Here is a 40,610-nt window from a genome sequence, read left to right on the forward strand (position 1 = left end):
GCCGATCAGTTCGGAAAGCTTGCGGATGGTCTCCTCGCGGGCGTCCATCAGGTCGTTGGGTTGCCCGCCGGCCGCCTTGGCCTTGGCGATGGCGTCGTTGTAGCTGGCAACGCTGGAGGCCAGCGAGTTGACCTGGCTGGCCAGCGAACCGAGCTGCTGGTTGATCAGGCTGTTCTGTTTGTCCAGCTGGTCGTAGAGGGTGTTGAAGGACTTCGACACGCCCTGCGCCTCGGCCAGCAGCGCCTCGCGACCTTCGGTGGCCGAGGGGTTGGCAGCGGCGGTCTGCAGCGCGGCGAAGAACTTCTGCAGCGCCGGACTAATACCGGTGGTGGTGTCGGAGAGCAGCGAGTCGAGCTGTTCGATCTGGCCCTGGAAGGCGCTCAGCTCATTGGACTGGCTGGTGGCGCTGCGCACCTGCGAGAACAGGAAGTCGCTGGCCAGCCGGCGCACGTCCACGACCTGGCTGCCCGAACCGATGTAGCCGGCGCCGCTGTATTGCGGGATGCCGGTCTGCTGCACCGATTGCTGGCGGGAGTAGCCGGGCGTGTTGACGTTGGTGATGTTGTGGCCGGTCACCGTCAACGACGTCTGGCTGGAACGCAGGCCAGACAGGCCAATGGAAAGTAGATCGCTCATCGCTCTTTGTCCTTATCCCAGGGGCGGGGTGTCCGCCGCGGCGACCGCCTGGTAGACCTGCATCTGCTTGGCGATCTGCGACACCTTGCGGGCGTAGTTCGGATCGGTGGCATAGCCGGCCTGCTGCAGTTCCTTCATGAACTGTTCGGGGCGCCGGGTGGAATCCAGGGCGTCCGAGTAGCGGTCGTTGTTCTGCAGGAAGCTCACGTAATCGTTGAAGCTCTGCTCGAAGGAGTCGTAGGAGCGGAACGCCGCGACTTCCTTCACTTTCTTGCCGTTCTCGTATTCGCTGGTCAGCGCCCGTGCGGAGTCGCCTCCCCAGCTGGAGCCGGCCTTGATACCGAACAGGTTGTGGCTGCTGGAGCCGTCCTGGTCGCGAATGATCGATTTGCCCCAGCCGGTTTCCAGGGCGGCCTGGGCCACCAGGTAGCGGGCGTCGACGCCGATGCGCGCGGCGGCCTTCTGGGCCATAGGCAGCATGGTGGCGACGAACTCGTCGGCCGAGGCGAAGGCCGACTTGCCCGGGGCCAGGGGCGGCTGGGCGTACTGGCGGCCGCTGACGTCCTCGGCTGCTGCGGATGCAGTGGCGGCGGCCGCCGCGGCGTCCACTTCCTGCACGGCGCTGGCGAAGGACCTGGAGGTCTGCCAGTCGTTGCCGGCCAGGGGCTTGCCCTGCTCTTCCGACTTCGCTGCGCCCGGCACGATGCCGGCCATCACGCGGTCGGCAAGCTTGCCCGGCAGTGCCAGGCGACGGGCATTGAGCAGCCTGGAGTCGTCGCGGCCCTGCTCGGGTTGCGGCAAGGCCTTGCCGCTGGCATTCACTCCGGTGGTGGACGGCCAGCTGGCGGTGCTGTTGAGCTTCGAATCAGCGCCGGCGACCTGGGCGAAAGGGTTTGCCGCGCCCGTGTGCCGGCCGCCGTTCATCTTCGACAGCTGTCGCGTGAGCACGTCCGACAGGCCGATGCCGCGGCCCTTGGTGGACAGGCTGACGGACAGCTGCTGGTCGTACATTTCCTGGTACTGCTTGGTGGTCGAGGTGTTCATGAAGTTGCCTTCGGCGAGCACGTCGTTGGCCGAGCGCATCGACTTGAGCATTTCATTCATGAACAGCGATTCGAATTCCTGGGCCACCTTGCGGATGTTGCCCTCGCTGTCGCGACCGGCGCCGTTCTTCAGCTGCGCCAGGCGATTGAGGTCGGTGTAGGCCCCGGAATTGGTCCCGGACGAGCCAGCGGAAAGCAGTTTGGCATCCACGTCGGCGTCCTCAGATCACGATCAGGTCGGCTTGCAGCGCGCCGGCCTGTTTCAGGGCTTCGAGAATCGCCATCAGGTCGCTGGGCGCGGCGCCCACCTGGTTAACGGCGCGGACGATCTCATCCAGCGTGGTGCCGGGGCCGAACTTGAACATCGGCTTCGCTTCCTGCTCGGCGTTCACCCGCGAACGCGGAACGACGGCGGTCTGGCCGTTGGAGAACGGGCCGGGCTGGCTGACGATCGGGTCTTCGGTGATGGTCACGGTCAGGCTGCCGTGGGTCACGGCGGCCGGCGACACGCGCACGTTCTGGCCGATCACGATGGTGCCGGTGCGCGAGTTGATGATGACCTTGGCCACGGCTTCGCCGGCCTGCACATCGAGGTTTTCCAGCACCGACATGTAGTCCACGCGCTGGTTCGGATCCAGCGGCGCGCTGACGCGCACCGAGCCGCCGTCGACGGCCTGGGCGACACCCGGGCCGAGCAGTTCGTTGATGCGGTCGACGATGTGCTTGGCGGTGGTGAAGTCCGGGCGGTTGAGGTTCAGGGTCAGGCTGTTGCCCTGGTCGAAGCCGCTCGGCACCGCGCGCTCGACAGTGGCGCCGCCGGGCACGCGGCCGGCAGACGGTACGTTGACGGTGATCTTGGAACCGTCGCGGCCCTCGGCGTCGAAGCCGCCGACCACCAGGTTGCCCTGGGCCACGGCGTAGGTCTGGCCGTCGATGCCCTTGAGCTGGGTCATCAGCAGGCTGCCGCCGCGCAGGCTCTTGGCGTTGCCGATGGACGACACGGTGATGTCGATGACCTGGCCCGGCTTGGAGAACGGCGGCAGGTCGGCATGGATGGACACCGCCGCGACGTTCTTCAGCTGCACGTTGCCGACGTTGGCCGGCACCTTGATGCCGAACTGCGCCAGCATGTTGTTGAAGGTCTGCAGGGTGAACGGCGTCTGCGTGGTCTGATCGCCCGTGCCGTTGAGGCCGACGACCAGGCCGTAGCCGATCAACTGGTTGTTACGCACCCCCTGGATGGTGGCGATGTCTTTCAACCGCTCGGCGTGCGCCACCGGCACCATGACCAAAACACAGAACACCAGCATGACGCAGGAGCGGACTTTGTCCGCGATCGCTACCCACGTTTTTCCAGAGGCCATCATCGTCATCACCCTCAGAACGGGAACAGCGGGCTGAGGAAGAAGCGATCGAACCAGCCCGGCTGGCTCGCATCGGCGAACGCACCGGTGCCCGAGTAGGTGATGCGGGCATCGGCCACCCGGTTGGAGGCGACGGTGTTGTCGGTGGCGATATCGTCGGCGCGGATCATCCCGGCAATGCGCACCAGCTCGTTGCCGGTGTTCAGGGTCATCCACTTCTCGCCACGCACGGCGAGAATGCCGTTGGGCATGACGTCGGCCACGGTGACGGTGATCGAACCGGTCAGGCTGTTGCTCTGCCCGGCCTGGCTGTCGCCCTTGGCATCGCGCGAGCCGCCGTATTCGGCGCTCAGGCTGAGGTCGCCGCCACCGATGGGATTATTGGTGGTCAGGCTGCTGCCGAGCATGCCGGTCAGGCCCATCTTGGTCTTGCTGTCCTTGGAGATATCGGCGCTGGCCTTCTTGCTGGCCTGGGTCTTCTCGTTGAGGGTGATGGTGATGATGTCACCCACGCGGAAGGCCTTGCGGTCGCCATAAAGGTTGTTGTCGAACCCCGTCTGGTAGATCGAACCGTTGTTCTGCGCGGCCGGCATCGGGGTGCGCGGCAGCACCGGAGCGTAATAGGGATCGTCCGGCTTGGGCGGCGGGCTCACGCACCCTGCCAACGCGGCGATGGCCAGCAGCGGAAGGAGGTGGGAACGGTTCATCTACAGCTACCTCTCGGGGAGAGCGACTACGGTTTCACCGGGGCCCGGAAGCCCCGTCATTCATCACAGGTTCTGGGTTACGAACGACAGCATCTGGTCGGCTGTGGAGATGACCTTGGAGTTCATCTCGTAGGCGCGCTGGGTGGTGATCATGTTCACCAGTTCCTCGACCACGTTGACGTTGGAGTTTTCCAGGGTGTTCTGCTGCACCGTGCCCAGGCCGTTCAGGCCCGGGGTACCGACCTGTGGCGCGCCACTGGAACCGGTCTCGAGGAACAGGTTGTTGCCGATCGCCTGGAGGCCCGCCGGGTTGATGAAGTCGGCGGTCTGCAGGTTGCCGATGATCTGCGGCTGCGGGTTGGCGTTGGTGGTCACCGAGACGGTGCCGTCCTGGCCGACGGTAAAGGTCTGGGTCTCGTTCGGCACGACGATGGCCGGCTCCAGCGCATAACCGTTGGCAGTGACGATCTGGCCATCGGAGTTCAGGTGGAAGCTGCCGTCACGGGTGTAGCCGACGGTGCCGTCGGGCATCAGCACCTGGAAGAAGCCGCGGCCGTTGACCGCCATGTCCAGCGGCTGGTCGGTGGTCTGCAGGCTGCCTTCGGTGAAGTTCTTCTGCGTGCCGACGATGCGCACACCGGTACCCAGTTGCAGGCCCGAAGGCAGCTGGCTGTCCTGGGTGGAGTTGGCACCGGGCTGACGCTTGATCTGGTACAGCAGGTCCTGGAACTCGGCGCGATCGCGTTTGAAGCCGGTGGTCGAGACGTTGGCCAGGTTGTTGGAAATGGTGGTCAGGTTCATGTCCTGGGCGGACAGACCCGTCTTGCTGACCCAAAGTGCCGGAAGCATGTCGATCTCCTCGGACGCCGGATTCGTGGCGCCTCGAACGGTTAATCAGGTTCTTATCAGCTGAATTGCAAAACACGCGCCATGGCTGCCGAATCATCCTCGGCAGTGCGCATCATCTTTACGTGGAGCTCGAACTGGCGGGACAGCGAGAGGATCGAGGTCATCTCTTCCACCGCGTTGACGTTGCTCGCCTCGAGGAAGCCCGACTCGATCTTGGCGTTGGCATCGGCCTGCACCGCCGGCTGGCCGGGCTGCTGCTTGATGCGCACGAGGCCGTCGGCGCCCTTCTCCAGTTGCTTCGGATCGGGGGTGACCAGCTTGATGCGGTCCACCTCGGCCACCACGCTGGGGTTATCGCCCAGGCCGCGGATGCTGATGGTGCCGTCCTCGCCGATGTCGATCTTTTCCTGTGGCGGCACGGCAATCGGCCCGCCATTGCCGATCACCGGCAAACCATCGCCGGTGCGCAGTTGGCCGAGCGCGTCGATTTCCAGGCTGCCGGTGCGCACATAGGCTTCGCCACCATCGGGCGCCTGCACGGCAATCCACGAGTCGCCCTTGGCGGCCACGTCCAGGTCACGACCGGTTTCCTGCAGGCTGCCGGCGGAGAAGTCGGTGGCCGGACGCTCGCTCATGGCATAGACGCGCGACGGAAAACTGTCGCCGAACACCTGCATCGAGCGCGCCTGCTCGAAGTCACGGCGAAAGCCGTTGGTGGAGATGTTCGCCAGGTTGTTGGCGTGGGCGCGCATGGCCAGGGTGTTCTGGCTGGCACCGCTCATGGAGACGTAAAGCATCTTGTCCATCGAATCCTCCAGACCCGCGTACGGGTTGTCTTGAAAGCGATAGAGCAAGTGCCGTGCCAGACCGGATAAATAAAGGCAAATTATTGATATATAAGGGCTTATAAAAAGAAAGGGCCCCTTGAGGGGCCCTTGGAAGCCATTGGCGGCGACGGTCTGCCGCCACCGGCAAGGGGAGATTTGCCGCCCGCGCCGTGATACCGGCGCGGTGCTCGCCGCCCTCCTCCCATGCCGGGAGCGTGAGGGCGTCGGCGATCAGCGCAGGTTGATGATGGTCTGCGTGACGGCGTCTTCGGTCTGGATGGTCTTGGCGTTGGCCTGGTAGTTGCGCTGGGCGACGATCAGGTCCACCAGTTCGTTGGAGAGGTCGACGTTGGACGCTTCCAGCGAGCCGGACTGCAGGGCGCCGAGTGTGCCCGAGCGCGGCGTGCCGACCACCGGCTCGCCGGACTCTGAGGACTGCACCCAGGAGGTCTTGCCGATCGGGGTCAGGCCCTGGACGTTGGCGAAGTTCGCCAGCACCACCTGGCCCTGCACCTTGGACTGGCCGTTGGTGTAGCGGGCGAAGATGTTGCCTTCGTCATCGATTTCCAGGCCCGACAGTTGGCCGGTGGTGTAGCCATCCTGGTTGACGCTGTTGACCGCGAAGGCGGTGGCGTACTGGGTCGACTTGCGGATGTCCAGGGTGATGCCGCCGGCATTCGCGGTGGCGCCGTTGGCGCTCCAGGTGGCCGGGGTCTTGCCGTCGGAGATCGCCGGGACCCAGTCACCCATCACCAGGGTGCCGTCGGTGGGGTTGATGGTGAAGGCGTCGCCGGTGCCGTTGTTCACCGGAGTCTGGGTCAGCAGTTGGCCCGCCGGGCTGAAGGTCAGGTTCACCTGGTAGGGGCTGGTGCCCATGCCGCTGACCGCAGCCAGTACGCTGGCCGGAGTGGCGCCGGTAGCCGCGGCGGCAGCGTTGGCAGCATCGATGGCGGCCTGCGATGCGCCGGAGCCGGCAACGGCGGCAGCAACGCTGGCCGGAGTCGCACCGGTAGCCGCGGCAGCCGTGGTGGCCGAGGTGATGGCGGTGGTGTCGTCGGTCGGGTTGGCCGGGTTGCGGCCATCCACCAGCACGTTCATGGTCCAGGTGTTCGCCCCGGTCTTGGTGAAGTACTGGGTCATGACATGGGCGTTGCCCTGGCTGTCATAGATATTCACCGAGGTCGAGGAGTTGTAGGTGGTCGGGTCGCTGGAGTTGAACGGAGTAACCGTCGGCGCAGTGTTGGTGGAGTTCAGGTTGAAGGTCTGGCTGACCTGGGTGGTCGCCTTGGGCGCCTGGTTCGAGGTTTCGATGCGCAGGTCGCCGACCACGCCGCTCTGCAGCTGGCCCTGGGCGTTCACCGGGTAGCCCTGCAGGCGGTAGCCGTTGTTGTCGACCACGTAGCCGTTCTTGTCGGTACCGAAGTAGCCGGCACGGGTGTAGCTCACCGCACCGTTGTTGCTGGTGACGAAGAAGCCGTTGCCGTTGATGGCCATGTCCAGGGCGTTCTGCGTCGAATCGATGGTGCCCTGGTTGAACAGTTGCGACACATTGGACAGCAGCACGCCGCTGCCCACCGGGTTGCTGCCGCTGCCCAGCACGGAGGCCGCATAGACGTCGGAGAACTCCGCGCGGGACTGCTTGAAGCCCACGGTGCTGGCGTTGGCGATGTTGTTGCCGGTGGTGTTGAGGTCACTGGAAGCGGCCTTGATACCGCTGAGCCCGATATTGAAAGACATGCTTAGCTCCTGGTCGGTATCGCCGACTTACTGGCCAATGATCTGGACTTTGGACAAGCCGATGCTGCCCAGTCCGGCGAGGTTGAGGGTCAGCTCGCCGCCGTTCTGCCCGAGGGTCACGCTGTCGACGTTGGCCGGCAGGAAGGTGGTCAGGCCGTAGGTCTTGCCCTCGTAGTTGGTCTGCGCTTCGAACCGGTAGCGGCCGGGCGGCATGAGATTGCCGCTGGAGTCCTTGCCGTCCCACATGAAGTTGACGTTGCCGGCGGTCTGCTGGCCCATGTCGACGCGGTTCACCAGGGTGCCCTTGTCGTCATAGACGTTGACCCAGCTGTTGGCGGTGGAAACCGGCAGGGTATAGGTGCCCTTGAAGGTCTCGGCGGTATCCACCATCGATTTGTCGGTCGGCACGATCACCTTGCGGCCCACCAGCGACGAGGCCTGCAGGGCCTGGGACGACTGGTAGTTGGAGAGCACGCTGTCCATGCTGGTGTTCAGCGACTGGATGCCTTCCACGGTGCTGAACTGCGCCAGCTGGGCGATGAACTCGCCGTTTTCCTGGGGCGACATCGGGTCCTGGTTGTTCATCTGCGCGACCAGTAGCTTGAGGAACTCGTCCTTGCCCAGACTGCTCTTGCCAGTCGTGCCGCTACTGCTGCTGTCCTTGTTGATCGCATACTGGTCCAGAACCGAGCTGGAGCCGTTGATGCCACTGTTGTCGATGCTCATCGTGCTCTTTCCTCAGCGCTTACTGACCCAGGGTCAGGACCTTCTGCATCATCTGCTTGGCGGTGTTCATCATTTCCGCGTTGGTCTGGAACGAGCGGCTGGCGGAGATCATGTCGGCCATCTCCTCCACCACGTTGACGTTCGGGTAATAGACGTAGCCATCCTTGTCGGCGGCCGGGTGGTTGGGCTCGTAACGCGGCACCAGCGAACTCTTGTCTTCCACCACACCCAGCACCTGCACACCGGAACCGGCCTGGTCGGTCTCGCCGAACAGCGAGCCCTGGTCGCCGCCGCCCTGTGCCTGCTGGAACATGGTGGCGAATACCGGATGGCGGGCACGGTAGGTCTGGTCGACGCTGGACGACACCGTCTCGGCGTTGGCGATGTTCGAGGCGGTGGTGTTCAGACGGGTGGTCTGGGCACTCATCCCGGTACCGGCGATGTTGAAGACACTGGCGAGCGACATGGCGATTACTCCCCGCGCAGGGCGTTCATCAGCCCTTTGAACTTGCTGTTGAGGAAGGTGAACGAGGCCTGGAACTGCACGGAGTTCTCCGCATAGTTGGACTGTTCGATCTGTTCATCGACGGTGTTCTGGTCGATCGACGGCTGGGTCGGATTGCGGTACTTGAGCGACTCGTCACCCATGCCGAAACCGTCGGCGGCAATGTGATGCGCGTTGGTCAGGGTGGCGCTGAAGGTGCCGTTCTTCATCTTGTCCGACTGGGCCGCCAGCACCGAGGCGAAATCCAGGTCGCGCGCCTTGTAGTTGGGCGTGTCGGCGTTGGCCAGGTTGTTGGCCAGGACTTCAGCGCGCTGGGAGCGGAAGCTCAGTGCTTGCTGGTGGATGCCGAGGGCTTTGTCGAAGCTGATGCTCATGGTCACGAACCTGTTTGCCGGTGTGGGCTTGCGAACACTTCAGCAAGGTGCGTGCCAGATATGCATATCCTTTATTTTCAAAGGCTTGAGGGAACATCGAGAGCGGCAAAGGGCGGCAAACAGCGGCAAGCGGCAACCAACTTCCTTGCCGCTCAGGGCAAGGCGGCAAGCTTTGCCGCCCTTCCTTGCCGGTCAATTTATAGGAGCGAGCTTGCTCGCGAACCTCGCCACGCTGCGCAGTCCGTTCGCGAGCAAGCTCGCTCCTACAGAAACAGCACACGAAGTCGATGACATGCGGCGATCAGCGGACGGAGTCCGCGATCGGGTGATTGCAATCGCAGGAACCCCGCCCGAACAGGCGGGGCATCAGCCAATCACTTGGCCTTGTAGATGATCCCCGGGCTGCACTGGACCATCTGGTAGTGGTCCGGCAGCGCGTTGAGCGCCTCGGATGCGCCGAGGAACAGGTAGCCGCCGGGCTTGAGCGTGGCATGGATGCGCAGGAGGATGTCGCGCTTCACCTCGGCCGAGAAATAGATCAGCACGTTGCGGCAGAACACCATGTCGAACTTGCCCAGCGTGGCGTAGCTATCCAGCAGGTTCAGCGCGCGGAACTCCACGCGGCTCTTGATCGCCGGCTTCACCGTCCAGCGCCCCGGCGTCTTCTGGTCGAAGTAGCGCGCCAGGCGCTCCTGCGACAGGCCGCGGCCGATCGCCAGGCTGTCGTACTCGCCAGCCTTGCAGGCGCTGAGCATCGAGCCGGACAGGTCGGTGGCGACGATCTGCACGCCCGCCTTCAACTGGCCGAGGTTGGTGCGTTCGAACTCGTCGATGGCCATCGACAGCGAATAAGGCTCCTGCCCCGAGGAACAGGCCGCCGACCAGATGCGCAGGCGCTGGCCGGGCGCGGCCTTGATCATCTCCGGCAGTACGCGGTTCTTCAGCACCTCGAAGGGGTAGGTATCGCGAAACCACAGGGTCTCGTTGGTGGTCATGGCGTCGACCACCTGCTCGCGCAACTGGCTGCGCATCTGGATCTTCTGTACCAGCTCGCCCAGGGACTTGATGCCCTGCTGCTCCATCAACTTGTTCAAGCGGCTGGAGACCAGGTACTGCTTGTTGGCGCCCAGGAGGATGCCGCAGGTCTTCTCCAGGAAATCCCGGAACAGCTCGAATTCAGAATTGGTGGATGTCACAGATAAGCCTCTTTGCTCGTGGACGGCTGCCGGCAAACACGACGACAACTGCCTGACCGGTGCTCAAAAAACCATAGACGATGCGGGCGGCACCGGCGCCACCCGCATCTCGTCACGCCGGATCAGGCGGTCGCACCGTCCACTGCCTTGATGCGGTCCGACACGCGGGCCGCCAGGTCATCAGGACGGAACTTGGCAAGGAAGTCGTCAGCGCCGACCTTTCTCACCATCGCCTGGTTGAACACCCCGGACAACGAAGTATGCAGGAGAATGTGCAGATCCTGCATGCGCGGGTCGTGACGGATTTCCGCCGTGAGCGTGTAGCCGTCCATTTCCGGCATCTCGATATCCGAGATCACCATCAACAGATCGCTGCCCGGATGCCCGCCGGCTTCCACCATCTGGCGCAGGTAATCCAACGCCTGGCGGCCGTCGTTGAGCGCCAGCACTTCCACGCCGACGGTCTCCAGGCAACGCACCAGCTGCTTGCGCGCCACCGAGGAGTCGTCCACCACCAGCACGCGCTTGCTCACCGCACGGGCCTGGGTCTCGGCATCCAGCACGCCGTCGGAGATGTCCTCCGAGGTCGGCGCCACTTCGGCGAGGATTTTCTCCACGTCGATGATTTCCACCAGCTGGTTGTCCACCCGCGTCACCGCCGTCAGGTAGTGATCGCGGCCGGTCCCCTTGGGTGGCGGATGGATCGACTCCCAGTTCATGTTGACGATGCGCTCCACCGAGTGCACCAGGAAACCCTGCACCTTGGTGTTGTACTCGGTGATGATCACGAAGCTGTTGGCGACGTCCCGCAGGGCATGCCGCCCCGTGGCCAGCGCCAGATCGAGGATCGGAATGGTGCCGCCGCGGATGTTCGCCACCCCGCGCACCACCTGGCTGGACTTGGGCATCACGGTCAGGCGCGGGCACTGCAGCACCTCTTTCACCTTGAACACGTTGATCCCGTACAGCTGGCTGCCGTTCAAGCGGAACAGCAGCAGTTCGAGACGATTCTGGCCAACCAGCTGCGTACGCTGGTTGACCGAATCCATGACTCCGGCCATTGAGCCTCCTGTGCACGCAACGCCGCCCGACTCACGAAGGCGGCATGACCATTGCTTGGATCGTTGCATGAAACAGGCAACGACATTTTTCCGACAGCTGAGACCCGCGCGCGCCCTGGTGGCTGCGCTGCTCGGCATGACGGGTGCGCTGACCCTCTCCCCGGCTGGGGCGGAAGGCTTCACTGCGCCTGAAATCCTTATCGGCTCCACCCAGGGCTTTCTTGAGTTCAAGGTGGAAGATTATCTGCAGACTTCCGGCATAGACGCACGCTACGAGATCGAAGTCGCACGCATCGACCCCCGCCTGCGCCTGGCGCAGTGCGACAAAGACCTGACGCAGGCGCTGGAAAGCCCGGCACAGCCCGTTGGTCGGGTCACCGTGCGAGTACGCTGCGACGGCAGCTCACCCTGGACGGTGTTCGTGCCGGCTACGGTCAAGCTGTACCGTCAGATTGTCGTCACCACCCAGCCGCTCAAGCGCGACCATGTGATCGAGGCCGCCGACATCAGCGTCGTCGAGCGCGACGTCGGGCCGCTGACCCAGGGCTACCTGACCGACCCCGAACGGGCGCTGGGGCAGAAGCTCAAGCGTGCGACAGTCAACGACCAGGTACTGGCGCCGATCTTCCTCGAGCAGGCGGCGGCCGTGCGCAAGGGCGAGCAGGTGGTGATCCGTGCCCGCACCAGCGCGATCAATGTACTGATGCCCGGCGAGGCGTTGTCCGATGGCGTTCCTGGCGAGCAGATCCGCGTGCGCAACCTGCGCTCGCAGCGTATCGTCAAGGCTCGGGTGATCGAGCCGGGGACCGTCGAAGTCACCCTGTAGCCCTGCGGTTTGCAGCCATTTCTGGCATGATGAAGGCAGGGCTGCGTAATTTGTGTTCGGGCGCACGAAATTTCGGCCTAAAGTTTTCCAGCGGACGGCCGAAAAGCTTGGCAAGCGTCCAATACCTCCAGAGGTTTCCAACATGGTTATCGACTTCAACCGGCTGAACCCGGCCACTACGCCAGCCACCACTGGCCGTAGCGGTGCCGCCCAGAGCGGTCGCAGCGAAGCCGCCGCCGAGTCCTCCGTCAACGCCCCGGCCAAGAGCGGCGAAACGGTGCAGCTCAGCGATACCGCGCAGCAGCTGCAGAAAGTGAGCGATCAACTGAAGGACCAGCCCGTGGTCGACAATGAGAAAGTGGCTCGCATCAAGGCGGCCATCGCTGACGGCAGCTATCAGGTCGACAGCCAGCGGGTGGCCGGCAAGCTGCTCGATTTCGAATCCCAGCGCTGAGTCCGACTCACGCTGGACCACCCTCGTAGAACGCCGAGCCCAAGATGTCTGACGCCCTGCTTTCCCTGATCAATGGCGACATCGAAGCAGCCAGTGCGCTGCTGCAGCTGATCGACGACGAGTTCCAGGCGCTGCAGGTGCGCGACCTGGCCCAGCTGCAGAAGCTGCTCGATCGCAAGCTGCCGCTGCTCCAGCAGCTCGAGCGCAATGGTCGCGAACGCAGCCTGGCGCTCCAGCAGGCCGGCGTGAGCATCGACCGCGAGGGTCTCGCCCAGCTCGCCCAGGCCCAAGGCAACGGCGAACTGCTGGCGCGCGGCGACCAACTGGCCGCCCTCCTCGACCAGTGCCAGGAAGCCAACCAGCGCAACGGCAAGATCATCCGCGCCGGCCAGGCCAGCACCGGGCGTCTGCTCGATATCCTGCGTGGGCAGGATACTCCCAACCTCTACGACCGCCGTGGCGGCTCGACCCAGAGCAGCCGCCAGCGCCCGCTCAGCCAGGCCTGACTGCCACCGTTTGCAGACAGGCAGCGCTGGTCTGAGCGCACGCCCTAGGGCAAAATGCCATCACCTGCCCTGCCCCGTGCAAGACTCATAACAAACACAATGGAGACCCGCGGACCGTGTCCAATCTGTTCGCCGAGGAAAATGGCCCTCAACCACCGAAGGTGTTGAAAGCTCCGGTGGAGATCCACGCCAGCCTGAAAATGCTGATGGACAGTCACGATCCCCTGGTAGTCACCTTCGAAGGTCGCAGCCAGCGCTTCCAGAGCTTCGTCGTCGAGGTCAACCGGGAACGCAACATCGTCGCCCTCGACGAACTGATCCCCAACGATGGCGAACGCTTCCTGCAGAACGGCGAGCAATTCCGTATCGAAGCCTTCCATGAAGGCGTGCGCATCGCCTGGGAAAACACCCAGAACGCCTTCTTCTCCGAAATCGACGGCGCGCGCTGCTACTGGCTGCCAGTGCCGGCCGAGATGCTCTATCACCAGCGCCGCAACGCCTTCCGCGCCCCCGTGGGCCAGGGCCAACCGGTAGCCGTGGAAATCGGCGGCAGCAAACTGAAGTCGCCGCTCAAGGGCAACCTCATCGATATCTCCGCCACCGGCTGCAAGATCCGCCTGGAAGGCAACGCCGCCGAGCGCCTGCAGCCCGGGCAGATCTACGAGGAATTCACCGCGCGCCTGCCCTTCGGCGCCCTGACCATGGAAGTCGAACTGCGCCACGTGCATTTCGAGGACAAGGTCGGCTACAGCTTCGCCGGCGTGCGCTTCCACCAGATGAGCGGCCTGGCGCAGCGCAACATCGAGCGTTTCGTCTACCAGTTGCAGCGCGAAGCCCGGCGCTTCGAGAAGGACGAGCTGTTCTAGCCCATCCGGGGCGGCAACCCCTTGCCGCCCTCGCCTTGCGGCCTCAGGCGGGCCGGCTTTCTTCCTCTGCTTCGGTTGCCGCCTCGGGCACCGGCGCACTGCTGTCGTTGCCCTTCATCTGCTCTTCCACGGCGGCTTCGTCGACCCGTGGGTCGAGGGCGGCGGACAGCGGCGAGGAAGCCAGGCTGTCTGGCGTGGCGACGTGCTTGACCGGTGCCTCGTCGACCCGGTGCACACCACTGACCTTCTCCGGGCGCACGCGCCAGATCAGGATCAGCGAGCAGGCGCAGACGAACGCGTAGAGCATGTTGGCGCCGAAGGCCTTCATCAGCGCACCGGCCGCCAGCGGGCCGATACAGGCACCGACACCGAAGGTCACCAGCAGCATCGCCGTGAGCGAGACGCGCCGCTCACCCTCGACGTGGTCGTTGGAGAAGGCCACCGCCAGGGGATAAAGGGTGAACTGCACCAGGCACACCAGGAAGCCCATCGGCAGCAGCAGCGCCAGGCTCAGCGGCGGCACCGGCAGCAGCGGCAACAGAGCCAGCGGCAGAGCCACCACCAGCAGCAGGATCGCCGCGTTGCGGATCAGCACGGCGCGGTCGATGCGGTCCGAGAGCCAGCCCAGCGGCCACTGCACCACCAGCCCGGCAAAGATGCAGCCGCCCATGAACAGGCCGATCTCCTCGGTGCTCAGGCCTTGCCCCACCGCATAGAGCGGCGCCAGGCCATAGAACGAACCAACCACCAGCCCGGACACCAGCACCGTGGTCAGCGACTGCGGCACCCGCTGGATGAAGAAGCGCGGCTCCAGCGGCGCCGGACGCAGCGGCGCGGGGTGGACCTTGTGGGTGATCGCCACCGGGATCAGCGACAGCGCGAAGCACAGCGCGATCAGCATCGGCAGCTCCGGTCCCAGGCCGGGGTGCACCACCAGCACCAACTGGCCGAGCACCAGCCCCAGGTACGAGGCGACCATGTAGCCGGCAAACACCAGCCCGCGCTGGCGCGCCTCGGCCTGTTCGTTGAGCCAGCTCTCGATGACCATGTACTGGCACATCATGCCCAGGCCGATGGCAACCCGCAGCACCAGCCAGAAGCCGATCCACGGCAGCAGGCCGATGCCCAGCACGGCAGCGGTGACCAGGCCGCCACAGGCGACGTAGGCGCGGATATGGCCGACGCGGGCGATCAGCCGGTGGCCGATCTTGCCGCCCAGCACCAGGCCGAGGTAGTAGGCGGCCATCATGGCGCCGATCCACAGCCCATCGACCTTTTCCGCGCCCAGGCGCAAGGCGAGGTAGGTACTGAGCAGACCGGAACCGGTCAGGAGCATGACGGCGGCGAAGTACAGAGCGCGGAAGGCAGTGACGATCCGAAGCATTGGACCTCCTGGTCCAGGACAACCCCGGCACAATGTCCGGGCAGCGGAAAGCGGGACTTGCCGTGACACATTAGAGGCTGCCAATGGGCGCGTCGAGAGCCCTGCCGGGCCCGGAATAGCGAGCGTCGCGCGCAGTGAAGCAGGTCAGTTCGAAGGATACCGGCGGGATGAACGAGGATGGCTTGAGGATCGCATGGAGATGTCTGCCGATCACAGCTGCACCGGTTTTCGGTGCAGCTGTGTCAGCGCGCCCGCGAATCAGGCCTGGGCGGCCAGGACGCGGCGCTCCCACGGGGTGATTTCGTCGAAGAAGCTGGTCAGCTCCATGGACTTGGTCGCGCAGTAGCCATCGATGAACTCGTTGCCGAACACCTCGCGGGCCAGTTCGCTGCGTGTCAGGCGCTGCATCGCGTCGTACATGGTGCAGGGCAGCAGCAGCTCATCGGGCACCTCGAACTCGCCCTGGATCGGCGCAGTGGGCTCCAGCGCGTGCTCGATGCCATGCAGGCCGGCAGCCAGGCTCGCGGCGATGGCCAGGTAGGGGTTGGCATCGGCGCCGGCCAGGCGGTTTTCCACCCGCCGGGCCACCGGGGCACTGGCCGGAATGCGCAGGCCGGCGGCACGGTTGTCATGCGACCAGCAGGCGTTGTTCGGCGAGGCGTAGGGATGGCACAGGCGTTGGAAGGAGTTCACGTTCGGTGCGAACAGCAGGGTGAAGTCCGCCAGGCAGGCCTGCTGGCCGCCGATGAAATGGCGGAACGCCGGCGTGGCCTCGCCCTGGGCATCGGTGAAGATGTTGCGGCCTTCGCCATCGACCACGCTCTGGTGGATATGCATCGAACTGCCCGGCGTGTGCGCCAGCGGCTTGGCCATGCACACCACGATCAGCCCGTGCTTGAGCGCGACTTCCTTGAGCAGGTGCTTGAACAGGAAGGTCTGGTCGGCCAGCAGCACCGGGTCGCCATGCAGGAAGTTGATCTCGAACTGGGTGGTGCCCATCTCGTGCATGAAGGTGTCGCGCTCCAGCCCCACCGCAGCCATGCAGCGGTAGACGTCCTGGAAGAACGGCCGCAGGCCGTTGTTGGAGGACACGCTGAAGGCCGAGTGGCCGATCTCGCGGCGCCCGTCGAGGCCGACCGGCGCCTGGAAGGCTTCGTTGGCATCGGGGTTGGGGGCGAACACGAAGAACTCCAGCTCGGTCGCCACCACCGGGCTCCAGCCGCGTTCGGCGTAGCGCGCCACCACCTGCTTGAGCAGGCCGCGGGTGGACAGGCCGGAAGGCTTGCCGTCGAGCTCTACCGCGTCGCAGATGGCGAAGGCGCGGGGCTCGTCGCTCCAGGGCAGGCGATGGATCTGGGTGGGCTCGGCGATCAGCGCGAGGTCGCCGTCGTCGCTACCGTAATACTTGGCGGGCGGGTAGCCGCCCATGATGCATTGCAGCAGGACGCCGCGCGCCAGCTGCAACCGGCGCCCGGTGAGGAAGCCCTCGCCGGTCATCACCTTGCCACGCGGCACCCCGTTGAGGTCGGGGGTGACGCACTCGATCTCTTCCACTCCAGCCAGATGTTCGGCGAGCGGGATTCCTAGATCGTTACTCATGACTTCTTATCCTTGTTCTTCTTGTCCGTGTCACAGGACGCCGCGCGAGGTGCGCGAGCCCGTACAAAATACGCACCACGCGTTCGATATTTCAAGCGGGCATGAAACGAAGCAATCGCACCGAGTTACCGGAAGAACACGACGTAGGATGGTGTGGAGCGCAGCGATACCCATCAATCCCGCGCACCGACAGCATGGGTATCGCTGCGCTCCACCCATCCTACGCAAGCGCTTGCGCCCCCACCGCACATGCCAAATGAAAACGCCGCTCCGGGGAGCGGCGTTTTCATTGAGTCACCCGCCCTCAGAACAGGTGGGTGAACAGCCAGTACAGCGACGCGGAGAGCACGATGGCCGCCGGCAGGGTCAGCACCCAGGCCATCAGCAGGTTGCGGATGGTGCGCATCTGCAAGCCGGAGCCGTTGGCGGCCATGGTCCCGGCGACGCCGGAGGACAACACGTGGGTCGTCGACACCGGCAACCCGTACATATCCGCCGCGCCAATGGTCAGCATCGCCACCAGCTCCGCCGAGGCGCCCTGGGCGTAGGTCAGGTGGGTCTTGCCGATCTTCTCGCCGACGGTGACCACGATGCGCTTCCAGCCGACCATGGTGCCCAGGCCGAGGGCGATGGCCACGGCGACCTTCACCCACAGCGGGATGAAGCGGGTCGACTCGTCGATCTTGCCCTTGAACGCCGCCAGCTTGCTGGTGGTGTCGGCGTCGAAGTTGCCGACCTTGTCCTTGTCCATCAGGCGGATCGCTTCGCTGGTCAGGTACATGTCGTTGCGCACGTTGCCCATGGCTTCGGCCGGCACACGAGCGAGGCTGCCGTAGCCCTTCACTTCCGCGCCGATGGCGCCGGTCAGCGCCGCCAGCGACGGGATCAGTTCCGGCTTGGCTTCCTTGGTGCGCACGTATTCCGAGAGTACCGCGCGCGGGTCGGCCGGGGCCGGCTGCGGCGCCGCGCGGACCAGCGCCTGCTGGGTCACTTCGGCGATGGCGACGAACTGCACGGTCTGGTCTGCCGGCATGGTGCGGTTCAGCGCGTAGGCCATCGGCAGGGTGCCGACCAGAATCAGCATGATCAGGCCCATGCCCTTCTGCCCGTCGTTGGAGCCGTGGGCGAACGACACGCCGGTGCAGGTGAGGATCAGCAGGCCGCGAATCCACCACGGCGGCGGCGTCTTGCCCTTGGGCGCCTTGTACAGCGCGCGGTTCTTCACCAGCAGGCGCAGCGCCAGCAGCAGGAGCGCGGCGCAGATGAAGCCGATCAGTGGCGAGAGCAGCAGCGAGTAGCCGACCTTGGTCGCCTGCGCCCAGTCGACGCCGCTGGTGCCGTCGCGGCCGTGCATCAGCGCATTGGCGATGCCCACGCCGATGATCGAGCCGATCAGGGTGTGCGAGGACGACGCCGGCAAACCCAGCCACCAGGTGCCGAGGTTCCACAGGATGGCGGCAATCAGCAGGGCGAAGACCATGGCGAAGCCGGCGGAGGAACCGACCTGCAGGATCAGCTCCACCGGCAACAGGGCGATGATGCCGAAGGCCACCGCGCCGCTGGAAAGCAGCACGCCGAGGAAGTTGAAGCAGCCCGACCAGACCACCGCGAAGTGCGGCGGCAGCGAGTGGGTATAGATGACGGTGGCCACCGCGTTGGCGGTGTCGTGGAAGCCGTTGACGAACTCGAAGCCCAGGGCGATGAACAGGGCGACCCCGAGCAACAGGAACGGCGTCCAGGTGGTGACCGTGGAGGTGACGTCGTCGACGTCGCGCACCAGGCTCCAGGCCGAAAACAGCAGGCCGACGGCGAGCACGGCGAAGAAGATGAAGGCGGTAATGCGGCCGGGCTTGCGCTCCAGATGGGGCCGTTCTTCGGCGACGGGAACGGCCAGGGTATCGGTGGTCATGCTGGGAGTCCGCGTGGGGGGATGACCCGGTCATGATCGGCGGGGAATGTTACAAGTTATGTCTCTGCCGGAGCTGCCCGCAGGCGGGCTGGAGGTAGGAGCGGACTCCGTCCGCGATGTGCCGCCGGCCGGCTCGAAGCCGCCGAAAAACGATCACGGACAGATTCCGCTGCTACCCGACGGTCCTGTACTCGGATCAGCCCTCACCCTCTCCCAGAGGGAGAGGGGACCGTTCGGTGCAGGATGAAACCTTGGTGTCCGCCGGCACGGGCGGCTCCCTCTCCCTCTGGGAGAGGGCTGGGGTGAGGGAAGGAACTGGCACGGACTTACCTGAAGAAAACAGTTGCTCCTACGCGGTATGCAACGCCTCAGTAAACCTCCGGCACCACGATTTCCCGCGGGGTCGGCGTGCGCGAGTAATCCTCGTTGCGCTGCCGCGCGGGCAGGATCACCGACGGATGCTCCACGTCCTCATAGGGGATCAGGTTCAGCAGGTGGCTGATGCAGTTCAGCCGCGCGCGCTTCTTGTCGTCGGCCTGCACCACCCACCAGGGCGCCTCGGCAATATGGGTGCGGTCCAGCATGATTTCCTTGGCCTTGGTGTAAGCCTCCCAGCGCCGCCGCGACTCCAGGTCCATGGGGCTGAGCTTCCACTGCTTGAGCGGGTCGTGGATGCGGCTGAGGAAGCGCAGGTGCTGCTCGTCATCGGAGATGGAAAACCAGTACTTGATCAGCTGGATGCCCGAGCGCGCCAGCATGCGCTCGAACTCCGGCACGCTGCGGAAGAACTCCTCGTACTGCTCGTCGTTGCAGAACCCCATCACCCGTTCGACCCCGGCGCGGTTGTACCAGCTGCGGTCGAACAGGACGATCTCCCCCGCCGCCGGCAGGTGCGAGACGTAGCGCTGGAAGTACCACTGGGTCTGCTCGCGGTCGTTCGGCGCGGGCAGCGCGGCGACGCGGCACACACGCGGATTGAGGCGCTGGGTGATGCGCTTGATCACCCCACCCTTGCCCGCCGCGTCGCGGCCCTCGAAGAGAATCACCACCTTGTGGCCGGTCTTCACTACCCAGCTCTGCAGTTTCACCAGCTCGCCCTGCAGGCGGAACAGCTCGCTGAAGTAGCGACGGCGGGCGAGCTTCTCCTCGTCGACATCGGCGTGCTCGTCGAACAGTTCGTCGAGGTTGCGCACGTCCTCCAGCAGCTCCAGCTCCAGCTCTTCGTCGCTGTGGTCGAGCAGTTCGCGGTGGATGCGGCGGATCACGGATTCATTGGTCAGGGGCATGGCATCGGCCTACGCGTCGGGGCTTTGCCGCCAGACTAGGCCCCGACGGTGTCAGGCTGGTGACAATCGCCGCCGTGCCAGTGATCGGCCTGCAGGAGCGAGCTTGCTCGCGAACCGCACAGCTCCGAGCTGCCGGAGAGCACTGTTCGCGAGCAAGCTCGCTCCTGCAAGATCCGTGAGCTCAGCTCACCGCTCGCGCAACTCCATCACCTTCAGCTCCGGATCGGCCTTGATCTGCTCGTCGGTGAACGGCAGCTCCGGCCATTGCTGCCTGGCGAACAGCTCGGTCTGGTCCCGATGGTGCGGCGAGCCAGGTTCGCTGGACTGCGAGAACGCCAGCAGCCCGCGAGCTTTCGGTCCGTCGGCGGTGAAGTCGACCAGCTGGATATAGCTGCTGCCACTGAGCACACGGTAGTGGTCGCCCTGCCACTGCGAGGTGATGGCGTTGTACACGCCCTCATTGCCGGTGCCACCGGGAATGCCCAGGGGATTGGCCTGGTCGCCGGTCAGTTGCAGCTCGCCCCAGGTCTCATTCGCCTGGATCTTGCGGGCGTCGATCTCCTGCCCGGCTGCCACCAGGGCCTGCTGCGCCTGCTCGCGCACCTCCGGCTTGTCCAGGGCAATGCCCGAGGGCGTGGCCAGCGGCAGCTTGGGATCGAAGGGCAGGCGCCAGCCGCCGTCAATCTTCAGAAAACGCCCGACGAAGGCCTGGAAGTAGGCGAAGCCGGGATTGCTGTCGAGATTGACGTGACGGTCCCACGAGCCCAGTGCAGCGCAGGCCGACTCGGCGCCCGCCGGCGCTGGCTTGCACAGTTGCAGCAGGTCGTCGAGGAGCAGGTCGGCCACGTAGACGCGGTTGTCGGTGACCATCTTCTGCAGGTCGTCCGGGCCGATCTTGCCGTCGCCCTTCAGCCGCTCCAGGGCAAAACGCGCACGGGCGCTGACCGGAATCGAGTCACGGCTCACCAACGGCGAAAAGCCGGTGAGCGGTTGCGCCGGATTACTCAGCCAGGCGCTGTCGTTGGAGTTCTGCACGTAGTCCTCGCGGGTAAGCGACGGCATCTGTTCCGGCGGCGTCAGCCCGGCGTGACGAGTGCCCGCAACGCTCGACCAGTTGCAGGCGCGGCGTCCGCCCTGCAACACCGGCAGGCCCTGCTTCTGGAACTCGGGGATCGCGCAATCGGCCAGTTGCTGCTGGCTCAGGTACGGCACCACCGACTGATTGAGGTAGAGCACCTTGCCTCCTGCGTCAGTGGCCAGGGTGTTGACCCAGGGAATGCCCTGCACCCGCTCGACGCTGTCGCGCAGCTCATCCAGGCTGCGCGCGTGATCGATGGCGTACCACTGCTGCAGCACGCGGTCGTTGCCCAGATTGGCATCGCGCACGGCGAAGGCTTCGCTGGCGTTCCAGGGGAATTTGCCGGGTACGCTGAGCAGCGGGCCATATTCGGACTCGTACAGCGTGTGGCTGCGCGTGCCCACGCGGCCGTCGGCCTCACGTACCCGCACGCGCAGAGTGACTTCCTTCAGCGGCCGCGACTGGCCGTCGATGCGATAGCTGTGCGGGTCCTGCGGATCGAGGTCGAGGCGGTACAGGGTGAAGTGGCTCGAAGTGTCCACCGTGTGACTCCACGCCAGGTCCTTGCTGAAGCCGATGTTCACCAGCGGCATGCCTGGCAAGGAGGCGCCCATTACGTCGAGCTGGCCGGGGATGGTCAGGTGCATCTGGTAGAAACGCAGCGCGCCGAACCAGGGGAAATGCGGGTTGGCCAGCAGCAGGCCGTTGCCGTCCGCCGAGCGTTCGCTACCCACGGCGACAGCGTTGCTGCCATGGCTCTGGTGGAAGTTCTCGCGGCGCTGCATCGCGGCAAGGACTTCGCCGTCGCTGACGACCGACGTCGTCGCCTGCCCCGGCGGCTTGGCCGCCATCATCGCCTCGGCGAACTGTCCGGCGCCGGCCTGCACCAGCAGCCGGCGGGTCAGGCGCAGCAGGTCGTCGGCCTCCAGCGGGCGCAGCCAGGCCTTGCCCGCGCACTGCGTGCCGGCCGCCTGGGTATCCCACAGCCAGCGGTTGTAGCCGGCCGCATAGCCATCGAGCAGGTCGCGGATCGGTTGCGGCTGGGCGCTGCGCATACGACGCAGGGATTCGTTGTCGTTGAGCCAGGTGTAGAAGAAGTCCGAAGGCAGGTTGCCGATGCCGGCGGAGGACTTGCCATCCACGCCGAAATAGCGCGAGCGCTCGCCCCGCGCGGTGAGGACTTCCTCGGCCAGCAGGCAGGCGTTGTCGCGGGCATAGGCGTAGCCGATGCCATAGCCCAGGCCCAGTTCGTCCCTGGCCTGGATATGCGGGATGCCGAAGCGGGTCCAGCGGATCTGCGCCTCGAGTTCGGCGCCATGGGCCAGCGCGGGCAGGCCGCTAGCCAGCAGACTACCGGCCACGGCGGCCAGTCGGAAGGTCTTGCTCATTGATTCCCTCAATGCTCGGGTGACGGCCGGATGCCCGGCCAGAGGCACGCGGCCGCGCTGCTCGCGCGGTGCCGGTGCAAGGGTTGGATGGCGGCTCACGCCGGCCAATGCAGTGCGCTGGAGGTCATCGCGCCGCGCCTTCCGAGGCACGCGCGCAGGCAGGTTGCTGAGGACATGGGTTCTCCTTTTTCTTGTCGGTCGCCTCGCGAAAAAAGCGACGCGCCTCTTCAGGGGAACGGATGGGCCGCGCGCGAAATTAACCCACGACCGATGGCAATCGGCCACACCAAAAGGCTCTATCTCGCGGCTTCCGCCCGTTCCAGAGGCGTCGCGGGCGGTTCGACTTCAGGGCGCCGGGAGGGTTCCGGACTGACGCTTCCAACGACCCGGCGACTGCCCTGTCCAGCGCTGGAAAGCGCGGGAGAAACTCGCCGCCTCGGCGTAGCCCAGGCACTGCGCGATACCATGCAGATCCATCCGTGATTCGCGCAGAAGACGTTCGGCCAGACGCTGTTTGATGCCGTCGTTCAGCCCCTGCAAGCTCTGCCCCTCCTGCGCCAGGCGCCGTTGCAGCGTGCGCTCGGAAAGCCCCAGGCGCTCGGCCACTGCGGCAGCGCCGAGCAGGCTGGCGGAATCACGCAGCAGCAGTTGCTGGACCTGCCGCGCGGTGGGTGTGGCAGCCAGGGTCAGCGCCAACTCTCCGCAAAGGCGCTCGCAGAGTTGCTCGCCGCTGTCGCGGGCGCTGATCTGCGCTTGCGGCAGCGGTGCCTGCAGGTCCTCCAGGGCAAACAGCATGGCGTTGCGTGGCGCCTCGAACAGCGGCTCGATACCGAAGATGTCGCGGAACACGCTGGCATCGGCTGGCGCCGGGCAGCGCAGTTCGATGGCCAGCGGTTGCAGCGGCCGCTGCAGCAATTCGCCGGACAGTTGCCAGCAACCGGCGATGCCACGCTCCACCACGAAGGCACGGGCATCCTCGGGCAGCACGCGGTCGTCATACACCAGCCACACTCCGCGCGCCTCCGCCTCGCTGCTGACGGGGCAAAGGGTCAGGGCCAGGCTCTGATAACGGCCGAAGGTTTCGAAGGCTTCCTGCAGGGTGCGACTGGCGAGCATGGTGAAACCCAGCAGCCCCAGCGACGTCAGGTGATAGCGCCGCCCGGTGGCCAACCCCAGGCCCGGCCTATCCCTGCGCTGCAACAGGTTGCGGATCACCGCCAGCTCCTGCCACGCCTGGATGCGCCCGGCGCGGGCCTGCAGGTCGGCCGGGGTGATGGCGCTGCCGACCAGGCAATCGTCGGCGTCGATGTCTTCGTCACGGGCGCTGTCGAGCAGGTACTGCACTCCGGTGATTTCGCGGGTCTGGCGCCAGTCCATCACGAACTCCTCGTTGGCCGCTGCATGGCGGGAAAAGTCAATTTTTGGCGGACATCATCATGGAAGAATGCGCTGCCGCTGACCATGCTTGAGGTGCCAATAACACTCACAAGAGGCTTCCCCATGTTCGAGTTCTTCTACGCGTTGCCCAGCCAGAACCGCGCCGCCGAGTACAAGCACTTCCGCATCGTCCCGGCCACCGGCGCCATCGGCGCGGACGTCAGCGACCTGGACCTGACCACCCTGGGCGACGACGGCTACGCCGAGCTGCGCCAGGCGCTGCTGGCGCACAAGGTGCTGTTCATCCGCGGACAGGACCTGAGCGTGGAAAACCTCGAAGCCGTGACCCTGCGCTTCGGCGAATTCGGCCGCGAGCCTTATGTGGTCGGCATGGACGATCATCCGCACGTGGTGCGGGTAGTGAAGGAAGCCAACGAGAAGACCCCGGTGGTGTTCGGCGGCGCCTGGCACAGCGACTGGTCGTTCCAGGAGCGCCCGCCGGCCTTCACCCTGCTCTACGGCCACGACATCCCGCCGTTCGGCGGCGACACCCTCTACGCCAACCTGGCGCTGGCCTACGAATGGCTGTCGCCGAAGCTGCGTGCGCAACTGGAAACCCTCGACGCCATCCACAGCCCCGAACGCGCCTATGGTGCGGAGGCCAAGCACAACGACCTGATGGAAAACATGGCGGTGCGCTACGGCAGCCACGATGGCGAAGTGCGCTCGCACCCGCTGGTGACCCGGCACCCGGAAACCGGCAAGAAGGTCCTCTACATCAACCCGGCCTACACCAGCGGCATCAAGGGCATGCGCCCGGCCGAGTCGCAGCCGCTGCTGGACTACCTGTTCAGCATCGCCACCCAGCCGGCCTTCACCTGCCGCATGCGCTGGAGCGCCGGCACCCTGGCGATCTGGGACAACCGCAGCACCTGGCACTACCCGGTGTCGGACTACCACGGCATGCGCCGGGAGATGTACCGCACCACCGTGGTGGGCGAAGCGCCGAGCCGCTGAGGAGCCCCACGATGACCACTGACAATCTCCGCGCCGCCGCCCACGCCCTGGCCGAAGCGCGCGCCAACCGAACGCCCATCGCCGCGCCAGCGGCACACTTTGGCCTCACCGGGCTGGACGACGCCTATCGCGTGCAGGCGCTGGGCATCGACCTCGCGCTGGCCGGCGGCGAACGCCTGGCGGGCGCCAAGGCCGGGCTGATCTCGCCGGCGATGCAGGCGGCGCTCAAGGTCGGCGAACCGGTTCATGGCCGCTTGCTCGCCAGCCTGCGCTGCCGATCCGGCGCGCTTATCGCCCGCGAGCGCCTGCTGCAACCACGCATCGAGGCGGAACTCGCCCTGCTCATCGGCCGTGACCTGCCTGCTGGAGAGCTCGATCTGGCGACTTTCCGCGCCTGCATCGAAGGTGCGGTCCCGGCCATCGAGATCAACGACACCGCCGTAACCAACTGGCAGATCGGCCTGCTCGACTCGGTGGCCGACAACCTCTGCGCAGGCCTCTACCTGACCGGCGATCAGCCGGTGGCGCTGGAAAGACTGGAAGACGCCGCGCTGGCAGTACAACTGCAGCGCAACGATGCGCCGGCCTTCCCGCCGACCCAGACAAGCCTTGCGGCGATGCTCGACATCGGCCTCTGGCTGGCACGGCGCATGGCACGCCTGGACGCACCGCTGAAGGCCGGCGACGTCCTGCTGTGCGGGGCCCTGGCGCCGATGTCGCCGGTTGCGCCGGGGGATGTATTCGAGCTGGAAATCGAGGGGCTGGGACGCATCGGCTGCAGCTTCGAACAATGACCGAGTGGACGGGCGCGGTCTCTTGCAATTGCGCTCCGCGCTTCCGTCCAGCGGCGTAAGGCACATCACCTGGAACCGGCCATGCGCCGATAACTCGCGGCGGATAACGCCAAGGCGTTATTCGCCCTACGGATTCCGTGCCCCCGCGCGCCACGAACCGCCCCGCACGTTCCCCCAGCAACGTAGGGCGCATAACCTGGAACAGGTTATCCGCCGTTGACTCGCGGCGGATAACGCCATGGCGTCATTCGCCCTACGGGTTCCGCACCCGCGCGCCGCTACAAGTCCGCTGCGAAGCGCCCCGCATGCTCGCGCAGCATCCCCCGCAGCAACTGCGCGGCAGGCGACAGGTAAGCGCCCTCGCGCACCGCCAAGCCGATGGTGCGCGTCAGCGTGGTCTCGGCCAGCTGCACCTCGCGCAACTGGTCCATGCCGTGGCCGCCGGCCAGCGCCTCGCGGGCGATGAAGCTGAGCAGGCGGGTGCGGGCTATCAGGTTGGGCAGCATGGGAATCGCGTTGGTCTCGATCTGCACCTGCGGCATTGGCAATTGGTGGGCCTGGAAGGTGGCGTCCATCCAGCGCCGTGACGACACCCCGGTGGCCGGCAGTACCCAGCGATAGCGGCACAGGTCGGCCATGACCACCGGGCCGTCGAAGATCGGATGGTCACGACTGGCGACCACCACCACCTGGTCCTGCAGCAGCGGCTCGCTGCTCAGCTGCGGGTCGTCGACGATGCGCGAGCAGATCGCCATGTCCAGCCGCCCGCTGCGCAACGCTTCGCGCAGCACGTCGTCCTGGCCCAGCACCAGGCTCATGGTGATTGCCGGCGCGCGCTCCAGCAGGTCCTCGGTCAGTCGCGGCAACAGGTACTCGGCCATCGTCGCCGCGCAGCCCAGGCGGATATTGCCCACCACTCCACTGGCGAAATCGCGCACCTCGCGGCGGGTTTCTTCAATGTCCTGACGCAACTGGCGGGCACGCTGGAGCATCAGTTCGCCGGCCGGCGTCAGGCGAATCCGTCGGCCATCGCGCTGGAACAGGCGTGCGCCAAGGGACTCCTCCAGGCGCTGGATGCTCTTGGTCAGCGCCGGCTGGCTGCGCCCCAGGCGCTCGGCGGCGCGGCCCAGATGGCCGAGTTCGGCGATGGTTTCGAAGTAGGCGAGATCACGCAGGTCCATGGCGGCCAACCGATAAACTTCAGGAATGGATTCATGACTATTAGAAAATAGACTTGATCGATCCGGCTACCGATAATTCCTCCGTCTTCCCCGTCCGGAGCCGTCCGTGTCCAGTCGCCCCGCCCTCTTCGTCGCCCGCATTCCCGTCAGCCTGCAATGGCTGACCCTGGCGCTCGGGGCCGCAGGCGCCGGGCAACTGCTCACCTGGCTCGGCATCCCCGCCGCGCTGTTCCTCGGGCCCATGCTGGTAGCCATCGCCTTTGGTGTCAGCGGCGCGGAAATCCGCCTGCCGCGTAGCGCCTTCCGCCTCAGCCAGGGCTGCATCGGCCTGCTGGTCGCCCACGCCATGAGCTGGTCGGTGCTACAGGCGATGGTCGCCTCCTGGCCACTGATGCTCAGCGCGACGGTGCTCACCGTGCTGCTGTCCGCTGCCGTGAGCTACGCCATGGTGCGCTTCGGCGGCATCCCCGGCAGCACGGCCGCCTGGGGCACCGCGCCGGGCGGCGCGGCGGCCATGGTGTCGATGGCCGAAGCCAACGGCGCCGACCCGCGCGTGGTCGCCACCATGCAGTACGTGCGGGTGGTCTGCGTGGTCATGGCCGGTGCACTGGTCGGGCGCTTCCTCGGCATCGAGGGCGGCGGCTCGGTGGCGCACAGCACGCCGATCATCGACACCGCCACCCTGCCCGACCTGATCAACTGCCTGTTGCTGATCTTCGTCTGCGCCACTGCCGGCGCCAAGCTGCCGGCCGGTCCGCTGCTGGTGCCGCTGGTGGCGGGTGCGGTTCTTCAGCTCACCGGCGTGCTGCACATCACCCTGCCGCACTGGTTACTGGCCAGCGCCTACGGCGTGATCGGCTGCTACATCGGCCTGCGCTTCGACCGCGAAAGCCTCGCCTATGTCGGCCGCCACCTGCCGGCCATGCTGGTCAGCGCGCTGGCGCTGATCGCCAGCTGCGCGCTGTTCGCCTGGGCACTGGCGGCCATCACCGGCATGGACTTCCTTTCCCTCTACCTCGCCACCAGCCCCGGCGGCCTGGACGCCATGGCGATCATCGCGGTGGACACCCATTCCGACGTCGGCCTGGTCCTGGCGATGCAGACGCTGCGGCTGTTCGTGGTGCTGTTCACCGGGGTTTCCGTGGCCCGCACGGTGATCCGCCTGAGCCGCGCCTGAGCCTGGGGCTGGGCCTGCAGGAGCAACTGCCTTCTTCGGTCAATCTGTGCCACTGCATTCCCCTCACCCCAGCCCTCTCCCGGTGGGAGAGGGAGCCGTCCGTGCCGGCTGACGCCGAAATTTCATCCTGCACCGAACGATCCCCTATCCCCCAGCGAGAGGTTCGGGTAAGGGGGCTCTTGATGTTGTAGGAGCGAGCTTGCTCGCGAACGGAGTCAGCTGGCAGCTCCAGGGTTGAGCGGTTCGCGAGCAAGCTCGCTCCTACAAAATGCGCCCAACCTTGACCTTGTGCCGGCGAACCCTCCCCCGCTAAGGTCGTCGCTCTTTCACCGAGCGAGCCCGCCATGGATAGCCTTCGCCACCGCCCCATCCGCTTCCACGTCAGCCACTGGAGCAACGACCCATTCAGCCGCGGCGCCTACAGCACCCTGCTGCCCGGCGGCACGCCGGAGCATCGGCGCCGGCTGGGTGAGGTCCTGGGTGGCAAGCTGGTGTTGGCCGGCGAAGCCTGCAATCCCGTCGCTCCCGCCATGACCCATGGCGCCTGGGACGATGGCCTGCGCGCCGCCGAAGTAGCCATCGAAAGTGGCGCTCGCCGGGTACTGGTGATCGGCGCGGGCTTTGCCGGACTTGCCGCCGCGCGCCGCCTGCGGGAGGCCGCTGTCGAGTGCGTGGTGCTGGAAGCCCGTGATCGCCTCGGCGGCCGCGTGCACAGTATTTCGCTCGGCTCGGTAACGGCAGACGAAGGCGCCGCCTGGTTGCAGCAGTTCGACGACAACGCTCTCGCCGCGTACGCACAGCAACTGGGCCTGCCATTGCAGGCAACCGACTTCAGCCAACCCCTGGCCGCTGCAGCCGACGGCCCGGTGCCAGACATCGATGCCGCCTGGGAAGCCCTGCGCGCCGGGATCGACCGCCAGCTGCCACTGGCGGAAGGTGTCGCGCGCTATCTGCAGGATCGCGACGAAGCAACCCGGCGCGCCACCCGCTTCGCCCTGGACGCCAACCTGGTCCTTGAGGCCTGCCTGCCGCTGGAATCGCTGTCGGTGGATGCACTGGACGAAGAAGGCGTCGGCGCCGGCGATCGCTTCCTGCCGCAAGGCTATTCACAGCTTGTCGCGCACCTCGCCCAAGGGCTGGATATCCGCCTGAACCAACCAGTGACCGCCATCGACTGGTCCGGCGCAAAGGTGCGGGTGGGTGATGAAAGCTGCGACTTCTGCATCTGCACCACACCCATCGGCGTACTGCGCGATATCAGCTTCAATCCGCCTTTGCCAGCAGCGCAGCAGGATGCGCTGGCGCACCTGGGCATGGGCCAGCTGGAAAAGGTCGTGCTGCAATTCGAGGAACGCTGGTGGCCGCTGTCGCCGTCGGGCTATCTGCGCTGGTACGACTCGCCAGCCAGCTTCGGTGAATGGCTCGATCTCACCGACGCAGTGGGCACGCCGACGATCGCCGGGCTGATTGCAGCGGACGCGCTGGAGCGCGTGTTCGCGGGGCGCAGCAATGAAGAAATTGCCCTCACGGCCTGCAGAACTCTGCAGGCGTGGGCGAATGCCATTCGAAACGCCGGCGCTCCGAGTTGAAACGTAGGATGGGTGGAGCCTAGGCGATACCCATGCTGCCCGTGCCAGGATCGATGGGTATCGCTGCGCTCCACGCCATCCTACGAATTCGCCAATGGCAGGCAGGAAGCCTGTCCACGAATCCGCTACACCCCGTCCAGCGTCAGATCGACCAACCGCTCGACATACTCCACTTCCAGCTCCTCGCCGGAAAACAGGATGCGGTACACCAGCGGCGCCATCAGCCGGTCGACGATGCGGTCGACATCCGGCAGTTTCTCGCCACGTCCCTTGGCCCGCAGCAGGATGATGTCGAACTGGCCGCAGGCAATCGCCATGCAGCGCCCGGAGCAGCCGCCGCCAGCGGCGAGCAGGTCGAGCACCACCGCGCGACCGGGCACCGAGGCGGTTTCCTCCATGTACTGTTCGCCCCATGCCAGCAGGTCACCGCGCAGGCTGCCGGTATCCGCCGGCTCGGCATCCGGGCGAATGCGTTGCAGGGCAACGTCGCCGAGCAGTTCGTTGAGATCGCCCCAGCGCCGGTAGATGGTCGAAGGCGTGACGCCGGCTCGTGAGGCGATCAGCGGCACCGTCAGTTCGGCGCGCTCGCGCTCCTCCAGCAACTCGGCCACAGCCTTGTGCACCGAGGCTTGCACACGCGCGCTGCGACCACCCGGTCGAACCCCCTGATTGATTGCCATAAGCACCTTAACGCAAAGAATTTGCTTTTATCCGAAAACGGGTCCAGCATCTCGCAAAAGCAAAATCTTAGCCTTTGCGAGCTGAATCATGGCACAGACCTTACCCAAAAGCGCGCCCGGATTTTTCCCGGCCCTGCTGCTGACCGCGATCCTCATGGCCTTCCTCGCCGCCGCCGCCGCGCCCACGCCGCTCTATGCGCTGTACCGCGAGTCCTGGCAGTTCTCCCCCGCCCTGCTGACGCTGGCGTTCAGCATCTACGCCGGCGGGCTGATGCTGGCGCTGCTGGTGTTCGGTTCGCTGTCGGACTACCTCGGCCGTCGCCCGCTGATCCGTGCGGCGCTGATCATCGAGTTGCTGGCGATGAGCGTGTTCCTCTACGCCAACTCGGTGGAACTGCTGATCGCCGCGCGCCTGCTGCAAGGCTTCGCCACCGGTATCGCAACCGCTGTACTGGGCGCCGCCATGCTCGACATCGACCGCGAGCGCGGCCCGTTGATCAACAGCGTCGCGCCGATGCTTGGCATGGCGCTGGGCGCACTGGGCAGCAGCGCCCTGGTGCAGTTCGGCGGCGACCCGCTGCACCGCGTGTATGTCTGGCTGCTGGCGGTGTTCGCGTTGGCCCTGGTGCTGTTGCGCTGGCTGCCGGAAAGCGTCAGCAGGCAGCCCGGCGCGCTGGCCTCGCTGAAGCCGCGCATCCGCATTCCCCCGCAGGCGCGCCGCGCGTTCTGGAGCGTGGCGCCGCTGAACGCCAGCCTCTGGGCGCTGGGCGGTTTCTACCTGTCGCTGGGGCCGACCCTGGCGCGCCAGGTGACCGGTCTGCAGGTACCGATGATCGGCGGTGGGCTGGTCTCGCTGCTGTGCTTCTGCGGCGCCGTGGCGATCTTCGCGCTGCGCAACCGGCCGGCGGCGGTCATCCTGCGCCGCGGCGGACTGGCGCTGATCATCGGCCTGCTGATCACCCTGCTCGGCGTGGACTCCTCCAACCTCTGGCTGTTCTTCATCGGCACCGCGGTGGCCGGCCTTGGCTTCGGCGGCGCCTTCCTCGGCGCGTTGCGCTCGGTGGTGCCGCTGGCCCACGCCCACGAGCGCGGTGCGCTGATGGCGAGTTTCTACGTGCTCAGCTACCTGGCCTTCAGCGTGCCGGCGATCCTCGCCGGGCTGGCGATCCAGCGTTATGGCCTGGTCGCCACCACCAACGGCTATGCCAGCCTGCAGATTCTCGCGGCGTCGCTGGTCCTGCTGCTGTCCTTGCGCGCACCCGCCGCGCAGAAGGCGCCGGCCTGAGTCAGGCTGCCGCGCGGGCGCGCAGGAAGTCGTAGAGCCCGCGTACTGCCGGCAGTTCCAGTGCCTGGGCGGCATGGCAAAGGCCGATGCGGCGCACGGGCAACGGCAGGTTCAGCGTGCCGCTGCGCACGGCCGGGGCGCCGCCCAGCAACGAGGCAGGAAGGATCGCTGCGCCCAGGCCGGCACTGACCAGCCGCAGGGCAAGATTCAGGGTACTGGCCTGCGCGACCACGGGTGCGCTGCCGTATGCCGTCATCAGGCGCTGATGCGACGGGTGCGACGGGCAGGTGATCCACGCGTCAACCGGCGCACCCTCGGCGCCGGGCGGCAGCGCCACTACGTAGGGGTCGTCCCACACCGGCACGAACAACTCATCCTCGCAACAGAACTCCTCTGCGGCCAACCGTGCGTCCCCCACACAGCCTTCCTCCAGGTGCAGTTGCAGGTTGGGGATCGCCTGCCGGGCGAGGTCGACGAAGCGCTCGATCTGCTCGGCGCTGATGTCCCCTTCCACGCCCAGGTGCAGCGGCTGCCGCTCCGATGACTGGCGGAACAGCGTGCGCAAACCCTCCGCCTCTGCCAGCAGGGCACGGGCGCGCGGGTACAGCGTGCGTGCCGCTTCACTGACGTCCACGCCACGCGGCTGGCGCACGAAGAGCTCGGTGCCGAGGCTTTCTTCCAACTGCCGCACGGTGGCCGACAGCGTGGGTTGGCTGACGAACAGGCGTTGCGCGGCGGCGGTGATGTTGCGCTCTTCGAAGACGGCGACGAAGGCGGCGAGCTGTCGAATATCCATAGGAAATCCCGATGCCAGGCACAGGAATAAGCCATTTTTCAGGCAGGTCAGCGCTAAATATACTTCACTGCATCGTCCAGGCATCCAGATTTTCGATTGCAGGAGAACCACCATGAGCAAGCCACTGATCATCGTCACCGGCGCCAGTTCCGGCATCGGCGAAGCCACCGCCCGCCTGTTTTCCCAGCAGGGTCACCCGCTACTGCTGCTCGCCCGGCGCATCGAGCGCCTGGAGGCACTCAAGCTGCCGAACGCGCTGTGCCGTGCCGTCGATGTGACTGACCGCGAAGCCCTGCTGGCCGCCGTCGCGGAAGCCGAGAAACGCTTCGGCCCGGCCGACGCGCTGGTGAACAACGCCGGCGTGATGCTGCTGGGCAACATGGTCGAGCAGGACCCGGCCGAGTGGGAGCGCATGCTCGATGTCAACGTGAAGGGCCTGCTCAATGGCGTGCACGCCGTGCTCAAGGGCATGGTCGAGCGCAACCAGGGAAGCGTGATCAACGTCAGCTCGGTGGCCGGGCGCAAGACCTTCCCCAACCACGTCGCCTATGTCGGCACCAAGTTCGCCGTGCACGCGATCTCCGAGAACCTGCGCGAGGAAGTCGCGGCGCACAACGTCCGCGTGGTGACCATCGCCCCCGGCGCGGTGGAAACCGAACTGCTCAGCCACACCACCGACGAGGCGATCAAGAGCGGCTACCAGGACTGGAAGCGCGAGATGGGCGGCAAGGTGCTCAGCGCCGAAGATGTGGCCAACGCCATCGGCTATGCCTACAACCAGCCGCAGGGCGTGTGCATCCGCGAGATCGTGCTGGCGGCGACTCGGCAGCAGGCTTGATCGGCCAGGCCCGAGGGTTCTTGCAAGAGCACATGCGCGAACTCCCCGCAAAAACACCACCGTAGGATGGGTGGAGCCTAGGCGATACCCATGCTGCCAATGCGGCAGGAGTCGATGGGTATCGCTTCGCTCCACGCCATCCTACGAAGGCGTCAGACCGTAGGATGGGTCGAGCCTAGGCGATACCCATGCTGCCAATGCGGCAGGAGTCGATGGGTATCGCTTCGCTCCACGCCATCCTACGAAGGCGTCAGACCGTAGGATGGGTGGAGCCTAGGCGATACCCATGCTGTCGATGCGGCAGACGTCGATGGGTATCGCTTCGCTCCACGCCATCCTGCGAAGGCGTCAGACCGTAGGATGGGTGGAGCCTAAGCAATACCCATGCTGCCAATGCGGCAGACGTCGATGGGTATCGCTTCGCTCCACGCCATCCTACGGGAGTGACGAACCAGCTCAGCTGATCTGCCTGGCCGCCCAGCGGCGGTACTGCTTGGCCCGGCGCAGCGTGCGCCACTGTTCCATCACCAGCGTGCGCCACGGCGAAGCCTGCGGGTTGGGCGCGCGGTGGGCGCCGATGCGGTGCAGCTGCAATTTGACCAGCGCCATGTAGGCCAGCGCCGCCAGCGGCTTGGAGCGCCAGCGGATCGGCGGCAGTTGCGGCTGGGTCTGGCTGCCGCGCTGCCAGTGCAGCACCAGCTGCGGCTCCAGCGCCAGGGCGGTGCCGATGCCGACCATGTCCAGCCCGCTGTCCAGCACCTGCTCCGCCACCGGCAGACGACGGATGCCGCCAGTGACCATCAGCGGCATGCGCGCCGCTTCGCGCATCTCGCGGGCGAACTCGAGGAAGTACGCCTCGCGCGCCAGGGTCCGGCCGTCGCGGGCGTCGCCCTGCATCGCCGGCGCCTCGTAACTGCCGCCGGACAGCTCGACCAGGTCGACCTTCTCGTCGTTCAGCCACTCGATCACCTGGCGCGCATCGCTGGCGTCGAAGCCGCCGCGCTGGAAGTCCGCGGAGTTGATCTTCACCCCCACGCAGAACTCCGGCGTCACTTCGGCGCGCACCGCACGCACGACTTCCAGCAACAGCCGCGCACGGTTCTCCAGCGAGCCTCCCCAACGGTCCTGGCGCTTGTTCGCCAGGGGCGAGAGGAACTGGCTGAGCAGATAGCCGTGGGCTGCGTGGATCTGCACGCCGGTGAAGCCGGCCTGTTCAGAAAGCTTCGCGGCACGCACGAAGCGCCGGATCACCTCGGCGATATCGGCCTCGGTCATCTCGCGGGCGACGGCGAACAGCTTGGAGAACTTGCCCATTTCCAGCGGCACCACCGACGGCGCGATGGCGCCCTGGCCGAGGTTGGTCTGCACCTGGCGGCCGGGGTGATTGAGCTGCAACCAGAACTGTGCACCGCGGGAACGGCCGATGCGCGCCCATTCGCGGAAGCGCTGCAGGTGCCGGTCGTTTTCCAGCACCACGCCGCCGGGGCCGGTCATGGCGCGGCCGTCGATCATCACGTTGCCGCTGAGGATCAGGCCGACGCCGCCGTCCGCCCAGGCCTGGTAAAGGCGCAGCAATGCAGCCGAAGGCGCCTGGTCGGCGTCGGCCATGTTCTCTTCCATGGCGGCCTTGGCGATACGGTTGGGGACTTCGCCGCCGTTGGGCAGGCGCAGGGGCTGGAAGGGCGACATGGCAAGGCTCCGTGGTGGTCCTGATGGGTTGTGACGGCAGCGAGGTTAAGTTTAAAGTTCACTTCAAGGTCAAGCCCCTTTCGGAGCCCAGCATGAAAATCGGTGAACTGGCCAGCCTCAGCGGCCTCGCCCCCTCGCGCATCCGCTTCTACGAAGCCAGCGGGCTGATCGCCCCGGCGCGCCGCCTGGCCAACGGTTATCGCGCGTACCCGGCGGAAACCCTCGACCTGCTGGAAATCATCCGCAGCGCCCAGCAGACCGGCTTCAGCCTGGAAGAAATCCGCAACCTGCTGCCGCACTCCAACCCCATCGAGAACGGCCATGGCGAACTGCTCGCCGGCCTGCGCCGCAAGGTCGCCGAGATCGAGGCGATGGAACTGCAACTGCGGCAGAACCGCTTACGCCTGCTGGAAGTGATCGACGGCATCGAGAACAAGCCCGAAGGCATGGGCTGCGCGGCGAACGCCGAGCGCATGCTGGCGGAAATGCGCGAGCGCAAGGCACAGCGCTGACGTGGAATCTGTAGGAGCGAGCTTGCTCGCGAACCGCTTCGCGCCGGAGCTGCCTGGAACACCGTTCGCTGAAAACCGCAGGGCGCATGAACGGGAACAGGTTATCCGCCGCCAGTCCCGAAACGGCGGATAACGCTCCCCAGTTATTTCCAACCCTCCAGCCTCAACGTCGCCCGCACCAGCCGTTGTTCTTCCTGCTCGATCTCCCGCAGGTTGTCCCTCACGCTGTGGATATGTTCGCGGGCGGCACGCTGCGCCTGCTCCGGCTGGCGCTCGACAATGGCGCGGTACAGCCGCGCATGCTGGCGATCGATCTGGCGTTTCTGCGGCGGGCGGTTGTAGAGGTTGTTCACCGAGGCGAACACGGTGCTGAGCATCAACTCGTTGAGCGACTGCAGCGTGTGCACCAGCACCGGGTTGTGCGAGGCCTCGCTGATCGCCTGGTGGAAGGCGTGGTCGCGCCGCGCATGTTCGCGCGGGTCCAGCGGTTGCGGCTGGTCGAAAGCCGCATGCATCTCCTCGAAGCGCCGGCCGATCAGCAACAGGTCGACCTCTGTGGCGCGCAGGGCGGCCAGTCGGGCGGACTCGCCTTCCAGCAACGCGCGCACCTCCAGCAGGTCGTAGAGCGTGCGCGGCTGCGAGCGGAACAGGTGCAGCAGCGGCGAGACGTCCTCGGCGCCGTTCAGGTCGGCGACGAACGACCCACGCCCCTGTTCGGTATCGACGATGCCGCGCCCACGCAGCGCACGCAGCCCCTCGCGCAACGCCGAGCGCGAGCAGCCGAGCTTCTCCACCAGGCGCCGCTCCGAGGGCAGCGCCTGACCGACCTTGAGTACGCCATCGACGATCAGGCGCTCGATCTTCTCGGCCACCTGGTCGGCGACGCGCTGCTTGCCCTGTGCATAAGTGCTCATTATAGGTCTCCAGTACTGCTGCCGTTTCAACTGGTAGGACCAGCAGGTCCACACCTGCCTGGCTGTGCAGAACACTAGCTGTCAGGACAGGGGCTTTCCAGTGGACGCTCGTACACGAACTGGTAGGACCAGTTTCCGTGCCAGTGGACGCGGCCTGAGCGGCGGTCGCATTTTCACGGTGCCGTGGCTCCACGCGACCGCTTGCCGGGCGCGCACAACAACAAGATCAGAGCACCGTCAGCCTATGAATATCCTCTACGACGAGCGCGTCGACGGCGCGCTGCCTGCCGTCGACAAGTCCGCGCTGCTGGCCGAGCTGCGCGCGGCACTGCCCGACCTCGAACTGCTGCACCGCGCCGAAGACTTGAAGCCTTACGAGTGCGACGGCCTCTCCGCCTATCGAACCGTTCCCCTGCTGGTGGCGCTGCCTGAGCGCATCGAGCAGGTGCAGGCGCTGCTCAGGCTCTGCCATGCGCGCCAGGTGCCTGTGGTGGCGCGCGGCGCGGGCACGGGCCTGTCCGGCGGTGCGCTGCCGCTGGAGAAAGGCATCCTGCTGGTGATGGCGCGCTTCAACCGCATCCTTGAAGTGAACACCGCCGGCCGCTTCGCCCGCGTGCAGCCCGGCGTACGCAACCTGGCGATCTCCCAGGCCGCCGCGCCGCACGGCCTGTACTACGCGCCCGATCCGTCCTCGCAGATCGCCTGCTCCATCGGCGGCAACGTCGCCGAGAACGCCGGCGGCGTGCATTGCCTCAAGTACGGCCTGACCGTGCACAACCTGCTGAAGGTGGACATCCTCACCGTCGAAGGCGAGCACCTGACGCTGGGCAGCGACGCCCTCGACAGCCCCGGCTTCGACCTGCTGGCGCTGTTCACCGGCTCCGAAGGCATGCTCGGCATCGTCACCGAGGTCACCGTCAAGCTGCTGCCGCGGCCGCAGGTGGCGCGGGTGCTGCTGGCCAGTTTCGATGCGGTGGAAAAGGCCGGCCGCGCGGTGGCCGAGATCATCGCCGCCGGCATCATCCCTGGCGGGCTGGAGATGATGGACAACCTGTCGATTCGCGCCGCCGAGGACTTCATCCACGCCGGCTACCCGGTGGACGCGGCGGCCATCCTGCTGTGCGAGCTGGACGGCGTGGAAGCCGATGTGCAGGACGACTGCCAGCGCGTCGACGGCGTGCTGCGCGCGGCCGGCGCCACCGATGTGCGGCTGGCCTGCGATGAGGCCGAGCGTGCGCGCTTCTGGGCCGGGCGCAAGAACGCCTTCCCGGCGGTGGGGCGCATCTCCCCGGACTACTACTGCATGGACGGCACTATTCCGCGCCGCGAGTTGCCGCGCGTGCTGCATGGCATCGCCGAGCTGTCGGAGGAATTCGGCCTGCGCGTGGCCAACGTATTCCATGCCGGCGACGGCAACATGCACCCGCTGATCCTCTTCGACGCCAACCTGCCCGGCGAGCTGGAGCGCGCCGAGGCCATCGGCGGCAAGATCCTCGAACTCTGCGTGGCGGTGGGCGGCAGCATCACCGGCGAGCACGGCGTGGGGCGCGAGAAGATCAACCAGATGTGCGCGCAGTTCAACAGCGACGAACTGACCCTGTTCCATGCAGTGAAGGCGGCCTTCGACCCGGACCGCCTGCTCAACCCCGGCAAGAACATCCCGACCCTGCACCGCTGCGCCGAATTCGGCGCCATGCACGTGCACCACAGCCAGTTGCCCTTCCCCGACCTGGAGCGTTTCTGATGGCCGACGCCAGCGCCGACCTGCTCGAACAGGTGAACCAAGCGCTCCACGCTCGAACGCCGCTGCGTCTTCGCGGCGGTGACAGTAAGGCCTTCCTCGGCCGCCCGGTGAACGGCGTGGAACTGGATACCCGCGCCCATTGCGGCATCGTCAGCTACGACCCGACCGAACTGGTGCTCAGCGCCCGCGCCGGCACGCCGCTGGCGGAGATCGAAGCGGCGCTGGAGGACGCCGGGCAGATGCTGCCGTGCGAGCCACCGAGCTTCGGCGGTGCGACCTTCGGCGGCATGGTCGCGGCCGGGATATCCGGCCCACGTCGGCCCTGGTCCGGCTCGGTGCGCGACTACGTGCTGGGCACACGGGTGATCACAGGGCACGGCAAGCTGCTGCGCTTCGGCGGCGAGGTGATGAAGAACGTCGCCGGTTATGACCTCTCCCGCTTGCTCGCCGGCAGTTTCGGCTGCCTTGGGCTGATCACCGAAGTGTCGATGAAGGTGCTGCCCAAGCCGCGGATGTGCGCCAGCCTGCGTCTGGAAATGGACGTTCACCAGGCGCTGGGAGAACTCGCGGAATGGGGCGCGCAACCGATCCCGATCACCGCGGCCTGCTACGACGGAACGGCGCTGCATCTGCGCCTGGAAGGCGGCGAAGGCTCCGTGTGCTCCGCCCGCCTGCGCCTGGGTGGCGAGGAGATCGACAGCAGCTACTGGCAGGACTTGCGCGAGCAGCGCCTCGGCTTCTTCACCGGCCCCGGCACGCTCTGGCGGCTGTCACTGCCCAACGCGACCCCGGCGCTAGCCCTGCCGGGTGAACAGCTGATCGACTGGGGCGGCGCACAGCGCTGGCTGAAGTCCGCCGCGGACGCCGAGCTGATCCGTCACAGCGTCGCCGAACTCGGCGGCCATGCCATGCGCTACACGCCGGGCGACGACGGTTTCCATCCGCTGCCCGCCGCCCTGCTGCGTTATCACCGCAACCTCAAGCAGCAACTCGACCCGCACGGCATCTTCAACCCCGGCCGGATGTACAGGGAGCTCTGATGCAAACCAACCTGAGCGACCAGGCCAGGCACCTGCCGCGCGCCGAGGAAGCCGAGCGCATCCTGCGCTCCTGCGTGCACTGCGGCTTCTGCACCGCCACCTGCCCGACCTACCAATTGCTGGGCGACGAACTGGACGGCCCGCGCGGGCGCATCTACCTGATCAAGCAGGTGCTCGAAGGCGTTGACCCCAGCGCCAGCACCCGCGAACACCTGGACCGCTGCCTGAGCTGCCGCAACTGTGAGACCACCTGCCCTTCCGGCGTGGACTACCACAACCTGCTGGACATCGGCCGCGCGCTGGTCGAGGAGCAGGTCCCGCGAACCTTCGGCGAGCGCGCGCTGCGTCGCGGCCTGCGCGCCGTGGTGCCGAATGCCGCTTTGTTCGGCGTGCTGGCCAAGGCCGGGCGGGCCTTCTACCCACTGCTGCCGGAGAGCCTGCAAAGCAAACTGCCGCGCCATCCACACCCCCCCGTGGAACGCCCGAAACCACACCACACCCGGCGCATGCTGATGCTCGAGGGCTGCGTGCAACCGGCACTTTCGCCCAATACCAATGCAGCCACCGCGCGGGTGCTGGATCGTCTGGGCATCAGCGTGATCCCGGCGGCGGACGCCGGTTGCTGCGGCGCCGTTGACTATCACCTGAACGCCCAGGAGGACGGGCTGGACCGCGCCCGGCGCAACATCGACGCCTGGTGGCCATCCATCGAAGCCGGCGCCGAGGCCATCGTGCAGACCGCCAGCGGCTGTGGCGCCTTCGTCCGCGATTACGGCCACCTGCTGGAACGCGACACCGCCTACGCCGCCAAGGCAAAGCGGATCAGCGAGCTGTCCCGCGACCTCTCGGAAGTGCTGCGCGACGAGCCGCTGGAAGAACTCCACCTGCAGGGCGATCGCCGCCTGGCCTTCCACTGTCCCTGCACACTGCAGCACGCGCTGAAGCTTGGCGGCGCGGTGGAAAGCGTGCTCATGCGCCTGGGCTTCAGCCTTACCGGCGTACCGGACAGCCACCTGTGCTGCGGCTCCGCCGGCACCTATTCGCTGACCCAGCCGGTGCTGTCCAGACGCCTGCGCGACCAGCGGATGCAGGCACTGGAAAGCGGCAACCCCGAGGTCATCGTCACCGCCAACATCGGCTGCCAGACACACCTGGGCGGCGCGGGACGCACGCCGGTTCGGCACTGGATCGAACTGGTGGAGGAAGCGCTGGCCGACGCGCCGCAACTCCATTCTCAAGGCGAGGTGCAAGCATGCTCAACAAAGCCGTTCTGACCCAGCAGGAGGTCGGCCGCATCCTCGCCGCCGCCCGCGATGAGGCGCAACGCAATCACTGGGCGGTGTCCATCGTGGTAGTGGACGACGGCGGCCACCCGCTGGCCCTGGAACGCCTCGACGGCTGCGCCCCGGCCAGTGCCTACATCGCCACCGAAAAGGCCCGCAGCGCGGCACTGGGGCGGCGCGAAACCAAGGGCTACGAGGACATGGTCAACAACGGCCGTGTGGCCTTCCTCAGTGCGCCGCTGATCACTTCGCTCGAAGGCGGCGTGCCGGTCGTGGTCGAAGGCCAGGTGATTGGCGCGGTCGGCGTCTCCGGCGTGAAAGCCGGGGAAGATGCGCAGGTCGCCAGCGCCGGCGTGGCGGCATTGTGAAGTCG

General features: G+C 66.3%; 38 protein-coding genes (1 of these 38 running past the window's edge). 15 read left to right on the forward strand and 23 right to left on the reverse strand.

Annotated elements, in window-relative coordinates:
• The 12 genes from flgK to N5C91_RS21960 all read right to left on the reverse strand — a co-directional run.
• A protein-coding gene (gene flgK, locus N5C91_RS21905; protein ID WP_236173875.1) for a flagellar hook-associated protein FlgK crosses the window boundary here: on the reverse strand, positions 1-636 show its 5' portion. 1,392 nt of this gene lie to the left of the window's left edge; 636 of the gene's 2,028 nt are visible here — the first part of the coding sequence; its start codon is at positions 634-636; its stop codon lies off the left edge, out of view.
• Between the two features lie 12 nt (positions 637-648).
• Positions 649-1,890, reverse strand: a complete 1,242-nt coding sequence (gene flgJ / locus N5C91_RS21910; protein WP_236201128.1) for a flagellar assembly peptidoglycan hydrolase FlgJ — start codon at positions 1,888-1,890, stop codon at positions 649-651.
• 10 nt (positions 1,891-1,900) lie between these two features.
• Positions 1,901-2,989 carry a flagellar basal body P-ring protein FlgI gene (locus tag N5C91_RS21915; RefSeq protein ID WP_236173871.1) on the reverse strand — a complete coding sequence of 363 codons (1,089 nt, stop codon included), beginning with the start codon at positions 2,987-2,989 and terminating at the stop codon, positions 1,901-1,903.
• A gap of 68 nt (positions 2,990-3,057) precedes the next feature.
• The gene (gene flgH / locus N5C91_RS21920; protein ID WP_236173869.1) at positions 3,058-3,750 is read right to left on the reverse strand and encodes a flagellar basal body L-ring protein FlgH; all 693 of its coding nucleotides are present in this window, start codon (positions 3,748-3,750) and stop codon (positions 3,058-3,060) included.
• Between the two features lie 63 nt (positions 3,751-3,813).
• Positions 3,814-4,599, reverse strand: coding sequence for a flagellar basal-body rod protein FlgG (gene flgG / locus N5C91_RS21925; protein WP_236173867.1), 786 nt, complete (start codon positions 4,597-4,599; stop codon positions 3,814-3,816).
• Positions 4,600-4,655: 56 nt separating this feature from the next.
• Positions 4,656-5,405 (reverse strand): flagellar basal-body rod protein FlgF, encoded by a 750-nt coding sequence (gene flgF / locus N5C91_RS21930; RefSeq protein ID WP_017520255.1) that lies wholly within the window; start codon positions 5,403-5,405, stop codon positions 4,656-4,658.
• Positions 5,406-5,657: 252 nt separating this feature from the next.
• Positions 5,658-7,163, reverse strand: coding sequence for a flagellar hook protein FlgE (locus tag N5C91_RS21935; protein ID WP_236173865.1), 1,506 nt, complete (start codon positions 7,161-7,163; stop codon positions 5,658-5,660).
• A gap of 27 nt (positions 7,164-7,190) precedes the next feature.
• Positions 7,191-7,889 (reverse strand): flagellar hook assembly protein FlgD, encoded by a 699-nt coding sequence (gene flgD / locus N5C91_RS21940; protein WP_236173863.1) that lies wholly within the window; start codon positions 7,887-7,889, stop codon positions 7,191-7,193.
• 19 nt (positions 7,890-7,908) lie between these two features.
• Entirely contained in the window at positions 7,909-8,355 is a 447-nt protein-coding gene (gene flgC / locus N5C91_RS21945; protein ID WP_017520252.1) for a flagellar basal body rod protein FlgC, read from the reverse strand.
• 5 nt (positions 8,356-8,360) lie between these two features.
• A complete protein-coding gene (gene flgB / locus N5C91_RS21950) occupies positions 8,361-8,768 on the reverse strand; it encodes a flagellar basal body rod protein FlgB (RefSeq protein WP_236173861.1) in 408 nt (135 codons plus the stop codon).
• 374 nt (positions 8,769-9,142) lie between these two features.
• Positions 9,143-9,964, reverse strand: coding sequence for a protein-glutamate O-methyltransferase CheR (gene cheR, locus N5C91_RS21955; protein ID WP_024764333.1), 822 nt, complete (start codon positions 9,962-9,964; stop codon positions 9,143-9,145).
• A gap of 122 nt (positions 9,965-10,086) precedes the next feature.
• Complete coding sequence (locus N5C91_RS21960; protein ID WP_236173859.1) at positions 10,087-11,025, reverse strand: chemotaxis protein CheV; 939 nt, start codon at positions 11,023-11,025, stop codon at positions 10,087-10,089.
• A gap of 136 nt (positions 11,026-11,161) precedes the next feature.
• On the opposite strand from N5C91_RS21960, the gene flgA reads away from it, so the two are divergent.
• The 4 genes from flgA (at position 11,162) to N5C91_RS21980 (ending at position 13,677) form a co-directional block, all read left to right on the forward strand.
• Complete coding sequence (flgA, locus tag N5C91_RS21965; protein ID WP_236174015.1) at positions 11,162-11,851, forward strand: flagellar basal body P-ring formation chaperone FlgA; 690 nt, start codon at positions 11,162-11,164, stop codon at positions 11,849-11,851.
• 142 nt (positions 11,852-11,993) lie between these two features.
• Positions 11,994-12,305: a flagellar biosynthesis anti-sigma factor FlgM gene (flgM, locus tag N5C91_RS21970; protein ID WP_236173857.1), complete on the forward strand. Its 312-nt coding sequence runs from the start codon at positions 11,994-11,996 to the stop codon at positions 12,303-12,305.
• A gap of 44 nt (positions 12,306-12,349) precedes the next feature.
• Positions 12,350-12,811 (forward strand): flagellar export chaperone FlgN, encoded by a 462-nt coding sequence (flgN, locus tag N5C91_RS21975; protein ID WP_236173855.1) that lies wholly within the window; start codon positions 12,350-12,352, stop codon positions 12,809-12,811.
• Positions 12,812-12,927: 116 nt separating this feature from the next.
• Positions 12,928-13,677, forward strand: coding sequence for a flagellar brake protein (locus N5C91_RS21980; protein ID WP_236173853.1), 750 nt, complete (start codon positions 12,928-12,930; stop codon positions 13,675-13,677).
• Positions 13,678-13,720: 43 nt separating this feature from the next.
• On the opposite strand, the gene N5C91_RS21985 is transcribed toward N5C91_RS21980, so the two are convergent.
• From N5C91_RS21985 to N5C91_RS22010, 6 genes are all read right to left on the reverse strand, one after another.
• Positions 13,721-15,061 carry an MFS transporter gene (locus tag N5C91_RS21985; protein ID WP_236173851.1) on the reverse strand — a complete coding sequence of 447 codons (1,341 nt, stop codon included), beginning with the start codon at positions 15,059-15,061 and terminating at the stop codon, positions 13,721-13,723.
• 258 nt (positions 15,062-15,319) lie between these two features.
• On the reverse strand, positions 15,320-16,558 hold the full coding sequence (locus N5C91_RS21990) for a glutamine synthetase family protein (RefSeq protein WP_279831982.1): 1,239 nt from the start codon (positions 16,556-16,558) through the stop codon (positions 15,320-15,322).
• Between the two features lie 406 nt (positions 16,559-16,964).
• Entirely contained in the window at positions 16,965-18,569 is a 1,605-nt protein-coding gene (locus tag N5C91_RS21995; protein ID WP_236201124.1) for an inorganic phosphate transporter, read from the reverse strand.
• 368 nt (positions 18,570-18,937) lie between these two features.
• Positions 18,938-19,855 carry a polyphosphate kinase 2 gene (gene ppk2 / locus N5C91_RS22000; protein WP_054909393.1) on the reverse strand — a complete coding sequence of 306 codons (918 nt, stop codon included), beginning with the start codon at positions 19,853-19,855 and terminating at the stop codon, positions 18,938-18,940.
• Positions 19,856-20,041: 186 nt separating this feature from the next.
• Entirely contained in the window at positions 20,042-22,321 is a 2,280-nt protein-coding gene (locus N5C91_RS22005; protein ID WP_279831952.1) for an acylase, read from the reverse strand.
• Between the two features lie 345 nt (positions 22,322-22,666).
• Complete coding sequence (locus tag N5C91_RS22010) at positions 22,667-23,698, reverse strand: AraC family transcriptional regulator (protein ID WP_279831953.1); 1,032 nt, start codon at positions 23,696-23,698, stop codon at positions 22,667-22,669.
• 123 nt (positions 23,699-23,821) lie between these two features.
• Between N5C91_RS22010 and N5C91_RS22015 the strand changes: the two genes are divergently transcribed.
• Both N5C91_RS22015 and N5C91_RS22020 read left to right on the forward strand, forming a co-directional pair.
• Positions 23,822-24,715: a TauD/TfdA family dioxygenase gene (locus N5C91_RS22015; protein WP_279831954.1), complete on the forward strand. Its 894-nt coding sequence runs from the start codon at positions 23,822-23,824 to the stop codon at positions 24,713-24,715.
• Positions 24,716-24,726: 11 nt separating this feature from the next.
• Positions 24,727-25,509: a fumarylacetoacetate hydrolase family protein gene (locus N5C91_RS22020; protein WP_279831956.1), complete on the forward strand. Its 783-nt coding sequence runs from the start codon at positions 24,727-24,729 to the stop codon at positions 25,507-25,509.
• 278 nt (positions 25,510-25,787) lie between these two features.
• Here the strand turns inward: N5C91_RS22020 and N5C91_RS22025 are convergent, their stop codons facing one another.
• Positions 25,788-26,690 (reverse strand): LysR family transcriptional regulator, encoded by a 903-nt coding sequence (locus N5C91_RS22025; protein ID WP_236173838.1) that lies wholly within the window; start codon positions 26,688-26,690, stop codon positions 25,788-25,790.
• Between the two features lie 106 nt (positions 26,691-26,796).
• On the opposite strand from N5C91_RS22025, the gene N5C91_RS22030 reads away from it, so the two are divergent.
• Complete coding sequence (locus N5C91_RS22030) at positions 26,797-27,867, forward strand: AbrB family transcriptional regulator (protein WP_279831959.1); 1,071 nt, start codon at positions 26,797-26,799, stop codon at positions 27,865-27,867.
• 344 nt (positions 27,868-28,211) lie between these two features.
• Positions 28,212-29,456: an NAD(P)/FAD-dependent oxidoreductase gene (locus N5C91_RS22035; RefSeq protein WP_279831961.1), complete on the forward strand. Its 1,245-nt coding sequence runs from the start codon at positions 28,212-28,214 to the stop codon at positions 29,454-29,456.
• Positions 29,457-29,581: 125 nt separating this feature from the next.
• Here the strand turns inward: N5C91_RS22035 and N5C91_RS22040 are convergent, their stop codons facing one another.
• Entirely contained in the window at positions 29,582-30,136 is a 555-nt protein-coding gene (locus tag N5C91_RS22040; RefSeq protein WP_236173832.1) for a TetR/AcrR family transcriptional regulator, read from the reverse strand.
• Between the two features lie 88 nt (positions 30,137-30,224).
• Here N5C91_RS22040 and N5C91_RS22045 point away from each other — a divergent pair, with 88 nt between their 5' ends.
• Positions 30,225-31,421: an MFS transporter gene (locus N5C91_RS22045; protein WP_279831965.1), complete on the forward strand. Its 1,197-nt coding sequence runs from the start codon at positions 30,225-30,227 to the stop codon at positions 31,419-31,421.
• A gap of 1 nt (position 31,422) precedes the next feature.
• On the opposite strand, the gene N5C91_RS22050 is transcribed toward N5C91_RS22045, so the two are convergent.
• Positions 31,423-32,217: a LysR family transcriptional regulator gene (locus N5C91_RS22050; protein WP_236173830.1), complete on the reverse strand. Its 795-nt coding sequence runs from the start codon at positions 32,215-32,217 to the stop codon at positions 31,423-31,425.
• A 112-nt stretch (positions 32,218-32,329) separates the two neighbouring features.
• Here N5C91_RS22050 and N5C91_RS22055 point away from each other — a divergent pair, with 112 nt between their 5' ends.
• The gene (locus tag N5C91_RS22055; protein ID WP_279831967.1) at positions 32,330-33,055 is read left to right on the forward strand and encodes an SDR family oxidoreductase; all 726 of its coding nucleotides are present in this window, start codon (positions 32,330-32,332) and stop codon (positions 33,053-33,055) included.
• A 456-nt stretch (positions 33,056-33,511) separates the two neighbouring features.
• Here the strand turns inward: N5C91_RS22055 and N5C91_RS22060 are convergent, their stop codons facing one another.
• Positions 33,512-34,744, reverse strand: a complete 1,233-nt coding sequence (locus tag N5C91_RS22060) for an NADH:flavin oxidoreductase/NADH oxidase family protein (protein WP_279831969.1) — start codon at positions 34,742-34,744, stop codon at positions 33,512-33,514.
• 92 nt (positions 34,745-34,836) lie between these two features.
• Between N5C91_RS22060 and N5C91_RS22065 the strand changes: the two genes are divergently transcribed.
• Positions 34,837-35,256 carry a MerR family transcriptional regulator gene (locus N5C91_RS22065; RefSeq protein ID WP_279831971.1) on the forward strand — a complete coding sequence of 140 codons (420 nt, stop codon included), beginning with the start codon at positions 34,837-34,839 and terminating at the stop codon, positions 35,254-35,256.
• A gap of 143 nt (positions 35,257-35,399) precedes the next feature.
• Here N5C91_RS22065 and glcC read toward each other — a convergent pair whose 3' ends face one another.
• The gene (glcC, locus tag N5C91_RS22070) at positions 35,400-36,170 is read right to left on the reverse strand and encodes a transcriptional regulator GlcC (RefSeq protein WP_236173823.1); all 771 of its coding nucleotides are present in this window, start codon (positions 36,168-36,170) and stop codon (positions 35,400-35,402) included.
• Positions 36,171-36,414: 244 nt separating this feature from the next.
• Here glcC and glcD point away from each other — a divergent pair, with 244 nt between their 5' ends.
• Genes glcD through N5C91_RS22090 form a run of 4 tightly spaced genes read left to right on the forward strand, consistent with a single transcriptional unit; the run spans position 36,415 to position 40,605 of the window.
• Positions 36,415-37,914, forward strand: coding sequence for a glycolate oxidase subunit GlcD (gene glcD, locus N5C91_RS22075; RefSeq protein WP_279831973.1), 1,500 nt, complete (start codon positions 36,415-36,417; stop codon positions 37,912-37,914).
• Positions 37,914-38,954 carry a glycolate oxidase subunit GlcE gene (gene glcE, locus N5C91_RS22080; RefSeq protein ID WP_279831975.1) on the forward strand — a complete coding sequence of 347 codons (1,041 nt, stop codon included), beginning with the start codon at positions 37,914-37,916 and terminating at the stop codon, positions 38,952-38,954. The genes glcD and glcE overlap by 1 nt, the downstream gene beginning before the upstream one ends.
• The gene (glcF, locus tag N5C91_RS22085) at positions 38,954-40,228 is read left to right on the forward strand and encodes a glycolate oxidase subunit GlcF (RefSeq protein ID WP_279831977.1); all 1,275 of its coding nucleotides are present in this window, start codon (positions 38,954-38,956) and stop codon (positions 40,226-40,228) included. Before glcE ends, glcF begins: the two co-directional genes overlap by 1 nt.
• Positions 40,207-40,605, forward strand: coding sequence for a heme-binding protein (locus N5C91_RS22090; protein ID WP_236173817.1), 399 nt, complete (start codon positions 40,207-40,209; stop codon positions 40,603-40,605). The genes glcF and N5C91_RS22090 overlap by 22 nt, the downstream gene beginning before the upstream one ends.
• Positions 40,606-40,610: the final 5 nt, after the last annotated feature.

It is taken from the genome of Pseudomonas sp. GD03903, from assembly GCF_029840045.1.
GTDB lineage: Bacteria > Pseudomonadota > Gammaproteobacteria > Pseudomonadales > Pseudomonadaceae > Pseudomonas > Pseudomonas pseudonitroreducens.

What these genes read in the sequence shown, in the direction of transcription:
- N5C91_RS21915 (WP_236173871.1), bottom strand. Translation starts at nt 2,989, where the DNA reads ATGCTGGTGTTCTGTGTTTTGGTCATGGTGCCGGTGGCGCACGCCGAG.
- flgH (WP_236173869.1), bottom strand. Translation starts at nt 3,750, where the DNA reads ATGAACCGTTCCCACCTCCTTCCGCTGCTGGCCATCGCCGCGTTGGCA.
- flgG (WP_236173867.1), bottom strand. Translation starts at nt 4,599, where the DNA reads ATGCTTCCGGCACTTTGGGTCAGCAAGACGGGTCTGTCCGCCCAGGAC.
- flgF (WP_017520255.1), bottom strand. Translation starts at nt 5,405, where the DNA reads ATGGACAAGATGCTTTACGTCTCCATGAGCGGTGCCAGCCAGAACACC.
- N5C91_RS21935 (WP_236173865.1), bottom strand. Translation starts at nt 7,163, where the DNA reads ATGTCTTTCAATATCGGGCTCAGCGGTATCAAGGCCGCTTCCAGTGAC.
- flgD (WP_236173863.1), bottom strand. Translation starts at nt 7,889, where the DNA reads ATGAGCATCGACAACAGTGGCATCAACGGCTCCAGCTCGGTTCTGGAC.
- flgC (WP_017520252.1), bottom strand. Translation starts at nt 8,355, where the DNA reads ATGTCGCTCGCCAGTGTCTTCAACATCGCCGGTACCGGGATGAGTGCC.
- flgB (WP_236173861.1), bottom strand. Translation starts at nt 8,768, where the DNA reads ATGAGCATCAGCTTCGACAAAGCCCTCGGCATCCACCAGCAAGCACTG.
- N5C91_RS21960 (WP_236173859.1), bottom strand. Translation starts at nt 11,025, where the DNA reads ATGGCCGGAGTCATGGATTCGGTCAACCAGCGTACGCAGCTGGTTGGC.
- flgA (WP_236174015.1), top strand. Translation starts at nt 11,162, where the DNA reads ATGACGGGTGCGCTGACCCTCTCCCCGGCTGGGGCGGAAGGCTTCACT.
- flgM (WP_236173857.1), top strand. Translation starts at nt 11,994, where the DNA reads ATGGTTATCGACTTCAACCGGCTGAACCCGGCCACTACGCCAGCCACC.
- flgN (WP_236173855.1), top strand. Translation starts at nt 12,350, where the DNA reads ATGTCTGACGCCCTGCTTTCCCTGATCAATGGCGACATCGAAGCAGCC.
- N5C91_RS21985 (WP_236173851.1), bottom strand. Translation starts at nt 15,061, where the DNA reads ATGCTTCGGATCGTCACTGCCTTCCGCGCTCTGTACTTCGCCGCCGTC.
- N5C91_RS21990 (WP_279831982.1), bottom strand. Translation starts at nt 16,558, where the DNA reads ATGACCGGCGAGGGCTTCCTCACCGGGCGCCGGTTGCAGCTGGCGCGC.
- N5C91_RS21995 (WP_236201124.1), bottom strand. Translation starts at nt 18,569, where the DNA reads ATGACCACCGATACCCTGGCCGTTCCCGTCGCCGAAGAACGGCCCCAT.
- ppk2 (WP_054909393.1), bottom strand. Translation starts at nt 19,855, where the DNA reads ATGCCCCTGACCAATGAATCCGTGATCCGCCGCATCCACCGCGAACTG.
- N5C91_RS22005 (WP_279831952.1), bottom strand. Translation starts at nt 22,321, where the DNA reads ATGAGCAAGACCTTCCGACTGGCCGCCGTGGCCGGTAGTCTGCTGGCT.
- N5C91_RS22010 (WP_279831953.1), bottom strand. Translation starts at nt 23,698, where the DNA reads ATGGACTGGCGCCAGACCCGCGAAATCACCGGAGTGCAGTACCTGCTC.
- N5C91_RS22015 (WP_279831954.1), top strand. Translation starts at nt 23,822, where the DNA reads ATGTTCGAGTTCTTCTACGCGTTGCCCAGCCAGAACCGCGCCGCCGAG.
- N5C91_RS22020 (WP_279831956.1), top strand. Translation starts at nt 24,727, where the DNA reads ATGACCACTGACAATCTCCGCGCCGCCGCCCACGCCCTGGCCGAAGCG.
- N5C91_RS22025 (WP_236173838.1), bottom strand. Translation starts at nt 26,690, where the DNA reads ATGGACCTGCGTGATCTCGCCTACTTCGAAACCATCGCCGAACTCGGC.
- N5C91_RS22035 (WP_279831961.1), top strand. Translation starts at nt 28,212, where the DNA reads ATGGATAGCCTTCGCCACCGCCCCATCCGCTTCCACGTCAGCCACTGG.
- N5C91_RS22040 (WP_236173832.1), bottom strand. Translation starts at nt 30,136, where the DNA reads ATGGCAATCAATCAGGGGGTTCGACCGGGTGGTCGCAGCGCGCGTGTG.
- N5C91_RS22045 (WP_279831965.1), top strand. Translation starts at nt 30,225, where the DNA reads ATGGCACAGACCTTACCCAAAAGCGCGCCCGGATTTTTCCCGGCCCTG.
- N5C91_RS22050 (WP_236173830.1), bottom strand. Translation starts at nt 32,217, where the DNA reads ATGGATATTCGACAGCTCGCCGCCTTCGTCGCCGTCTTCGAAGAGCGC.
- N5C91_RS22055 (WP_279831967.1), top strand. Translation starts at nt 32,330, where the DNA reads ATGAGCAAGCCACTGATCATCGTCACCGGCGCCAGTTCCGGCATCGGC.
- N5C91_RS22060 (WP_279831969.1), bottom strand. Translation starts at nt 34,744, where the DNA reads ATGTCGCCCTTCCAGCCCCTGCGCCTGCCCAACGGCGGCGAAGTCCCC.
- N5C91_RS22065 (WP_279831971.1), top strand. Translation starts at nt 34,837, where the DNA reads ATGAAAATCGGTGAACTGGCCAGCCTCAGCGGCCTCGCCCCCTCGCGC.
- glcC (WP_236173823.1), bottom strand. Translation starts at nt 36,170, where the DNA reads ATGAGCACTTATGCACAGGGCAAGCAGCGCGTCGCCGACCAGGTGGCC.
- glcD (WP_279831973.1), top strand. Translation starts at nt 36,415, where the DNA reads ATGAATATCCTCTACGACGAGCGCGTCGACGGCGCGCTGCCTGCCGTC.
- glcE (WP_279831975.1), top strand. Translation starts at nt 37,914, where the DNA reads ATGGCCGACGCCAGCGCCGACCTGCTCGAACAGGTGAACCAAGCGCTC.
- glcF (WP_279831977.1), top strand. Translation starts at nt 38,954, where the DNA reads ATGCAAACCAACCTGAGCGACCAGGCCAGGCACCTGCCGCGCGCCGAG.
- N5C91_RS22090 (WP_236173817.1), top strand. Translation starts at nt 40,207, where the DNA reads ATGCTCAACAAAGCCGTTCTGACCCAGCAGGAGGTCGGCCGCATCCTC.